The 57,501-nt window shown below is 73.5% G+C and carries 45 protein-coding genes and 1 pseudogene (1 of these 46 only partly in view); 15 read left to right on the top strand and 31 right to left on the bottom strand.

The features are described from left to right. The 3 genes from IG05_RS0123935 to IG05_RS0123925 all read right to left on the bottom strand — a co-directional run. A protein-coding gene (locus tag IG05_RS0123935; protein WP_107051402.1) for a GMC oxidoreductase crosses the window boundary here: on the bottom strand, positions 1 to 987 show its 5' portion. 480 nt of this gene lie to the left of the window's left edge; only the first 987 of its 1,467 coding nucleotides appear in the window; the start codon lies at positions 985 to 987; the stop codon falls past the left edge of the window. A gap of 18 nt (positions 988 to 1,005) precedes the next feature. Next, complete coding sequence (locus IG05_RS0123930) at positions 1,006 to 2,346, bottom strand: hypothetical protein (protein ID WP_158839004.1); 1,341 nt, start codon at positions 2,344 to 2,346, stop codon at positions 1,006 to 1,008. Between the two features lie 115 nt (positions 2,347 to 2,461). Beyond that, on the bottom strand, positions 2,462 to 3,859 hold the full coding sequence (locus IG05_RS0123925; RefSeq protein ID WP_030345627.1) for a PLP-dependent aminotransferase family protein: 1,398 nt from the start codon (positions 3,857 to 3,859) through the stop codon (positions 2,462 to 2,464). Positions 3,860 to 3,906: 47 nt separating this feature from the next. On the opposite strand from IG05_RS0123925, the gene IG05_RS0123920 reads away from it, so the two are divergent. Together IG05_RS0123920 and IG05_RS0123915 are read left to right on the top strand one after the other, a co-directional pair. Continuing rightward, positions 3,907 to 4,407: a carboxymuconolactone decarboxylase family protein gene (locus IG05_RS0123920; RefSeq protein ID WP_030345626.1), complete on the top strand. Its 501-nt coding sequence runs from the start codon at positions 3,907 to 3,909 to the stop codon at positions 4,405 to 4,407. Continuing rightward, positions 4,404 to 5,138, top strand: a complete 735-nt coding sequence (locus IG05_RS0123915) for an isocitrate lyase/PEP mutase family protein (protein WP_030345625.1) — start codon at positions 4,404 to 4,406, stop codon at positions 5,136 to 5,138. The genes IG05_RS0123920 and IG05_RS0123915 overlap by 4 nt, the downstream gene beginning before the upstream one ends. A gap of 6 nt (positions 5,139 to 5,144) precedes the next feature. Here IG05_RS0123915 and IG05_RS0123910 read toward each other — a convergent pair whose 3' ends face one another. From IG05_RS0123910 to IG05_RS0123890, 5 genes are all read right to left on the bottom strand, one after another. Beyond that, positions 5,145 to 6,098, bottom strand: coding sequence for an ABC transporter substrate-binding protein (locus tag IG05_RS0123910; protein WP_030345624.1), 954 nt, complete (start codon positions 6,096 to 6,098; stop codon positions 5,145 to 5,147). Position 6,099: 1 nt separating this feature from the next. Next, positions 6,100 to 8,037, bottom strand: coding sequence for an ABC transporter permease (locus IG05_RS0123905; RefSeq protein ID WP_030345623.1), 1,938 nt, complete (start codon positions 8,035 to 8,037; stop codon positions 6,100 to 6,102). After that, positions 8,037 to 9,212: a quaternary amine ABC transporter ATP-binding protein gene (locus tag IG05_RS0123900; protein WP_030345622.1), complete on the bottom strand. Its 1,176-nt coding sequence runs from the start codon at positions 9,210 to 9,212 to the stop codon at positions 8,037 to 8,039. The genes IG05_RS0123905 and IG05_RS0123900 overlap by 1 nt, the downstream gene beginning before the upstream one ends. Further along, positions 9,209 to 10,741 carry a GMC family oxidoreductase gene (locus tag IG05_RS0123895; protein ID WP_030345620.1) on the bottom strand — a complete coding sequence of 511 codons (1,533 nt, stop codon included), beginning with the start codon at positions 10,739 to 10,741 and terminating at the stop codon, positions 9,209 to 9,211. The genes IG05_RS0123900 and IG05_RS0123895 overlap by 4 nt, the downstream gene beginning before the upstream one ends. A 90-nt stretch (positions 10,742 to 10,831) precedes the next feature. Beyond that, complete coding sequence (locus IG05_RS0123890; protein ID WP_030345619.1) at positions 10,832 to 12,352, bottom strand: aldehyde dehydrogenase family protein; 1,521 nt, start codon at positions 12,350 to 12,352, stop codon at positions 10,832 to 10,834. 200 nt (positions 12,353 to 12,552) lie between these two features. On the opposite strand from IG05_RS0123890, the gene IG05_RS0123885 reads away from it, so the two are divergent. Next, a complete protein-coding gene (locus IG05_RS0123885) occupies positions 12,553 to 13,302 on the top strand; it encodes a hypothetical protein (RefSeq protein ID WP_037814536.1) in 750 nt (249 codons plus the stop codon). Here the strand turns inward: IG05_RS0123885 and IG05_RS0123880 are convergent. Continuing rightward, on the bottom strand, positions 13,288 to 14,205 hold the full coding sequence (locus IG05_RS0123880) for a LysR family transcriptional regulator (RefSeq protein ID WP_037814534.1): 918 nt from the start codon (positions 14,203 to 14,205) through the stop codon (positions 13,288 to 13,290). The genes IG05_RS0123885 and IG05_RS0123880 overlap by 15 nt on opposite strands. Before the next feature lie 99 nt (positions 14,206 to 14,304). Here IG05_RS0123880 and IG05_RS0123875 point away from each other — a divergent pair, with 99 nt between their 5' ends. Next, the gene (locus IG05_RS0123875) at positions 14,305 to 15,702 is read left to right on the top strand and encodes an MFS transporter (RefSeq protein WP_030345614.1); all 1,398 of its coding nucleotides are present in this window, start codon (positions 14,305 to 14,307) and stop codon (positions 15,700 to 15,702) included. Between the two features lie 74 nt (positions 15,703 to 15,776). Beyond that, positions 15,777 to 16,598, top strand: coding sequence for a serine hydrolase domain-containing protein (locus IG05_RS0123870; protein ID WP_030345612.1), 822 nt, complete (start codon positions 15,777 to 15,779; stop codon positions 16,596 to 16,598). 129 nt (positions 16,599 to 16,727) lie between these two features. Here the strand turns inward: IG05_RS0123870 and IG05_RS45615 are convergent, their stop codons facing one another. The 7 genes from IG05_RS45615 to IG05_RS0123835 all read right to left on the bottom strand — a co-directional run bounded on the left by IG05_RS45615 (position 16,728) and on the right by IG05_RS0123835 (position 24,626). Next, positions 16,728 to 17,594, bottom strand: coding sequence for a CAP domain-containing protein (locus IG05_RS45615; RefSeq protein WP_158839002.1), 867 nt, complete (start codon positions 17,592 to 17,594; stop codon positions 16,728 to 16,730). A gap of 693 nt (positions 17,595 to 18,287) precedes the next feature. Then, positions 18,288 to 19,277: a malate dehydrogenase gene (locus tag IG05_RS0123860; protein WP_030345610.1), complete on the bottom strand. Its 990-nt coding sequence runs from the start codon at positions 19,275 to 19,277 to the stop codon at positions 18,288 to 18,290. Between the two features lie 358 nt (positions 19,278 to 19,635). Continuing rightward, positions 19,636 to 21,123, bottom strand: coding sequence for a DUF2690 domain-containing protein (locus tag IG05_RS0123855; protein ID WP_030345609.1), 1,488 nt, complete (start codon positions 21,121 to 21,123; stop codon positions 19,636 to 19,638). A 101-nt stretch (positions 21,124 to 21,224) separates the two neighbouring features. Next, entirely contained in the window at positions 21,225 to 21,890 is a 666-nt protein-coding gene (locus tag IG05_RS0123850) for a response regulator (RefSeq protein ID WP_030345607.1), read from the bottom strand. A 33-nt stretch (positions 21,891 to 21,923) separates the two neighbouring features. Next, complete coding sequence (locus IG05_RS0123845; protein WP_051790182.1) at positions 21,924 to 23,039, bottom strand: sensor histidine kinase; 1,116 nt, start codon at positions 23,037 to 23,039, stop codon at positions 21,924 to 21,926. A 269-nt stretch (positions 23,040 to 23,308) separates the two neighbouring features. After that, a complete protein-coding gene (locus tag IG05_RS0123840; protein WP_030345604.1) occupies positions 23,309 to 23,782 on the bottom strand; it encodes a DUF3017 domain-containing protein in 474 nt (157 codons plus the stop codon). Continuing rightward, entirely contained in the window at positions 23,772 to 24,626 is an 855-nt protein-coding gene (locus tag IG05_RS0123835) for a bifunctional methylenetetrahydrofolate dehydrogenase/methenyltetrahydrofolate cyclohydrolase (protein ID WP_030345602.1), read from the bottom strand. The genes IG05_RS0123840 and IG05_RS0123835 overlap by 11 nt, the downstream gene beginning before the upstream one ends. Before the next feature lie 236 nt (positions 24,627 to 24,862). Between IG05_RS0123835 and IG05_RS0123830 the strand changes: the two genes are divergently transcribed. Then, positions 24,863 to 25,471: a hypothetical protein gene (locus IG05_RS0123830; RefSeq protein WP_030345600.1), complete on the top strand. Its 609-nt coding sequence runs from the start codon at positions 24,863 to 24,865 to the stop codon at positions 25,469 to 25,471. 98 nt (positions 25,472 to 25,569) lie between these two features. On the opposite strand, the gene IG05_RS0123825 is transcribed toward IG05_RS0123830, so the two are convergent. The 4 genes from IG05_RS0123825 to purN form a co-directional block, all read right to left on the bottom strand. Then, positions 25,570 to 26,214: a LuxR C-terminal-related transcriptional regulator gene (locus IG05_RS0123825; protein ID WP_030345595.1), complete on the bottom strand. Its 645-nt coding sequence runs from the start codon at positions 26,212 to 26,214 to the stop codon at positions 25,570 to 25,572. Next, a complete protein-coding gene (locus IG05_RS0123820) occupies positions 26,178 to 27,503 on the bottom strand; it encodes a sensor histidine kinase (RefSeq protein WP_030345593.1) in 1,326 nt (441 codons plus the stop codon). The genes IG05_RS0123825 and IG05_RS0123820 overlap by 37 nt, the downstream gene beginning before the upstream one ends. Before the next feature lie 187 nt (positions 27,504 to 27,690). Next, entirely contained in the window at positions 27,691 to 29,253 is a 1,563-nt protein-coding gene (purH, locus tag IG05_RS0123815; protein ID WP_030345592.1) for a bifunctional phosphoribosylaminoimidazolecarboxamide formyltransferase/IMP cyclohydrolase, read from the bottom strand. Then, the gene (purN, locus tag IG05_RS0123810) at positions 29,250 to 29,888 is read right to left on the bottom strand and encodes a phosphoribosylglycinamide formyltransferase (protein ID WP_030345590.1); all 639 of its coding nucleotides are present in this window, start codon (positions 29,886 to 29,888) and stop codon (positions 29,250 to 29,252) included. Before purN ends, purH begins: the two co-directional genes overlap by 4 nt. A gap of 294 nt (positions 29,889 to 30,182) precedes the next feature. Between purN and IG05_RS45610 the strand changes: the two genes are divergently transcribed. Next, a complete protein-coding gene (locus IG05_RS45610) occupies positions 30,183 to 31,232 on the top strand; it encodes a hypothetical protein (RefSeq protein WP_078894407.1) in 1,050 nt (349 codons plus the stop codon). A 6-nt stretch (positions 31,233 to 31,238) separates the two neighbouring features. Here the strand turns inward: IG05_RS45610 and IG05_RS42490 are convergent, their stop codons facing one another. Beyond that, positions 31,239 to 33,413, bottom strand: a complete 2,175-nt coding sequence (locus IG05_RS42490) for a DUF6350 family protein (RefSeq protein WP_234335985.1) — start codon at positions 33,411 to 33,413, stop codon at positions 31,239 to 31,241. Here IG05_RS42490 and IG05_RS0123790 point away from each other — a divergent pair. Then, complete coding sequence (locus IG05_RS0123790) at positions 33,405 to 34,391, top strand: RNA polymerase sigma factor (RefSeq protein ID WP_420707623.1); 987 nt, start codon at positions 33,405 to 33,407, stop codon at positions 34,389 to 34,391. The genes IG05_RS42490 and IG05_RS0123790 overlap by 9 nt on opposite strands. A 116-nt stretch (positions 34,392 to 34,507) precedes the next feature. On the opposite strand, the gene sucD is transcribed toward IG05_RS0123790, so the two are convergent. The 5 genes from sucD to IG05_RS0123765 form a co-directional block, all read right to left on the bottom strand. After that, entirely contained in the window at positions 34,508 to 35,392 is an 885-nt protein-coding gene (sucD, locus tag IG05_RS0123785; protein WP_030345583.1) for a succinate--CoA ligase subunit alpha, read from the bottom strand. Between the two features lie 26 nt (positions 35,393 to 35,418). After that, positions 35,419 to 36,597, bottom strand: a complete 1,179-nt coding sequence (gene sucC / locus IG05_RS0123780; protein ID WP_030345581.1) for an ADP-forming succinate--CoA ligase subunit beta — start codon at positions 36,595 to 36,597, stop codon at positions 35,419 to 35,421. Between the two features lie 480 nt (positions 36,598 to 37,077). Continuing rightward, positions 37,078 to 38,283, bottom strand: a complete 1,206-nt coding sequence (locus IG05_RS0123775; protein WP_199808370.1) for a VWA domain-containing protein — start codon at positions 38,281 to 38,283, stop codon at positions 37,078 to 37,080. Then, on the bottom strand, positions 38,280 to 40,940 hold the full coding sequence (locus tag IG05_RS0123770) for a DUF5682 family protein (RefSeq protein WP_037814530.1): 2,661 nt from the start codon (positions 40,938 to 40,940) through the stop codon (positions 38,280 to 38,282). Before IG05_RS0123770 ends, IG05_RS0123775 begins: the two co-directional genes overlap by 4 nt. Next, positions 40,937 to 42,067, bottom strand: coding sequence for an ATP-binding protein (locus tag IG05_RS0123765; RefSeq protein ID WP_030345576.1), 1,131 nt, complete (start codon positions 42,065 to 42,067; stop codon positions 40,937 to 40,939). Before IG05_RS0123765 ends, IG05_RS0123770 begins: the two co-directional genes overlap by 4 nt. 132 nt (positions 42,068 to 42,199) lie before the next feature. Here IG05_RS0123765 and IG05_RS0123760 point away from each other — a divergent pair, with 132 nt between their 5' ends. Together IG05_RS0123760 and IG05_RS0123755 are read left to right on the top strand one after the other, a co-directional pair. Next, positions 42,200 to 43,555, top strand: a complete 1,356-nt coding sequence (locus IG05_RS0123760; RefSeq protein ID WP_037814528.1) for an SWIM zinc finger family protein — start codon at positions 42,200 to 42,202, stop codon at positions 43,553 to 43,555. A 50-nt stretch (positions 43,556 to 43,605) separates the two neighbouring features. Beyond that, a complete protein-coding gene (locus IG05_RS0123755) occupies positions 43,606 to 45,339 on the top strand; it encodes a DUF5691 domain-containing protein (RefSeq protein WP_234335983.1) in 1,734 nt (577 codons plus the stop codon). On the opposite strand, the gene IG05_RS0123750 is transcribed toward IG05_RS0123755, so the two are convergent. Then, positions 45,315 to 45,737: a cobalamin B12-binding domain-containing protein gene (locus IG05_RS0123750; RefSeq protein WP_030345571.1), complete on the bottom strand. Its 423-nt coding sequence runs from the start codon at positions 45,735 to 45,737 to the stop codon at positions 45,315 to 45,317. The two genes, IG05_RS0123755 and IG05_RS0123750, sit on opposite strands and share 25 nt — an antisense overlap. 224 nt (positions 45,738 to 45,961) lie before the next feature. On the opposite strand from IG05_RS0123750, the gene IG05_RS0123745 reads away from it, so the two are divergent. Further along, positions 45,962 to 46,816, top strand: coding sequence for an esterase/lipase family protein (locus IG05_RS0123745; protein WP_030345570.1), 855 nt, complete (start codon positions 45,962 to 45,964; stop codon positions 46,814 to 46,816). A 293-nt stretch (positions 46,817 to 47,109) separates the two neighbouring features. Further along, positions 47,110 to 48,582: a peptidoglycan DD-metalloendopeptidase family protein gene (locus tag IG05_RS0123740; protein WP_030345568.1), complete on the top strand. Its 1,473-nt coding sequence runs from the start codon at positions 47,110 to 47,112 to the stop codon at positions 48,580 to 48,582. A gap of 94 nt (positions 48,583 to 48,676) precedes the next feature. Here the strand turns inward: IG05_RS0123740 and pcrA are convergent, their stop codons facing one another. Beyond that, positions 48,677 to 51,166, bottom strand: a complete 2,490-nt coding sequence (gene pcrA / locus IG05_RS0123735; RefSeq protein WP_030345567.1) for a DNA helicase PcrA — start codon at positions 51,164 to 51,166, stop codon at positions 48,677 to 48,679. A gap of 470 nt (positions 51,167 to 51,636) precedes the next feature. Between pcrA and IG05_RS48465 the strand changes: the two are divergent. Together IG05_RS48465 and IG05_RS50660 are read left to right on the top strand one after the other, a co-directional pair. Then, positions 51,637 to 51,873 (top strand): annotated as a pseudogene (locus tag IG05_RS48465) (glycoside hydrolase); the annotation flags it as partial. 219 nt (positions 51,874 to 52,092) lie between these two features. Next, positions 52,093 to 53,427, top strand: a complete 1,335-nt coding sequence (locus tag IG05_RS50660) for an NlpC/P60 family protein (RefSeq protein ID WP_420707622.1) — start codon at positions 52,093 to 52,095, stop codon at positions 53,425 to 53,427. An 18-nt stretch (positions 53,428 to 53,445) separates the two neighbouring features. Here IG05_RS50660 and IG05_RS0123725 read toward each other — a convergent pair whose 3' ends face one another. Then, entirely contained in the window at positions 53,446 to 53,799 is a 354-nt protein-coding gene (locus IG05_RS0123725; protein WP_030345564.1) for a hypothetical protein, read from the bottom strand. Between the two features lie 448 nt (positions 53,800 to 54,247). Here IG05_RS0123725 and IG05_RS0123720 point away from each other — a divergent pair, with 448 nt between their 5' ends. Next, positions 54,248 to 55,315, top strand: coding sequence for a C40 family peptidase (locus IG05_RS0123720; RefSeq protein WP_030345563.1), 1,068 nt, complete (start codon positions 54,248 to 54,250; stop codon positions 55,313 to 55,315). A gap of 60 nt (positions 55,316 to 55,375) precedes the next feature. On the opposite strand, the gene IG05_RS0123715 is transcribed toward IG05_RS0123720, so the two are convergent. Next, positions 55,376 to 56,116 carry a LuxR C-terminal-related transcriptional regulator gene (locus tag IG05_RS0123715; protein WP_030345561.1) on the bottom strand — a complete coding sequence of 247 codons (741 nt, stop codon included), beginning with the start codon at positions 56,114 to 56,116 and terminating at the stop codon, positions 55,376 to 55,378. Further along, a complete protein-coding gene (locus tag IG05_RS0123710) occupies positions 56,113 to 57,402 on the bottom strand; it encodes an ATP-binding protein (protein WP_030345559.1) in 1,290 nt (429 codons plus the stop codon). Before IG05_RS0123710 ends, IG05_RS0123715 begins: the two co-directional genes overlap by 4 nt. Positions 57,403 to 57,501 lie beyond the last annotated feature (99 nt).

Raw genomic sequence — 57,501 nt, 5'->3', positions numbered from 1 at the left:
CCACGCGGTGAGCAGCACCCGGTCGGGATCGGAGGTCTCCGTGACGTCCAGGAAGAGGTTGGATTCCGTGGGGTCGGTCCGCGGGACGTAGCAGAGCGCTTCGCCGGGAAGTCGCGGCAGGGCCAGCACGCGGCGCGGCACGGAGGCGGTGAACCCCTGCACGATGTGGTCGTTCAGTCCTCCCAGGCGGCACTCGTCCGTCCCCGCCACCCGCATCATCAGGCGTCCCGCCAGCACGGTGGTCGGCAGGGTGCCCGCCGCGAGGCACACGCGGTGCGCGACGAGGACCCGCCGGCTCCCGGCGAGGTCCAGTGTCAGGGCCACCCGGCCGGAGGCCGTCGGGGCCAGTTCCAGGACCTCGCACCGCGCGTGCACCGGAGGCAGTCCCGCCGCCTCCTCGCCGAGCCAGTGCTCGACCGGGGAGTACGGGACGCGGATGCCGGTGGCGCGGTCGAACCGGGCCGCCTGCGGCACCGTCCGGGCGAAATAGCCCTGGGAGAGCAGCCACTTGAGCACGGCGGCCTCCAGCGGCCCCCGGGAGGAGTCCAGCGGCTCGCCGAGCCAGTCCTCCAGTCGTCGTGCCGTGTCGGCGTACAGCCCGCCGCCGCTCACGGAACCCAGGGCGCCGACGACCGACGGGGGCCACGCACCGGCGCGCAGCACGTCGTTCTCGATCGGGAGGCACACCCCGTGCCAGTAGAGCGAGCGGCCGCCGACCCGGCGCCGGATACCGGAGGCCCGGTGGAAGTGGGGTGGGCGGTCGCTGGACCAGGACCGGGTGAAGTAGGGGTCCGCCGCGGCGGTGTGCCACAGGCGCAGCCCGATGTCCCCGGGAAGGCTGTTCTTGTGGCGGAGGTCGCCGGCCGGTCCGGCTTCGAGCACCACACAGGACCGCACGCCCGACAGAGCGAGTTCGCGCGCCAGGGTCAGCCCGGCGATGCCGGATCCGACGACGGCCACCTGGCAGCTCTCCGGTAAGTGCATCATCCCATCGCCCCCCGGGTTTCACTGATCGGCTGTCACATCGCGCCAGAGTGGCCGCGCACCCCGGAAATCGAGGTACTCGGTCTTCGTGGGTATTCCGGAAGAACCGTGGTGCGGATCCCGGCCCTCCGCCGGCAGGGCGTGCCGCTGTCTCGGCACCAGTACGCCGTCCCGGCGCATGATCGGGTATTCGACCTCCACCACCCGGCAGAGCAATGCCGACACATTCGCCCGGACGTTCCGGCCGGCCGTGGGGACAGGGCTGTGGAAGTTGCGCTCCGGGTCGGCGCGCATGATGTGCAGAATTTCGGCGAGGGCGCCGACGCTTCCCGCCGTGGCGACCGAAGTGAGTCCTGCAACGAACGTGCACCAGTGGGACTTTCCCATCGCCGCGGCGAACGGATTCCGGCAGGCAAGAATCATCCCATACGCAGGATACAGGCGGTCGTCGATGTCGTATGTATCGGATTCGGCCAGGGGAAAAACACCGGCGAGACCGTCGAGATTCACGTGCACGTAGGTCGATCCGTAGTTCGCCACGCCTTTTCGTTCGGTCCGCATGCCCATCGCCAGGGGGACGCTGCTGGTGGGCGTGGCGAAAGAAGCGAACACCGTCTCGTACAGGGCGGCGTGCCAGAAATTGACGTCGGGGCCGCCGATCACGACGACGTCGTGTTCCGCGAGCCGGCGGGCGTCGACGCAGTGCTCCGGCACGAGCAGCGGGACCGCGTCCCCGGGTTCCGCCAGGGCGGCGGCCAGCCGCGCGGCGTAGGTGAGATCGCGGACGGCACCCGAGTGGTCCCCGTCCGGGGCGCCGGCCGGCAGTTCCCTGCCGAAGGTGACGCCGGGAACCGGAACGCCGAGAGCGGAGCGGTCGAGTTGCACGAAGGAGTAGCCCTTGCGGTTCGCGCGAATCGGAATCGGCAATTCACCCGGGTCGGGAAGATCCCGCGAGCCGCTCGGAACGACGATCAATGGCGCGTCGGAGGGAAGCAGGGCGCGCAGACCCCCCAGATACACCGGATCGTCCACCGCGGCCGACGCCACCCGGCGTACCGGCGCCCCCGGCATGACTTCCCGCAAGGACGCGCGTCGCGGCGCCAATTCGGAATCGGTGTAACTGGCGGCGAGCACCACGTACCGCAACCGCGCGGGCGGCACGGCGAACGCGCCCAGGAAGACGAGCGAGCCGGCGATGCACAACACCACATAGGTCCACAGGGGCCACACCACGCCGGCCGCCGACAGGAATCCCGCCAGTACGGCGACGGAACTGACCGAACCGACCAGAGCGCGCGAAAGGTGGGTTCGAACATGCCTGCGGACACGTTCGGTTCGTGTGGTGAGAAAGTTGCGCCCCATACCCACCCCCGCGAAAAAACACGCTGCCCCCCCCGAGGGCGCCAAAAGAATATGCTCCTGTTCGGTCCTCCTTTACAACCCCCCTGCGGTTGGCAAATGCCGGTTTCCGGGACCCCTAGGGCAACACCCGGCACAACGCTTCCAGCGCCCCCGCCCACGCGCTGTCCGGAGGGGTGCCGTAGCCGACGACCAGGGCGTCCAGCGGCTCCGTGACGGCCTGCGGGTGGCGGTGGAAGGAGAGGCCGTGGAGGGCCAGGCCCTGCCAGGCCGCGGCCTGGACCACGGACTCCTCGGTGCCCGGCGGCAGGCGCAGGACCGCGTGCAGGCCGGCGGCGATGCCGGTGACCCGGACCTCGGGCGCCCGGGCGGCCACGGCGGCGGCGAGGGCGTCCCGGCGGCGGCGGTAGCGCAGGCGCGAGGCGCGGACGTGGCGGTCGTACGCGCCGGAGGTGAGGAACTCCGCGAGGGTGAGCTGCTCCAGCGCGCCGACGGTGTCCGCCCGGCCCTTGGCGGAGGCCACCTCCGCGGCCAGGGCGGGCGGCAGCACCATCCAGCCCAGCCGCAGCCCGGGCGCGAGCGACTTGCTGGCCGTGCCGAGGTAGACGACCCGGTCGGGGGCGAGCCCCTGGAGGGCGCCGACGGGCTGGCGGTCGTAGCGGAACTCGCCGTCGTAGTCGTCCTCCAGGATCAGCCCGCCGGTGCGGCGGGCCCAGGCGACCACGGCGGCCCGCCGGTCGGGGTGCAGGGGCACGCCCATCGGGAACTGGTGGGCGGGGGTGAGCAGGACCGCGCCGGCCGCGCCGGGCTCGCCGGGGTCCGTGCCGAGGTCGTCGTAGGGCAGCGGGGGCGTGGCGAGGCCCGCGGTGTGCAGCAGCGCCCGGTGGACGTCGAGGCCGTACGACTCCACGGCCACCGTGCGCACCCCGCGGGCGCGCAGGACCTCGCCGAGGAGGGCCAGGGCGTGCGAGAAGCCCGCGGTGACCACGAGGGTGTCCGGGTCGGTGCGCACGCCGCGGGCGCGGGCGAGGTAGCCGGCGAGGGCGGTGCGCAGTTCGGGGCGGCCGCGCGGGTCGCCGTAGCCGAGGGCGTGGAAGGGGGCCGTGGCCAGGGCCCGGCGGGCGGCCTTGAGCCACTCGGTGCGCGGGAAGGCGGCCAGGTCGGGGGTGCCGGGAACGAGGTCGTGGCGCGGGAGGGCGGGGGTGCGGTGGGGTGGCGCGGGCGCGGGGGGCGCCGTGGGGCCGTGGGGGCCGCCGTCCGCCACCCGGGTGCCGGAGCCCTGCCGGGCGGTGAGCCAGCCCTCCGCGACCAGGTCGGCGTAGGCCTCGGCGACGGTGTTGCGGGCCAGGCCGAGGTCGGCGGCGAGGGAGCGCGAGGACGGCAGCCGGCTGCCGGGGGTGAGCCGGCCGGAGCGGACCGCGTCGCGCAGGGCGTCGGTCAGACCTCGGCGCACACCGCCCGTCCCGTTCGGTTCGAGGTGCAGGTCGACGCCCAAAGTGGCCCAGGAACTCGCCATGGAAATGGACCATACTCCTGGGCTGCCTCGCTCCTAGGGTCGACGGCATGAGCACTGCACAGGAAACCGCCGCATACGCCACCGAAGAGGCCCCGCGTCTGGGCTGGGCCGAGCACGCCCCCGACGTCTACAAGGCGATGATCCGCCTGGACAGCGTCGCCAAGCGGGGCCTGGACCCCAAGCTCTACGAGCTGGTCAAGATCCGCGCCTCGCAGCTCAACCACTGCGCGTTCTGCCTCGACATGCACACCAAGGACGCCCTCGCGGCCGGCGAGAGCGTCGAGCGGATCGTGCAGCTGAGCGCGTGGCAGGAGTCGCGGCACTTCTACACCGGGAAGGAGCTGGCCGCGATCGAGCTGACCGAGGCGGTCACCGTGCTGACCGAGGGCTTCGTGCCGGACGAGGTGTACGCCCGGGCCACCGAGCACTTCGAGGAGGCCGAACTGGCCCAGCTGGTCGCCGCGATCACGGTGATCAACGCCTGGAACCGGTTCGGTGTGACCTTCCGGATGACCCCCGGGCACTACCGGCCCGGGCAGCACACGTGAGCCCGGCGCGGGACCGGGCCGCGGAGTTCCGCGCCCTGCACCGCGGGCGCGTCCCGGGCGACCCGCTGGTGCTGCCCGGGCCGTGGGACGCGGCGAGCGCGCGGGTGTGCGCGGCCGCCGGGTTCCCGGCGCTGGCCGTGCCGAGCGCGGGCGTGGCCGCAGCACTCGGGTACGAGGACGGGGCCACCCCCGCCGACGAGATGTTCGCGGCGGTCGCCCGGATCACCCGGGCGGTGGACGTGCCGGTGTCGGCGGACGTCGAGGACGGGTACGGGCTCGCCCCGGAGGAACTGGTCGGGCGGCTGCTGGAGGCGGGTGCCGTCGGCTGCAACCTGGAGGACTCGGCGGGCGGTGTCCTCAAGGACCAGCACGAGCACGCCGGCTACCTCGCCCGGGTGCGGGCCGCCGCCGCCGACCGGCTGTTCGTCAACGCCCGCGTGGACGTCTTCCTGCACGGCGACGGCGACCCGGAGCGGGCCATCGAGCGGGCCGCGCTGTACGTCGCGGCGGGCGCGGACTGCGTGTACCCGATCCTGGCCCCCGCGGCGGTGCTGCCGCTGCTGCGGGCCGGGATCCAGGGTCCGCTGAACGCCCTGGCCCGGCTGGACGGGGACGGCCCCGGGCCGGCCGCGCTCGGCGGGCTCGGGGCCACCCGGGTCACCTTCGGGCCGGGCCTCCAGCGGCGTGCCGCCGCGGCACTGCGGGAGATCGCCGACGGCCTGACGCGGTGAGCGGGGTCAGGACAGCCACTTCTTCCACACGTCGGGGTGGCCGTCCACCCACTTCTTCGCCGCGTCCTGCGGGTCCATCTTCCGGTCGGCGATCATCAGGGAGACCTCGTTCTGGTCCTCCGTCGTCCACCGGAACCGCTTCAGGAAGGCCGCCGCCTTGCCGCCGGTCTTCGCGAAGTCCGTGTTCAGGTACTTCTGCAGCGGGGTGTGCGGGTAGGAGCAGGCGACCTTCGCCGGGTCCGCGTCGCAGCCCTCCTTGTACGGCGGCAGCTTCACCTCCGTCATGGGCACCTTCTCGAACAGCCACTGGGGTGAGTACCAGTACGTCAGGAAGGGCTTCTTCTCCTTGGCGAACTGCTTCATCTGGGTGATCTGCGCGGCCTCGGAACCGGCGAAGACGACCTGGTAGTCCAGCTTCAGGTTCTTCACCAGCGCCTTGTCGTTGGTGACGTAGGACGGGGAGCCGTCCATCAGCTGGCCCTTGCCGCCGCTCTCCGCGGTGCGGAACAGCGAGGCGTACTTGTCCAGGTTCCGCCAGTCGGTGATGTCCGGGTGCTCCTTGGCGAGGTACGTCGGCACGAACCAGCCGATGTGCCCGGTCACCCCGAGGTCGCCGCCGGGCGTGATCGTCTTCTTGTCGGTGACGTACCGCTTCTCCTGGTCCGGGTGGCCCCAGTCCTCCAGGAGGGCGTCGACGCGGCCCTGGCTGAGCGCGTCCCACGCGGGCACCTCGTCGACCTGGACGGTGTCGACGCGGTAGCCGAGCTTGTGCTCCAGGATGTACTGGGCGACGGCCACGTTGGACTGCGCGCCCACCCAGGACTGCACGGACAGGGTGACCGACTTGGTGCCCCCGGCGTTCGCGAAGGGCGAGGCCTGCTTGGTCATGTCGGCGGCGCCGCAGCCGGTGGCCAGGGCCAGCACGGCGACGGCGGCCGGGAGGGTCGTACGACGGCGCATGTCAGGCTCCCTTCCCCGGGCGGCGTTCCGTCGGCTGGGTCACCCGGTCGAGCATCAGGCCCAGGCAGACGATGGCGGCACCGGCGACCAGACCGGTGGCCAGGTCGCCCTGGGCGAGGCCGAAGGCGACGTCGTAGCCGAGGGCTCCGCCGCCGACCAGACCGCCGATGATGACCACGGCCAGCACCAGGACCACGCCCTGGTTGACGGCGAGCAGCAGCGCGCGCCGGGCCAGCGGCAGCTGCACCTGCCACAGCTGCTGGCGGCCGGTCGCGCCGAGCGAGCGCGCCGACTCCAGAGCGGCCTGGTCGACCTGGCGCAGACCCTGCGTGGTGATCCGGACGACGGCCGGCAGGGCGTAGACGACGGCCGCGGCGACGGCGGGGGCACGGCCGACGCCGAACAGGGCGACGACCGGGATCAGGTACACGAACTGCGGCATGGTCTGGAAGACGTCCAGGACCGGGCGCAGCGCCCGCTCGACCCGGTCGCTGCGGGCCGCGGCGATGCCGGTCGCGAAGCCGAGGACGAGGGTGACGGCGACGGCGGCCAGCACCTGGGAGAGGGTGTCGAGCGACGGCTCCCACACGCCGAGCACGCCGATCGCGGCCATGGCGAGGACGGCGGTCAGCGCGGTGCGCCAGGTGCCGATCAGCCAGGCCAGCACGGCGACGACCAGCAGCACCGACCACCAGGGCAGCCACTGCAGGCCGTCCCGGACGGGGTCCAGGATCCAGGTGGTGAAGTGGCCCGCCCAGTCGGCGGTGCCGCCGATCACGGGGACGCCGGAGTACAGGTGGGCGGTCATCCAGTCGACGGCGCGGTTGACCGGTTCGGCGATGTCCAGGGACCAGCCGGCGGGCCAGTCGAGCGCGCCGAGCAGGCGGGCGGCGAGGGCGACGGCCACGGTGACGGCGAGGGCGTACGGCCGGCCGATGGTCCGGGTGCGCGTCTTGCCGTCCCCGGCGGCGGCGGTCACACGGTCCAGGACCACCGCGAGCAGCACGATCGGGATGCCGGCCGCGAGGGCCGCGCCGACGTCGACGGAGGCGAGCGCCTGGTAGACGCGGTCGCCGAGGCCGCCGGCGCCGATCACGGCGGCGATCACGGCCATGGACAGCGCCATCATGATCGTCTGGTTGAGGCCGAGGAGGAGTTCCTTGCGGGCCAGCGGGATGCGCGCGGTCAGCAGCCGCTGGCGGCGGGTGGCGCCGAGCGACTCCACGGCCTCCAGGACTTCGGGGTCGGCGCCGCGCAGGCCGAGCGAGGTGAGGCGGGCCATCGGCGGGGCCGCGTACACGACGGTGGCGAGGACGGCCGCGGGGACTCCGATGCCGAAGACCAGGACGACGGGGAGGAGGTAGGCGAAGGCCGGGAGCACCTGCATGGTGTCCAGGACCGGTCGCAGGGCGCGGTCGAGGCGGTCGGACAGACCGGCGCCGAGACCGAGGAACGCGCCCACGACCACGGAGGCGAGGACCGCTACGACCATGAGCGCGAGGGTCTGCATGGTCGGCACCCACATGCCGAGCACGCCGCAGGCCAGGAACGCGGTCGCCGTGCCGGCGGCCAGGCGGACGCCGCCGAGGCGCCAGGCGGTGAGGGCGCCCAGGGCCGTGACACCGGCCCAGCCCGCGGCGAGGAGGGCGAGGTACACCCCGCGGACGGCCAGGATGACGGCGTTGCTGACGTAGCCGAAGAAGTACAGGAACAGGGGGTGGCTGTCCCGGTTGTCGATGACCCAGTCGCTGGCGGCGGTGAGGGGCTTGTCCAGGTGGACCGTCAGCTCGTGGGGCCAGCCGGTGCCGGGCCAGTGGGCGGCGGCCCAGGGGGCGAGGACCGCGGCGACGAGGGCGAGCAGCAGGAGCTTGCCCGCGGCTCTGCTCCTGAGGACGCGGGGTTTGCCGGTGCGCAGGGCAGGGATGCCGAGCGTTGCCATCAGACGGCCTCCGGGGTGGTCCGGGGGCCGGGCGTGCTCGCCTGGCCGCGCGGGGCGAGTACCGCTTCCTCCGGGACGGGCGCCGTCGTGGCGGCCTCCGGGTCCGTGGCGGCCGGCTCCACGCCCGCCACCACGCCGAGCAGGTGCTCGTGGTCGACGACGCCGAGGCAGCGGCCCTGGTCCATCACGCGGGCCGGGGTGCCGGCGCGGGCCACCGCCTCGATGGCCTCGGCCACCGTGGCCTCCGGGCGCACCGCGGGACCCTCGGCCGTTTCGCCGGCGGTGGCCGGGCGCATGGCCGTGCCCACCGTCATCACCTGCTCGCGGGGGACGTCCCGGACGAACTCGCGGACGTAGTCGTCGGCCGGGGAGCCGACGATCTCCTCGGGGGTGCCGAGCTGGACGACGCGGCCGTCGCGCATGAGGGCGATGCGGTCGCCGAGTTTGAGGGCCTCGCTGAGGTCGTGGGTGATGAAGACCATCGTGCGGCCCTCCTCGCGGTGCAGGCGGGCCACCTCTTCCTGCATGTCGCGCCGGATGAGGGGGTCCAGGGCGCTGAACGGCTCGTCGAAGAGCAGCACCTCGGGGTCGACGGCCAGCGCGCGGGCCAGGCCGACGCGCTGGCGCTGGCCGCCGGAGAGCTGGTCGGGGCGGCGCTTCTCCATGCCTTCGAGGCCGACCTTGGCGACGAACTCGGCGGCCCGCTCGCGGCGTTCGGACCTGCCGACGCCCTGGATCTCCAGGCCGTAGGCGACGTTGTCGAGGACCGTGCGGTGCGGGAGCAGGCCGAAGTGCTGGAAGACCATCGCGGCCCGGTGCCGGCGCAGTTCGCGCAGCCGGGACCGGTCCATCGCGCGGACGTCCTCGCCGTCGATGGAGATCGTGCCCGCGGTCGGCTCGATCAGGCGGGTCAGGCAGCGCACGAGGGTGGACTTGCCGGAGCCGGACAGGCCCATGACGACGAAGACCTCGCCCTTGCGGACGTCGAACGAGACGTCCCGGACGGCGGCGGTGCAGCCGGTGCGGGAGCGCAGTTCGGCGGGGTCGAGCGTGGCCAGCCCGGGGTCGGCGGGAATCCGCTCCGGCTTGGGTCCGAAGACCTTCCACAGGCCGGACACCGAGAAGACGGGTTCGGTCGTGGTGGGGGGCTTGCGCGTGGGGACGGTGAGAGTCATCGGGGGTCACCTCCGATCAGGTCGACGGCCTTCTCCCCGACCATGAGCACCCCGATCATCGGGTTGACGGCGGTCATGGTGGGGAAGACGGACGCGTCGGCGATGCGAATGCCGTCGAGACCGCGGATCCTCAGTTCCGGGTCGACCACGGCGAGTTCGTCGTCGGCGGCGCCCATCCTGCAGGTGCCGGCCGGGTGGTAGACGGTGTGCGCGACCTTGCGTGCGTACTCGCTCAGCTCGGCGTCGCCGAGGATCTCGGGGCCGGGGCAGACCTCGCGCTTGAGCCAGCCGGCCAGGGGTTCGGTCTTGGCGATCTCGCGGGCGATGCGGATGCCGTCGACCAGGGTCCGGGCGTCGTAGTCGTCCTCGTCGGTGAAGTACCGGAAGTCCAGGGCGGGCTTCACGGACGGGTCGGCGCTGGTCAGGTAGAGGCGCCCGCGGCTCTTGGGCTTGGGGATGTTCGGGGTCATGGAGACGCCGTACCGCGGGCGTTCGTAGCCCAGCCGCTCCGGGTTGTCGGTGAACGGGATCTGGTAGAAGTGGAACATCAGGTCCGGGCCCGCGTGTCCGGGGTCGCGGCGGACGAACAGGCCCGCGTCGGAGTCCATCGCGGAGTTCTCCGGGATCGGCCCGTGGGTCTCCCAGACGATGACCGACTCGGGGTGGTCGAGCAGGTTCTCGCCGACGCCGGGCAGGTCGTGCACGACGGGGATGCCGAGCGCCCGGAGGTCCTGCGCGGGGCCGATGCCCGAGTGCAGCAGCAGCCGCGGGGAGTCGACGGCGCCCGCGCACAGCACGACCTCGTTGCGGGCGCGGATCAGCAGTTCCTCGCCGTCCTTGGTGCGCACGTGCACGCCCTCGGCGCGGGTGCCGTCCAGCTCCAGCCGGTACGCCCAGGTCTCAAGCAGGATCGTCAGGTTGGGCCGCTCGTCCATCACCGGGTGCAGGTACGCCACCGACGCCGAGGACCGCTTGTTGTTCTCGGGGTGGTAGGCGAGGTCGAAGAAACCGACGCCTTCGGTGAAGGGCTTGTGGTTGAAGCCCTCGACCCTGGGTACCCCGAGTGCCGACCGGGCGGCGTCGACGAAGTCGCGGGCGATGGCGTTCCGGTCCTTCTCGTCGACGGAGACGATGTTGTTCTTCAGGCGGGCGAAGTAGGCCTCCATGGGGACGGCGCCCCAGCCCTTGGCGCCGGAGGCCTCCCACTCGTCCCAGTCGGAGGGCAGGGGCTTGAAAGAGATGAGGGTGTTGTGCGAGGAGCAGCCGCCGAGGACGCGGGCGCGGCTGTGCCGGATGTGGGAGTTGCCGCGGGGCTGCTCCACCGTCGGGTAGTCGTAGTCGAGTTCGCCGCCGAGCAGGCCCATCCAGCGGCGCAGGGTGAGGACGTCGTCGCGGTCGACGTCGCTCGGGCCGCCCTCGATGACGGCGACGGTGACGTCCGGGTTCTCGGTCAGGCGGGAGGCGATGACGGATCCCGCGGTGCCGCCGCCGATGACGACGTAGTCGTAGACATGGGGGGTGTGGGACATGGGGGTGCTACTCCGGGGTGTTCCAGGACGGTGGGGTCGGGGGCCGGCCCGCTCGGGGATCGGCCGGCTCCGGGATCGGCCGGCTCGGGGTCAGCCGGCGAACCAGCGGACGGGCTTCGGGGCGAGGTTCTGGTAGACGTGCTTGGTCTCGCGGTACTCGGCGAGTCCGGCGGGGCCCAGTTCGCGGCCGGTGCCGCTCCTGCCGAAGCCGCCCCATTCCGCCTGCGGCAGGTAGGGGTGGAAGTCGTTGATCCAGACGGTGCCGTGGCGCAGCCGGCCGGCGACGCGGCGGGCCTTGCCGGGGTCGCTGGTCCAGACACCGCCGGCGAGGCCGTACTCGGTGTCGTTGGCGAGGAACACGGCCTCTTCCTCGGTGCGGAAGGTCTCGACGGTGAGGACCGGGCCGAAGACCTCCTCGCGGACGACCTTCATCTCGCGGTGGCAGGCGTCGAGGACGGTCGGCTCGTAGAAGAAGCCGGCCTCCGGGCGCTGCGGTGACGGTTCGGGCCGCTTGCCGCCGCAGCGCAGTACGGCGCCTTCGGCCAGCGCGGAGGCGACGTACGCCTCGACCTTGGCGCGCTGCTGCTCGGAGACGAGCGGGCCGCACTCCACGCCGTCCTCGGTGCCGCGGCCGAGGCGGATCTTCGCGGCGCGGCGGGCCAGTTCGGCGACGAACCGCTCGCGGACCGGCTCCTCGACGATGAGGCGGGCGCCGGCCGAGCAGACCTGGCCGCTGTGGATGAAGGCCGCGTTCAGGGCCTGGTCGACGGCGGTGTCGAAGCCTTCCTCGGTGGCGCAGGCGTCGGCGAAGACGACGTTGGGGTTCTTGCCGCCGAGTTCGAGGGCGACCTTCTTGACGGTGGGCGCGGCGGCCTGGGCGACCTTGGTGCCGCTGACCAGGCCGCCGGTGAAGGAGACCAGGTCGACGTCGGGGTGCTCGGCGAGCCGGGCGCCGACGGTGTGGCCGGGGCCGGTGACGAGGTTGGCCACGCCGGCGGGGAGACCGGCCTCGGCCAGCAGGTCGATCAGCGCGATCGTCGTCATCGGGGTGATCTCGCTGGGCTTGATCACGAAGGTGTTGCCGGCGGCGAGCGCCGGGGCGATCTTCCAGCTGGCCTGGAGGAGGGGGTAGTTCCACGGGGTGATCAGCGCGCAGACGCCGACGGGTTCGTGGACGACCACGCTGTGGATGTCGGGCGAGCCCGCGTCGACCACCCGGCCCGGGGCCTCGGCGGCGACCAGGTCGGCGAAGTAGCGGAAGGCGTCGGCGACGCAGTCGATGTCGACGCGGCCCTCCTCGACGGTCTTGCCCGCGTCCCGGCTCTCCAGCAGGCCCAGGGCCTCGCGGTCGCGCACCAGGAGGTCGGCGACGCGGCGCAGCAGGGCGGCACGCTCGGCGGCCGGGGTGTGCGGCCAGGGGCCCCGGTCGAAGGCCTGCCGGGCGGCGGCGACCGCGCGCTCCGCGTCCTTCTCGTCACCTTCGGCGACCACGGCGAAGGGGCGGGCGTCCGCGGGGTCGAGGATCTCCCGGGTGGCGCCGGAGACCGCTTCGAGCCACTCGCCGTCCGCGTGGATGGTTGCCCGGGCCTGTCGTTCCGTTCTGTGCGGCATGATCGGTGTCGCCTTCCGTTCCTGTTCGGTGCCCCTGCGTCACACGGGTGTCTCGCGTGGGGACCGTCGCCGCCTGCCCCGGGCCTTCGCGTTGCATGCGCAATCGGTGTCCGAAAGTGCGCCGCGTCACTGAAAATGCGGTCGAAAACGGACAAAACTAGGCTGTAAGGGGGTGCTTGGGGCGATCACGGAGGTGCGCGGTGGCCGGAAGATCCCTGATCCGTGCGGGGGTGAGCGCACTCCTCGTCCTCTCCCCCGCCCTCCCTCCGGCCCTGGCCACGGCGGCCACGGCCGACGGCACCGGCGATCCGGGCGCCCAGGCGCTCGGCCGGGAGGCCGAGCGGAACCTGCGGGACGCCCACTCGCTGCGCCTGACGCTGACGGACCGGACCGCGTCCGGGCACCGCGACGGGCTCGCGTCGATGGACATGGCCCTGGACCGCCGCGGCAACTGCGTCGCCTCCTTCCGGATGGGCGCGAACGGCGGCAGCTTCGACATCGTCAAGCGCGACGACGAGGTGTGGATGAAGGCCGACTGGGACTACTGGAAGTCCCAGCTCCCGGGGGACGGGAACGAGACGGCCGACCTCGTCCGCGACCGCTACGTGCACGGCAGCACGGACGAGAGCGCCTTCAAGGACTTCGCCGACGCCTGTGACCTGAAGGCCTTCCAGAAGGACATCACCGTGGACGTGACCTCCGTGGACGGACGGACCAGGCTCGGCGGCGTGGACGTGTACCGGCTGCGCGGCGAGGAGGAGGGCGTTCCGACCACCGTGTACATCACGGTGGACCGTCCGCACCGGCTGGTCAGGTCCGACCAGAAGGGCGACGGGACCGACCGGACGGCGGGCGTCTCGGACTACGGCAAGCCGGTGCCGTCCCACACCCCCGCCCCGCGCGACTCGGTGGACCTGTCCGACCTGGAGCACGAGTCACAGCACGGCTGACTGCCGCGTCATCAGCTCCCGCACACAGCCGCGCAGCCAGGCGTGGGCCGGGTCGGCGTCGTGGCGCGGATGCCAGGCGAAGCCCAGCCGCACCGTGGGGAGCCGGAGCGGGATCTCGAAGGCGACCAGCCCGAGGGCGTCGGCGAGCGGCCGGCCCCACTGGCTGACCAGCCCGATCAGGTCGGTCTCACGCAGCACGAACAGCGAGGCCGGATAGGTGCCGACGCTCCCCACCACCCGCCGTTCCAGGCCGAGTCCGGCGAGGGCGTCGTCGACCGGCCCGTGCTGCCTGCCGCGCCGGGACACGATGAGGTGGCCCGCCGCCCCGGCGAACCGCTCGGGCGTCAACTCGCCGTCCAGGAGCGGGTGTCCGGGCCGTACGACGCCCAGCATGCGGTCCTCGTGGACCGTCTCCACCCGCACCTCCGGCGAGACCGAGTCGATCACCCCGACCTCCAGGTCGGCGGTGCCCTGGCGCAGGAACGGGGCGTCCACGTGGCTCTCGCCCAGGAAGCGCAGGCGGATGCCGGGGGCCTCGCGGGCGGCGCGGGCGAACAGGGCGGCGCCGTGGGTGGCGGCGATCGCGTCGTGGCCGATGACCGTGAAGGTGCGGGTGACCGTGCGCAGGTCGGTGTCCCGGTTCGGCGCGAACAGGGCGCGGGCCCGCTCCACCACCGCGCCGACCTCGGCGCGCACCGCGAGCGCGTGCGGGGTCGGCACCATCCGGCGGCCGGCGCGGACCAGCACCGGGTCGCCGAGCGCCTTGCGGATCCGGCCCAGGGTGCGGCTCATCGCCGGCTCGGACAGGTGCAGCCGGCGCGCGGCTCCCTGCACGCTCTCCTCCTCCAGCAGCACGTCCAGCGCGACCAGCAGATTGAGGTCCAGGCCCGTGGATTGCGTCATGTGCAGGTATCCCTTGCAAAAGTTGCACTGGAAGGCAGGTCGGTGGCGAGCCTACGGTGGGAGCGCATCCCACACCACCACCAGCTCCCGGGAGGAGCCGTGCCCACGCACGCCCTGAAACGCCCGACCCTGCTGACCCTGTGCGCCTGCGTACTGGTCGCGCAGAGCATGGTCGCCGCCATCAACCTGCTGATACCGCAACTGGGTTCGTCCGCCCTGCACCCCTCGCACAGCGAGATCCTGTGGACGGTCGACGCCTACGTCATCGCCTTCGCGGGCCTGCTGATCCCGGCCGGCGCGCTCGGCGACCGGTACGGCCGCAAGGGCGCCCTGCTCACCGGCCTGGCCCTGTTCGCCGCGGGCGCCGCTACCAGCGCGCTCGCCCCCGGGCCCGCGCTGCTGATCGCCGGCCGCGGCCTGTCCGGCGCCGGGGCCGCGCTGATCACCCCGGCGACCATGTCCATCCTGGTGCAGCTGGCCGGGCCCGAGCGCCGGGCCCAGGCGATGGCGTCCTGGACGCTGGCCATCGGGCTGGGCGGCATGGCGGGCAACCTGGGCGGCGGCCTGGTCGGCCAGTACCTGTCCTGGCGCGCACTGTTCGCCGCGATGGTGCCGCTGGCGGGCGTCCTCGCCGCCGCCGTGGCGGTGACCACCCCGCGCACCGCCCGCTCCGCGCACGGCAGCCCCGACCCGGCCGGCACCCTGCTGCTCACCGGGGGCCTGGTGGCCGTGCTGTTCGGCATCATCGAGGGCCCCGGACAGGGCTGGACGTCGGCGCGCATCCTGACCGCGTTCGGCGTCGGCGCTCTGCTGGTGGCGGCCTTCAGCGTGCACGCCCTGCGTTCCCGCGCCCCGCTGTTCGACCCGCGCGTCTTCCGCTCCGGCGGGCTGCGCGCGACGACGCTGGGCCTGGCGACCGGCTTCTTCGGGCTGTTCGCGCTGTTCTTCGTCAACTCGCAGTACCTGCAGGAGGTCAAGGGGTTCCAGCCCGCGGTGACGGGGATCGCGATCGTGCCGCTGATCGTCGGCATGGCCCTGGTCCCGAAGTTCGCGGCCCGCTGGTCGGCGCGTCCGCGCCCGGTCGTCGGCACCGGGCTCGCGCTGATCGGCCTGGGCCTGCTGGCCGCGTCCACGGCGGACGCGCACACGCCGTACCCGCTGTACGCGTGCTGGCTGCTGGTCATCTCGGTGGGCACCGGCCTCGCCATGCCGGCCCTCACCCTGGGCGTGGTGGTGTCCCTCCCGCCGCACCAGGCGGGCCTCGGCTCCGGACTCGGCACCTCGGCCCGGGAGATCGGCGCGGCCCTCGGGGTCGCGGTCGCCGGCACGGCCCTGGCGGGCCACCCCGGCTTCGCGAGCGGGATGGGCCCGGCGCTGCGCACCGTCGGCACGGTGGTCCTGCTGGCGACGCTGCTGGTCGTGACGGGCTACCGCCCCGCCGGCCGCCCGTCCCGCACGGCCCCCGGCACGCCCGCGGCCAGGGAGCCGGTGGCCTGAACGCGTCGGCGGGGCCGGGTCCGGGACGGAGAATCCTTGGCGTCGAAGGCAGTTGCCGACCGAGAGGACCCACCGTGCGCCGTATCCCGACCTGTGTGCTGACCGACGCGGACCCGCCGCGGGTGACCGGAGGGCACGCGGTGGACCGGCACGTGCAGATCGGGTCCCTCACCAAGGCGCTGACCGGCACGGTGCTCTCCCGGATGGCGGAGGCGGGCGTGCTCGGTCTCGACGACCCCGTCGAACGGTGGCTCCCGGCGCCGCCCGGCACCGGCATCACCCTGCTCCACCTGGCCCGGCACACCTCGGGACTCCCCCGGCTGCCCCCGCGCCTGGGCCGCCGGGACCCGTACGCGCCCTTCGACCGGGCGGAGTTGCTGCGGGTGGTGCGCACCCTGGACACCGTCACCGTACGGCCGCCGGGCGAGGAGGAGTACTCCAACCTCGGGTACGCCGTCCTCGGCGCGGCCTTGGCCGCGGCGGGCGGGGCCGCCTACGAGGAACTGCTGGACGCCCATGTGCTGCGGCCGTTGGACGTCACCGGGGTGACCGCCCGCCCGGCTCCCGGGCAGCGGCTGGCCGCGCCCGGCCTGCTGCCGGGTGCGCGGCGCAGGCCGTGGACGATGGACGGGGCGATCCTGCCGGCGGGCGGCCTGTGGGCGACCCCGCGCGCCGTCGCCGATCTCGTCGTACGGCTGCTGGTGGAGCGGCGGTTGGGCGAACCCGCCGTCGGCTGGCAGTCGGCCGGGCCGCTGTACTGGCACAACGGCGCGACCCGGGACGCGTCCGTGTTCGCCGGGGCGATGACGGACGGGCGCTGGGTCGTGGTCCACCGGCTGAACGGGCGGTCCGAGGACACCGACCGGGTGGGCATCGACCTGCTCCGGGGCGCCTAGCTTCCCAAGCTGAGAGTAGATCAGCACGGGGAGTCCGACAGCGGCTCGGGCGCGCCGCCACTTGCGACCGAAAGACGGGAGTGTGGCGCGGCGGGCCCTGATGGGCTTAGCCCACGGCATCCGAGCTGATCAGAGCCGTGGGCGGATTCCGGCGCACAGCTTCCCACGAGCTGCACTTGTTGCCCGACGCGCAGGATGCCGATCACCCGCCCGGCACCGTCCGGATTCCGGCGCACAGCTTCCCACGAGCTGCACTTGTTGCCCGACGCGCAGGATGCCGATCACCCGCCCGGCACCGTCCGGCTCATTCTTGACGTTGTATACGTCCACATCCTCACCGGCCACCGTTGCCATTCGCTTTGTAGGGGGCGATGCCTGTCCGGGCGGATAGGGCGTCTGTCCATCGATGTTGCCTGCGGGGCGGTACCGGCACACCACGAACCATCCGTTGGGCTTGGGCGCACCCTGCTTTATCCCACAGCCGACCTCCCTGGTGGATGACCACACCATCTGCGTGTAATGGCCCCACCTGTACACATTGGTTCTTTTCGCCGGATCCTGGTCGTTGACCGCATGGGCCAGATCGATCTTCTTGTTGGGATCGGCGTCGTAGTACTGCCTCTCGCTGGCCCACGAAGCCGCCGCATCACGGGCTATGGAGTCACGGGGGGGAGTGGGGGTTCCCCAGGCTTGGTACAGGTTTTCGTTCTGGTCGGCAGGCCTTTGCCCCTGTTTGGGATCGCTGTGCTGCCCCGTTCCGAGATTGGCCCAGGCCTGCGCATCGGCGGCGAGTTGGTTACTCCACACCAAAGGTGGCACGCCGACCGCTTGGCGCTCTTGGTTGTGCCGGGCGAGAACGGCATTGCGCTCGGCATCGGTGAACTGGGATCCGGTTTGCGCCTGAGAAGGGCTCGTGAGCCCAAAGAGCCCGCTGATCAGTGCGGCACTTAGAATCGCCGCTCCACGAGCTACCAGCCCGCGTCGACTTTTCGTCATGATCGCCCAACCTCTCGGATCTTGGGCCCGGCTCGATGTGCGCCGCTTCGGCATTCACTTCGCTTTCGGAAGGAACCGTAAGGAGCGCCGCATCCTGCGCGAGATAGAGCTGTAAGGCGCTCCGCCGCGATTGTTGAAAGCGTCGCCGCGCTGATTACCTCTGCGCGGTCACGGCGGCCGTCAGGCAGCCATCGGCAGGCACGTTCATCTTCAGGGAAATCAAGACATCAGCCCTATGCACACAGCGTCCGCGATTCCGGCGGAATGACGCCGGCGTTCCGCTGTGTCCGCGCCTCACCTCGCGCTGCGCCGTGAGGCAACCCTTGATTCCAGACTGCACTCGTTCGGCCGACATCGCGAGTCGTACCACGACATGCGGGGCCCAGACCTCCGGAAGTCCTTCCGGCCGAGCTGCTGACGTGCAGCGATGCCAACGAGTTTGACCAGGAAGTGCGGCGGCGGAGTCTAGGCTAGGGCCGGATACGACGAAGTCCCCTCCCGCGACTGCGGAAGGGGACTTCGTGTGTGGAGCGCCGGGCAGGCCTTGCACCTGCATCTCCCCGCAGGAAGCGGGGCGTCTTTCCTTGGACCACCAACGCATCACCTGGTGCCGGTTTCCCGGCGGCCGGTGCGTGATCAACTATAGCGCACCGGCGCCGGGTGACACCACGTCGGATCGGACGAGACGTCGGATCAGATGAGGCCGAGACCGCGGACCGCCTCGCGCTCCTCCGCCAGCTCCTGGACGGAGGCGTCGATGCGGGCGCGGGAGAACTCGTTGATGTCCAGGCCCTGGACGATCTCGTACTTGCCGTCCTTGCAGGTGACCGGGAAGGAGGAGATCAGGCCCTCCGGGACGCCGTAGGAGCCGTCCGAGGGGATGCCCATGGAGGTCCAGTCGCCCTCGGCGGTGCCGTTGACCCAGGTGTGCACGTGGTCGATGGCGGCGTTCGCGGCGGAGGCGGCGGAGGACGCGCCACGGGCCTCGATGATCGCCGCACCGCGCTTGGCGACGGTCGGGATGAAGTCCTCGGCCAGCCACTTCTCGTCGTTCACGACCTCGGCGGCGTTCTTGCCGGCGACGGTGGCGTGGAAGATGTCCGGGTACTGGGTGGCGGAGTGGTTGCCCCAGATGGTCAGGCGCTTGATGTCGGCGACCGTGGAGCCGGTCTTCTTCGCGAGCTGGGTCAGCGCGCGGTTGTGGTCCAGGCGGGTCATCGCGGTGAAACGCTCGGCCGGGACGTCCGGCGCGGCCGCCTGCGCGATGAGCGCGTTGGTGTTGGCCGGGTTGCCGACGACGAGGACCTTGATGTCGTCCGCGGCGTGGTCGTTGATGGCCTTGCCCTGCGGCTTGAAGATGCCGCCGTTGGCCTCCAGCAGGTCACCGCGCTCCATGCCCTTGGTGCGCGGGCGGGCGCCGACCAGGAGGGCTACGTTGGCGCCGTCGAAGGCGACGTTCGGGTCGTCGGTGATCTCGATGCCCTGGAGCAGCGGGAAGGCGCAGTCGTCCAGCTCCATGGCCGTGCCCTCGGCGGCCTTCAGGGCCGGGGTGATCTCCAGGAGGCGCAGCTTGACCGGCACGTCCGCGCCGAGCAGCTGGCCGGAGGCGATGCGGAAGAGCAGGGCGTAACCGATCTGGCCGGCCGCGCCGGTGACGGTGACGTTCACGGGAGTGCGGGTCATGGCGTTCTCCGTATGACAGCTGGCGGTGGGGCGTCCCTGCCCCGGGCGGATGATCGATCTCTTGGCATCAAGAGAGATCCAGCGGTCAGGCTATCGCGCATCCGGCAGGTGAGACGTCCGGGGCCCTGTGGCTCACCCCACAAGGGGATCAGCAGGACGTATCGCCGTGCCGGAGGCGCCGGGAGCGGGTACGGAGCGGCGGCCGCCCGTCCGGGAGAGGGGGGACGGAGACGGCCGCCGAGGGGGGATGCCGGCGTACCGGACTCCCGTGGGGGTACGTATCGCGTGCCCAGGATGCGGCCTGTCATGCCGCCCCAGCGGAATTTCCCCCTCCTTCCGTCTCAGACGGCGCGGCCCGTCACTCCGTGCAGCCCGTCTGTCCCGTGGCGAGCGTGGCACAGGCCCTGGCCTGCGCCGGGTTCCGTACGGCGATCATCGGGGTGTATCCGATGGTGTCCCCGGCGGCCGTGATGTCGCCCGTCCGGCGGTCCTTGCCCACGGTCACCCGTACGGTGTCCCCCGGTGCGCCGCTGGTGATCCGGCCCCAGGCCGCGCCGCATGCCTTGCTGTAGCGGACCTCCAGGGTGGTCGTGCCCACGGTGGCGGTCTTGGCGGTCGACACCAGCTCGCCGCTGCACCCCATGGACTCCGCGTCCTTGCCGGTGCAGGCGGCTCCGGCGCACTTCACACCGGGGGGCGGGCTCGTCAGTGCGGACGCCGACGGGGAGGGCGACGCACCCGCGCTCCCGCGCCCGGCACCGTCCCCGTGGGTGACGTAGAAGACCCCGGCGATGAGCGCACCCGCGCCGACCAGCCCCGCGAAGAACATCGCGACCTGCTGGCGCCGCGCGGCCCGGCGGGCTGCGGCGGACGCGGCGGGCGCCTCCCGGGGTCCGGTGGCGCCGGGGGCGGGCGTGCCCGGGGCCGGGGTGGTGGCGCCGGGTGCCCGGACGGTGCCGGCGGGGGTGCCCGCCGGGGTCCTGGCGTCGGCGCAGGCGGGCTCGGCCGGGCCGGTGGGCGGCCGGGTACCGGGACGGGCGGGCTCGGCCGGGCCGGTGGGCGGCCGGGTACCGGGACGGGCGGTCGCCTGCGAGGGGCCCCGGTAACCGGCCAGCCCCCAGGAGTTCGTGGGGGGCGCGCCGGCGCCGTCGGCGCCGGTACGGGAGCCGGTGCCCCCGCCGGACGCCGTGGCCGGGCGGGCGGCTGCCCAGCCGGGCGGCACGCTGTCCTGGATGCCGGCGTCGGAGTCCGCCGGCTGGGCGGGGATCGCCGGCGGGGCAGCGGCGGCACCTCCGCCACCACCCTTGGCCAACGTGAGGGACGTACCGCCGCCCGCCTCCGCGGACGCACCACCCGGTGAGCCGCCGCCCGCCCGCTCGGCCGCGCCGCCCGCACGCCCCGCAACCGCATCACCGACCGGTTCCCCGGCGGGCCCGCCGGCCGCGTCCACGGACGTGTCACCGGCCGGGTCCGTTTCCGTGCCGCCGGCGGGCTCCGGTGTCGTCACCAGGTCTCCCAGTGCCGCGCGGGCCGCCGTGATGCGGGCCGCGGTGAGCGTGCGGTCGTGGCGCAGCTCCGCCCGGGTCCAGGCGCGTTCGGCCACCTCCCACAGGGTGGTCAGGTGGCCGGGGTCGGTGCCGGTGGCCTCGGCGAGGGCGATGACCGCGCCCTTGGGCGCGAGGAGCCGGCCGCCCAGATAGCGTTCCCAGGACGTCTTGCCGTAGCCCGTGCGGTCGGCCAGTGCCGCGATGCTCAGGCCGCTGTCGTCCACCAACCGCCGCAACCGGCCGGTGAATTCCTCGATCTGCGGTTCCAGATCCTCCGGCAGCGCGTTCCAGCGAGGCATCGCCTCTCCCCTCTTCCCCTCTTCCCCCGTGTTCCTTGCCGCGCGTTCCGCGCAGACCAAGGATCCCAGTTCCGCGAGGGGCGGCGCACCGGAGCCGGTGGTCAGCCGCCCGGGGTCACCAGTCCCGTCTCGTACGCCAGCACCACCGCCTGCGCCCGGCTGCCCAGGTCGAGCTTGGTCATGGTGCGGTTGAGGTGGGTCTTGACGGTGGCCTCGCTGATGTAGAGGCGGTCGGCGATCTCCAGGTTGGACAGGCCGCGGGCGGTGAGCTTGAGGACCTCCACCTCCCGGGAGGTGAGCACGCCGAGGTCGGGCGGCGGTGCGGTGCCGGCGGGCTCCTGCTGCCGGGCGAAGGCCTCCACCAGGCGCCGGGTGACACTGGGCGCGAACAGCGCGTCGCCGCCGTCGACCGCGGTGACCGCCGCGAGCAGCCGCTCGGGCCCGGAGTCCTTCAGCAGGAACCCGGAGGCGCCGGCGCGCAGCGCCCCGTACACGTACTCGTCCAGGTCGAAGGTGGTCAGCACCAGGACCCGGGGCGGGCGGTCGGCGGCCTGGGCGAGGATCCGCTCGGTGGCCTCGATGCCGTTGACGCCGGGCATGCGGATGTCCATGAGGATGACGTCGGGGCGGGTCTCGGCGGCGAGCCGTACGGCCTCCTCGCCGTCCCCCGCCTCACCCACCACCTCGAAGCCGGGCGCGGCGTCCAGCAGGCCGACGAGTCCGGCGCGGATGAGGAACTGGTCGTCCACGACGAGCACTCTGGTCATCCCGTACGGTCGTCCCCCCGCCGTGCGCCTGCCTTACCGCTCCGTCTCCGGCGTGCCCCCGCGGCCGCGTTCGGCGGCCGACGTCGGCAGGGTCAGCCGGACCTCGTAGCCGCCCTCGGAGCGGGGGCCGACCGAGATCGTCCCCCCGTAGAGCTTGGCCCGCTCCCGCATCCCAATCAAGCCATGGCCACTGCCCACCGGCACTCTGGCCGGATCCGCCCCCTCGCCGTCGTCGGTGACACGGACGGTCAGCTCATGGGGGGCGTAGCGGAGTTCCACGCGCGCGTGTGCGGGCCCGGCGTGCTTGAGGGCGTTGGTGAGGGCCTCCTGGACGACGCGGTAGGCGCACAGTTCGACGCCGGGCGGCAGCGGGCGGGCGGTGCCCTGCACGGCGAGGTCCACGGGCAGGCCGCCGGCCCGGACCCGGTCCACGAGTTCACCGAGCCGGGCCAGGGTGGGCATGGGGGCCCGCGCGGGCGCTTCGGGGTCCTCCTCGCGCAGCACCTGGAGCATGCGCCGCAGCTCCTCCAGGGCCTCGCCGCTGGTGTCCGCTATCGTGCCGAGCGCTCCGCGCGCCTTGCCGGGGTCGGAGTCGAAGACGAACCGGGCGAGTCCGGCCTGCACGGAGATCACCGACATGTGGTGGGCGACGACGTCGTGCAGTTCCCGGGCGATCCGGCCGCGTTCCTCGGCGACCGCGCGCCGGGCCCGCTCCGCCTGCTTGGCCCCCAGCTGCCGGGTGAGTTCGGCGGTACGGCGGGCCAGGTGCCCGAACCAGACGAGCACCGAGCAGTACAGCAGGGCCTGGCCGAGCACGGAGGCCATGGACGGGCTGTGGCTGACCACACCGGCGTACACCCAGACCGCCGTCATGCAGCCGGCGCAGGCCAGGGCGATGCGCACCCGGCGGACGGAGGCCACGGTGTAGAGGGCGAGCATGGCGCCGAAGGTGCACACCACCGGCCAGTAGCCGAGGGTGACGAAGCCGACCGCGGCGGCCTCGATGACGGTGAAGACGGCGAGGGGGTGGCGGCTGCGCAGGGCGACCGGGAGGTGGGCGAGGACGACCAGCACATAGGCGCGGGCGTCGAGTTCCGGCCATCCCTGCGACCGGGACTCCTGCCCGAGCAGGACGGCCACCACGACCATGGCCACCGCGATCAGCGTGTCCACGACCAGCGGGCGGGGGCTCCTCAGTCGCACCGCCGCAGGGTAACGCGCACGGGCGCGCACCGGAGTCAACCGGGTGCGGTACCGCCGAAGTTGCAGGGCCCGGCCGGCTGTCCCCGGAGGCGGTACGACGGTTCGGCCCGGAGGCGGAGGCGGTGCGCCGCGGCCGGCCGTACCGTCGGGGAGGGGGGTACGACGGTGGCCCGCGCCCCCGGGGGAGGCGCGGGCCACCGGCCGTACACGGACCGCTACTTGGTGACCGTGAGGTGCAGTATGTCCTTCAGGAACGGCATCTTCAGCAGCGGGTCGGGCTGGATCATCAGCGCCAGCAGCGATATGACCAGGCCGAGTACGCCGTAGGTGACGATGTCGGTGAAGCGGGAGCGGACGGCGAGCATGCCGACGCTCGGCAGTGCCCAGCGCAGGACGGCACCGGCCAGCAGCGCGGCGCCGATCAGCAGGGTGCCGATGCGCAGCATGTCGAGCGCCGTCAGCAGCAGGCCGAGGGCCACCGCCGACAGCACCACGAGCACCGGCCACTGCCGGGCGGGCGCCGGGGCGTCACCGGCCGCGGCCCGGCCGCCGCCCTCGGGGCGTGCGGTGTCCTTGGTGAACAGCGGGAAGCGGCGGGTGACGCGGCGCGGGCGCCCCTCGGCGTCGGGGGCGCTGATCGCGTCGCGCACGGTCGGTTCCGCGGACCCGCGGGCGTCCTCAGCCGGCACTGCGCTCCGCCGCCTCGACCACGTTGACCAGCAGCTGCGCCCGGGTCATCGGGCCGACGCCGCCCGGGTTCGGGGAGATCCAGCCGGCCACCCCGGTCACGTCCGGGTGGACGTCGCCGACGATCCTGCCCTCGGCGTTGCGGGAGACACCGACGTCCAGGACGGCCGCGCCCGGCTTGACGTCCTCGGCGCGGATCAGGTGCGGGAAGCCGGCCGCGGCGATGATGATGTCGGCCCGCTTCAGGTGGGCGGAGAGGTCACGGGTGCCGGTGTGGCACTGGGTGACGGTGGCGTTCTCGCTGCGCCGGGTGAGCAGCAGCGGCATCGGGCGGCCGATGGTGACACCGCGGCCGACGACCACGACCTCGGCGCCCTTGATCTCCACGCCGTGGGCGCGCAGCAGGCTGATGATGCCGTTGGGGGTGCAGGGCAGCGGGGCCGGCTCGTTGAGCACCAGGCGCCCGAGGTTCATCGGGTGCAGGCCGTCGGCGTCCTTGGCCGGGTCCATGAGTTCCAGGATGCGGTTCTCGTCGATGCCCTTGGGCAGCGGCAGCTGGACGATGTAGCCGGTGCAGGCGGGGTCCTCGTTCAGCTCGCGGACGACCGCCTCGATCTCCTCCTGGGTGGCCGTCGCCGGCAGCTCGCGCTGGATGGAGGCGATGCCCACCTGGGCGCAGTCGCGGTGCTTGCCGGCGACGTACTTCTGGCTGCCGGGGTCCTCCCCGACCAGGATCGTGCCGAGGCCGGGCGTGACGCCCCGCTCCCTCAGCGCCGCCACGCGGGCGGTCAGGTCGGACTTGATCGCTGCTGCGGTGGCCTTGCCATCGAGAATCTGGGCGGTCATGGTCCCATCCTCGCGGATGACCCGGCCCCGGTTCCAATCCGGGTGTCACAGCATGATCAGTGATGTTGCACTTGCACAACACCTGGCGTATCCGGCTGGACAAGTAAGAGCCCGCTAAAGAACGATGAGCACACAGTGCCGCGGGCAGTGCCGGGGGGACGGACCGCATCTGTAGAACTCTCCTCCGAACCGTGCCGCGCGTCGTCCCCGCACTTGAGCAACGGAGGAAGACCGCCATGAGCTTTGGCGACCCCAACAACCCCTACGGTCCCCCGCAGGGCCAGCAGCCCGGCTACCCGCCGCAGCCGCCGCAGGGCCAGCCCGGTTACGGCTACCCCGCCGCCCCGCCGCAGGGCCAGCCCGGCTACGGCTACCCGGCCGCGCCGCCGCTGGGGCAGCCCGGCTACGGCGTCCCGATGGAGATGCCCGGCCTGATGAAGACCGCGCGGGTGCTGCTGTTCGTCCTGGCCGGCTTCCAGATCCTGTTCGGTCTGCTCGCGGGTGCCTTCATCGGTGCGGCCCAGGACGTGTCCAATGGGGTCGGTTCCGGTGACAGCACCGACGGCCTGGCCGGTCTCGGGTTCCTCATCGCGGGGCTGCTGGTGGCGCTGGGCGCGCTGTCGATCTTCCTGGGTGTGAAGTTCAAGAACGGCGGCAGCGGCATCCGCATCACCACGATCGTCTACGCCGCGCTGATGATCCTCGGTGGCATCACCAACATCGCGAGCGGTCAGAACGGTTCCGCCACCTTCGGCGGGCTGATCTCGCTCGCGATGGCCGGCATCATCCTCGCGTCGATGGTCACCAGCTCGGCCTCGGCCTGGTTCAACCGCCCGCGGTACTGAGCCGCCCGGCACCCGAACACCCGGGGCCGCGTCCCGTCCGCCCGGACGGGGTGCGGCCCGGTGTGTTCCCGGGGCCGTTCCTCCGGGCCTGATGGCCCTCACCGGCCCAGGTACGCCAGGACGGCCAGGACGCGGCGGTTGTCGGTGTCGGTCGGGTGCAGGTCCAGCTTGGTGAAGATGTTGCCGATGTGCTTGGCGACGGCCTTCTCGGTGACGAACAGGGCCTGCGCGATGCCCGCGTTGGAGCGGCCCTGGGCGACGAGTTCGAGGACCTCGCGCTCCCGTGCGGAGAGGCTGCCGACGGACGCGTCGCGCTCCTTGCGGGCCAGCAGCCGGGAGACGACCTCGGGGTCGAGGGCGGTGCCGCCCGCGGCCACCCGCGCGATGGCGTCGAGGAACCCGGCCCCGTCGGTGACCCGGTCCTTGAGCAGGTAGCCGACGGCACGCCCGCCGCCGGCGAGCAGTTCGCGGGCGTACAGCGGCTCGACGTACTGGGAGAGCAGCAGCACCGGCAGCTCCGGGTTCTCCTCGCGGGCGGCCAGGACGGCCCGCAGGCCCTCGTCGGTGAAGTCCGGCGGCAGCCGTACGTCGACGACCGCGACGTCCGGCCGTTCCCGGCCCAGCGCCCGCAGCAGGTCGGCCCCGTTGTCGACGGCGGCCACCACGTCGTGGCCGTAGGCCGCGAGCAACCGGATCAGCCCGTCCCTCAGCAGGAAGTGGTCTTCGGCGAGGACAACACGCACGGGATCTCCATCGTCACCATCGTCGGTCCGCCCACCGGACTGCTCACCGCCAGTACGCCGTCGAAGGTGGCGAGCCGCCGCTCGATGCCCCGCAGGCCGGTGCCGCGGGAGGCGTCGGCGCCGCCGTCACCGTCGTCGGTCACGCTGATGCGGAGCGTCCCGTGATCGTAACGAAGGTCGATCCAGGCCCGGCCGGCCCCCGCGTGCTTGGCCACGTTGGTGAGGATCTCCGACACGGCGAAGTAGGCGGCGGACTCGACCGGCATCTCGGGCCGGCCCGCCAACTCGGCCCGCACCTCGGTGGCGACCGGGCTGACGAGGGCCAACGCCCGTACGGCGTCGGCCAGTCCGCGGTCGGCGAGGACGGGCGGGTGGATGCCGCGGACCAGGTCGCGCAGCTCCTCCAGCGCCGCCGAGGACGACTGCCGGGCCTCGGCCAGCAGGCCGCGCACGGCCTGCGGGTCGGTCTCCAGCAGGCGCTCGGCCGCGTCCAGGGTCATGCCCATGGCCACCAGCCGGGCCTGGGCGCCGTCGTGCAGATCACGTTCGATCCGGCGGATCTCCGCCATCTGCGTGTCCACCGCGGCGGAGCGGGTGGCGGCCAGGTGCCGGATCCGCCCGGCCATCAGCTCGCTCTCGCCCGGCGCGAGCATCGCCCTGGTGTACCTCGCGTGCCGGCGTACGACGCGCGGGGCGGCCCACAGGGCGAGCGGCAGCTGGAGCAGGCCCAGGACTCCGGCGAGCACCGCGGTGGCCCGGCCCTCGACGGGGATGAAGCCGTACCACAGGCCGTCCCACTCGGCGGACAGCGGCACCCCGAAGAAGGCGAGGAAGACGCCCCACAGACCGTTCAGGATCAGCGCGAACGGCAGGAAGGCCAGCAGTCCGCCCGCGACCGGGTCCAGGAGCACCCACAGGTACTCCCGCCGGGTCTGCGGGTCGCCCATGATCCAGCGGTAACGGGCGACGGCGCCCGAGTGACCCGCGGGCGCGGGCGGCAGCGGTCCGGGCGGGCCGGGGATCTCCACGCCCGACCAGCGCCGGGCGAGTTCCCGCTGCCGTGCGGCCAGCCCGCGCACCCCTCGCACGGCCCGCGGCACCAGGCCGAGGCCCGGGCCCGCCAGGCCGACCGCGCCGCCCACGGCGAGCGACCGGCCGAAGGCCGCCAGCGACATCCGGTACAGCGTCGCCGCCCGGCGCAGAGCCGTCAGTCCGGCGGACACCGAGAACCCGCTGACCGGTTCCGGCGGCCGGAACCCCCCGAGTTGCTGCCTCGCCCGGTCGTCCATATGTTCCGTACCCCCCTGGTCGGTGTTCCGGCTCAGGCCCTCATTGTGCGGGCGGGGGGCGGGCGGAGTCGGTGGGAAAAACTCCCCTCTCGGGCGGACCGGGGGTGAACCGCCGTCACAAAGGCGTGGTCCCGCCCGTCGGCCGACGGGCGGGACCACACGCATGCGCCGGGGGCGCGCTGCGCGATCAGTGGAAGAAGTGGCGCGTGCCGGTGAAGTACATCGTCACGCCGGCCTTCTTCGCCGCCTCCACGACCTGCTCGTCGCGGATGGAGCCGCCGGGCTGGACGATCGCCCGGACGCCGGCGCCGATGAGGATCTCCGGGCCGTCGGGGAACGGGAAGAACGCGTCCGAGGCCGCGAACGAACCCCGGGCCCGCTCCTCGCCGGCCCGCTCGACGGCCAGCTTGCAGGAGTCGACGCGGTTGACCTGGCCCATGCCGACGCCGACCGAGGCGCCGTCCTTGGCCAGCAGGATCGCGTTGGACTTCACCGCGCGGCACGCCTTCCACGCGAAGGCGAGCTGCTGGAGCTCCTCGGAGGACAGCGCCTCGCCGGAGGCCAGCGTCCAGTTGGCCGGGTCGTCGCCGTCGGCCTGGAGCCGGTCGGCGACCTGGAGCAGCGCGCCGCCGTCGATCGGCTTGACCTCGACCGGGTGGGACGGGCCCTCCGGGCAGCGCAGCACGCGGATGTTCTTCTTCTTGGTGAGGGCCTCCAGCGCGCCCTCCTCGTAGTCCGGGGCCACGATGACCTCGGTGAAGATGTCGGCGACCTGCTCGGCCATCTCCTTGCTGACCGGCCGGTTCACGGCGATCACACCGCCGTACGCGGAGACCGGGTCGCAGGCGTGCGCCTTGCGGTGCGCCTCGGCGACGTCCGCGCCGACCGCGATGCCGCAGGGGTTGGCGTGCTTGATGATCGCGACGCAGGGCTCGGCGTGGTCGTACGCGGCACGGCGGGCGGCGTCCGTGTCCGTGTAGTTGTTGTACGACATCTCCTTGCCGTGCAGCTGCTCGGCCGCCGCGAGCCCGCCCTCGCCGGAGGTGTAGAGGGCGGCGGGCTGGTGCGGGTTCTCGCCGTAGCGCAGGGTGTGCGCGCGCTGCAGCGAGGAGGCGACGAAGTCGGGGAACTGCGAGTCGTCCGCGGGGGCGTAGGAGGAGGCGAACCAGGAGGAGACGGCGATGTCGTACTCCGCCGTGTGCCGGAAGGCCTCCGCGGCCAGGCGCTTGCGGGCGGCGAGGTCGAAGCCGCCGTCCTTGACCGCGGCGAGCACGTCGGCGTACCGCTCCGGACTGGTGACCACGGCGACGGACGGGTGGTTCTTGGCTGCGGCGCGGACCATCGAGGGGCCACCGATGTCGATCTGCTCGACGCACTCGTCCGCCGAGGCGCCCGAGGCGACGGTCTCGCGGAACGGGTAGAGGTTGACGACGACGAGGTCGAACGGCTCCACGCCCAGTTCGGCGAGCTGCTCACGGTGGCTGTCCAGGCGCAGGTCGGCGAGGATGCCGGCGTGCACGCGCGGGTGCAGGGTCTTGACCCGGCCGTCCAGGCACTCGGGGAAGCCGGTCAGTTCCTCGACCTTGGTGACGGGGACGCCGGCGGCGGCGATCCGGCCGGCCGTGGAGCCGGTGGAGACCAGCTCGACGCCTGCCTCGTGCAGCCCGCGGGCCAGCTCCTCCAGGCCGGTCTTGTCGTAGACGCTGACGAGCGCCCGGCGAAGGGGCCGCTTGTTGCTCTCGGCGGTCACTGGATAACTACCTTTCGTCCCTCAATGCGATAGCCGTTGCGGGCGAGCCGCCCCACGACCTCGACGAGCAGCCTTCGCTCGACTTCCTTGATGCGCTCGTGCAGCGCGCTCTCGTCGTCCTCGTCCCGGACCTCGACCACGCCCTGGGCGATGATCGGCCCGGTGTCGACGCCGTCGTCGACGAAGTGGACGGTGCAGCCGGTGACCCTGGCGCCGTACGCGAGTGCGTCACGGACCCCGTGGGCCCCCGGAAAACTGGGCAGCAGGGCCGGGTGGGTGTTGACGAACCGTCCGCCGAAGCGGGCCAGGAACTCCTTGCCGACGATCTTCATGAAGCCGGCGGAGACGACGAGGTCGGGTTCGTGGGCGGCGACGGCCCCGGCGAGCGCCGCGTCCCACTCCTCGCGGGAGCCGTGGTCCTTGACCTTGCAGACGAAGGTGGGGATCCCGGCGCGCTCGGCGCGGGCCAGCCCCTCGACGCCGGCGCGGTCGGCCCCGACGGCGACGATCCGCGCACCGTACGACTCGGCTCCGGTGCGCTCGATCTCGTCCAGGAGCGCCTGCAGGTTGGTACCGGACCCGGAGACCAGCACGACGAGGCGCTTGACCGCTGGGCCAGGGGTGGTGGCGGCCACGGTGGGGCCCTTTCTCGGGAAACGATCTGTCCGGCCGTCGACCGGCCGGGCTGTTTGTACAGTCGTACGAATGCTTCGCGCCCCCGTATACGGGGAAGTCTACGAAGCGGCCGACCGCCAGCAACGATACCGGCACTCGGGAAGGGGCCCCGGGGACGGGTGGCCGGCCGGACGGTAGCGTTCGCACGGAGCCACGAAGGAGCAGCCTCGGGAACGCGGTCGTCGTGCGGTGCGTTCAGGGGGTGGAAGCTCATGACGGACCGCCGTAGTCACCTAGGGGAAGACGCTCTTTTGATGCCCGATCGCAGCCTGCGACTCCTCACGTTCCCGCCGCGCCCGGCCCAGGGGGGCGAGCGTGGCGCCGCGCTGCTGCGGGAGCGCCCGACGTCACCGCCCACCCGGACACCGGGGGGCGGCCCCGACGGCTCGGGCCAGGGCGGTTCCGGGCAGGGTGCGGGCCAAGGCGGTTCCGGATGGGGCGGCGGACCGGGTCGGGGCGGCTCCGGGCAGGGTGGCTCCGGCCACGATGGCGGGCGGCAGCAGCAGGACGACAATCCGTTCGCACCGCCGCCGGAAGGGACTCCGGACCGGCCGTGGCAGCCGCGCCACCCTGGGGGCGCGCCCGGCGCCGGACAGGGTCAGGGACAGGGACAAGGTCCGGGATACGGGCCCGGACACGGCCAGGGGCCGGGATACGGCCCCGGACACGGCCAGGGGCCGGGATACGGGCCCGGTCAGGGGCACGGTCAGGGTCCTGGTGGCGGGCACGGCCCCGGTGGCGGTCAGGGACCGGCCGGTGGCCCTCACCGCGGCAGTCAGTGGAGTGACCGGCAGCCCGGCCGCTCCCCCGACGGCTTCGGTGAGCGGCCGGGCGGTGGCCCGCAGGGACCCGGCGGACCGGCCGGCTCCGGCATGCGCTGGGACCCGACGGACCCGGCCCAGCGCCGTGCGCGGTACGCCCTGCTCTCCGGCATGTGGGCGGTCTTCTTCGCCCTGTTCAGCTGGCCCTACGTGGCGCTGCTGCTGGGCGCGCTGGCCCTGTACTGGGGCAGCAGCGCGCTGCGCGCCAAGCCGCGCCGGCCGGCCCCGGACGCCCCGGCGACTCCCACCGGTTCGGCGGCTCCGGCGGCCCAGGCCGGCCGGCCCCAGAGGACGGCGGCCGTCAGCGGCCTGGTCACGGCGTCCCTGGCCCTGGTCCTGGTGGCGTCCACCTTCACCGTGCAACTCGTCTACCGCGACTACTACACCTGCGTGAGCGACGCCCTGACCCATCAGGCCAAGCAGTCCTGCGACACCCTGCTGCCCCGGGAGCTGCGCGGCGTCCTGGGCGTCGACGACAGCTGACGCCGCTCACCCGGCGGCTTCCGGGCCGGCGCCGGGGCGCGGGCCGGCACCCGGCTGCGGCCCGGGCTCGGGATCCGGGCCGGTCGCGGTGTCCGACCCGGTCGCGGGGTTCGGCCCGGCCGCCGGGTTCGGCCCCAGGGCGGTGCCGGCGCCGTCCTCGGGGGTGCCCGCCGCCTCTTTCAGGGCCGCCCAGCGCGAGGCCCGGGCGACGTCGTCGTGCCAGCCCGCGGGGAACGGCTCGGTGAACGAGGCCGGGAGGGGGCTCGGGTAGGAGGTCGGGAACGGTTCGACGGCGGGGAGGACGTCGTACGGCTCCTCCTCGTCCGCACCAGCCGTACCAGCCGTACCGGGCGCCTGAGCGGGCGTGCCCTCCTTGGCCGTCCCCTTGCCCCGGCCCCAGAGCCTGGGCCTGCCCACGGTTTCGCCGGCCCCATTCCCGCCGTCGGTGCCGGTCGCGGCCGGTGCGCCGCCGCCGGGGGCCGGGGCCGGCACCTCGTCGGCCTCGACCGGGCCCGGGGCGCCGACCGCGTCCGGCCCGACCAGGTCCGGCCCGACCACATCCGGCCTGACCCTGTCGGGAGCCCTGACCGCGTCCGGCCTGACCGCGCCCGCAGCCTTGACCACGTCCTCAGCCCTGACCACATCCGGACCCCTGACCCCATCCGGGCCCCTGACCGCGTCCGCAGCCCTGACCGCGTCCGGGGCCGCGCCGGCCACCGCGCCGGTGCGCGCCGCGTCCCCCGCCTCGGCGGCCTTCCCGGTCGCGGGCGCCGGCGCGGCAGTCGCCGCCGCCGGCGGGACGGCGCCGCCCTTCGCCCCGCCCACCGCTCCCGTCTCCGTGGCCTGTGCCGGAATGCCGCCGCGGTGCCGGCGCCGGCGGCGCAGCCGCCAGGCCCGGCCGATCAGCGCCACCGGCAGCGCGAACACCAGCGTCCAGGCCCCGGCCGCGCCCCCGGTCCGCCACCACAGCGGGCCCAGGCGGGCCAGTGCGGCCACCCCCAGGGGGCCGCCCGCCAGCTCGGCGAGCAGGGCGAGGGCCGCGGCGCAGACCAGGGCGGTCAGCAGGACCACCCCGGCGGTCCGGCCGGCCGACCAGCGGGCCCGCGCCGGTGCACCGGACGCCGGCCGCCGCACGGCCGCCCGGGCCACGAACCATCCCGCCGTCATCCCGGCCACCGCCGGCACCACGCCCGCCGCCCAGTTCTCGGGCGTACCGGTGCCCGCAGCGGGCACCGCGGCCAGCAGCGGGAACGGCGGCAGCAGCGGGGCCGGGTGGGAGGCGAGCGGGTGGACCAGGTGCCCGGTCCCGAGGAGGAAGCCGGGGCCGAGCGCGTAGGACGCGGCCCACACCGCCGCGTTGGGGAGCAGCGCGATGCCGAGCAGCAGCACCGCGAACCGGCCCGTCCAGCCCTCCGTCAGCTGCAGGAAGGAGGCCCGCGCCGGCTCGCCGTGCCAGACCAGTGACACCCCGACCAGCAGGGCGCCGCCCCCGAAGAGCACGGTCGTCGCGGCACCGGCGGCGCGGACGGCGGTGCCCAGCCGGGCCCCCGCGTCCGTGCCGAACACCAGCCGCCGCACCGGTCCCGGCACCACCACCAGCACGCGCAGCACCGGCTCGGGCGGACGGCCGTACGCCGACCACACCCCGGTGCCGGCCGCGCTCGCCGCGACCAGCGGCAGACACACCGTCACCGAGACCCATCGCGGGTGCAGTTCGCCGCCGGAGCAGTACAGCGTCGCGGCGGCGCCGACAACCAGATAGCCGAGGACCACGCCGGTCCACGCGGTGCGCGCCCCCACCGGCGGCGGACCGTCCGGTTCGGCGGAGGCGTCCGTGGCGTCCCGCGCCGCCCGGTGGACCAGCCACAGCGGCAGGGCGAGCAGCAGCAGCGGGGTGAGGCCGACGGGCATGGGCGCGCCGGAGAGCGTGTCGGTGCGGACGAGTTCGACGCCGTGCGCGAGCAGCCACAGGGCGGCGGCGATGTGCAGGGCGCCGCCCGGTCCGCTGTCGGGGTACGGCGAGCTGACCCAGAGCACCATGACGAGCACGGCGAACGAACCCAGGCCCAGTCCGGCCGCGACCGCACCGCCGAGCAGGCTCGCGGCGAGGCCGGGCGAACGGTCGCGCATGCGGGAGAGCAGGAGCGTCAGCGGCGGGCGGCGAGCGGTCGTCTGGATCACGCACGCCATGCTCCCAACGACACGCGCTTTCCCGTCGCAACAGGCGAACTTCCGAAGTGTCGCTCAATATACGTTTATGTTCTTTTTCGTACGGAAGGGTGCATGGTGAAGACACAGAGCCCCGAGCCGACGGCCCCTCAGGAACGGTCCCGACAGGCGAATCTGACGGCGGGCAGGACGAGCCCACTGACGCCCGCTCAGGCCTTCGACGCGCTGTACGCCTTCTGCGCACCCGCCCTCGTACGCCAGACCTATCTGCTGACCGGGCGCCGGGAGCTGGCCCGCGAGTCCGTGGAGCGGGCCTTCCAGCTGGCCTGGCAGCGCTGGCCGGAGGTGGCCCAGGACCGGGATCCGGCCGGCTGGGTGCGGGCGGTGGCGTACGACTGCGCGCTCTCCCCCTGGCACCGCTTCCGCCCCCGCTACCGGTCCCCCGAACCCCCGCCCGCCGACCCGGCCGACCGGGAGCTGCTGCACACGCTCCTCGAACTGCCGGCGGCGTACCGGCGCACCCTCGTCCTGTACGACGGTGTGGGCCTCGACCTGCCGGAGACGGCCGCGGAGACCGAGTCGAGCACACCCGCCGCCGCGAACCGGCTCACCCATGCGCGGGAGGCGGTGGCCGCGCGGCTGCCGGAGCTGGCCGACCCCGCCGAGCTGCACCGCCGGCTGCTCGAACTGGCCTCGACGGAGCACCTGCGGGCGGCGCGGCCGACGGTGGTGCGCACCGGGTGCGAACGCCGCAACGTCTTCTGGACCCGGGCGGCCATCGCCTTCACGGTCACGATCATCGGCGCGACGACGCTCACGCTGCGGACGGCACCGAGGCGCTACGAGGCCCCGGTGGCTCCGGCCCAGGCGGTGCAGGGGGTTCCGCCGCCGGCCGCCGCGGGCCCGCTCTCCCGCAAGGAGCAGGCCCTGAAGGCCAAGCTGCACCGGGAGACGACCGGCCCGGAGCGGGTGTTCCCGGAACCGCGGTGAGGGCCCGGCCGGCCCGGGCCGCAGGGGCGCCCGGGCCGGCCGGGGCAGGTGGGCGGGAACGGCGGTAGGCCCGCCCCCGGCGCGGGGAACGGGCCTACCGACAGGTGCTGCGAGGCTCAGGCGCTCAGGATCTCGCGAGCGAGCTTGGCCGTCTCGGTCGGGGTCTTGCCGACCTTGACGCCCGCGGCCTCCAGGGCCTCCTTCTTGGCCTGGGCGGTGCCGGAGGAACCGGAGACGATGGCGCCGGCGTGGCCCATGGTCTTGCCCTCGGGCGCGGTGAAGCCCGCGACGTAACCGACGACCGGCTTGGTCACGTTCTCCTTGATGAACGCGGCCGCGCGCTCCTCGGCGTCGCCGCCGATCTCACCGATCATCACGATCAGGTCGGTGTCGGGGTCGTCCTGGAACGCGGCCAGGGCGTCGATGTGCGTGGTGCCGATGATCGGGTCGCCACCGATGCCGACGGCGGTGGAGAAGCCGATGTCCCGCAGCTCGTACATCATCTGGTACGTCAGCGTGCCGGACTTCGACACCAGGCCGATGCGGCCCGGCTTGGTGATGTCGCCCGGGATGATGCCGACGTTCGACTGGCCCGGGGTGATGATGCCGGGGCAGTTCGGGCCGATGATCCGGGTCTTGTTGCCCTTCTTGCCGGCGTACGACCAGAAGGCGGCCGTGTCGTGCACGGCGATGCCCTCGGTGATCACGACGGCCAGCGGGATCTCGGCGTCGATGGCCTCGACGACCGCGTCCTTGGTGAACTTCTCCGGCACGAAGATGACGGAGACGTTGGCGCCGGTCTTCTCGACGGCCTCCTTGACGGTGCCGAAGACGGGTACCTCGGTACCGTCGAAGTCCACGGTCTGACCCGCCTTGCGCGGGTTCACGCCGCCCACGACGTTCGTGCCGTCACCGAGCATGAGCTTGGTGTGCTTCATGCCGGTGGCGCCGGTCATGCCCTGGACGATGACCTTGCTGTCCTTGTTGAGCCAGATAGCCATGGTGGTTTGAGTCCTCGTCCTCGTGCTTACTTGGCGGCGGCCAGCTCGGCGGCCTTGTCGGCCGCGCCGTCCATGGTGTCGACGCGCTGCACCAGCGGGTGGTCGGCGTCCGTGAGGATCCTCCGGCCCAGCTCGGCGTTGTTGCCGTCGAGGCGGACGACGAGCGGCTTCTCGACCTTTTCGCCGCGGTCCTCCAGGAGCTTCAGGGCCTGCACGATGCCGTTGGCGACCTCGTCACAGGCGGTGATGCCACCGAAGACGTTCACGAAGACGGACTTGACGTCCGGGTCGCCCAGGATGATCTCCAGGCCGTTCGCCATCACCTGGGCGGAGGCGCCACCACCGATGTCCAGGAAGTTGGCGGGCTTCACGCCGCCGTGGTTCTCACCGGCGTACGCGACGACGTCCAGGGTGCTCATGACGAGACCGGCGCCGTTGCCGATGATGCCGACCTCACCGTCGAGCTTGACGTAGTTGAGGCCCTTCTCCTTGGCGGCCGCTTCGAGCGGGTTGGCGGCGGCCTTGTCGTGGAGCTCCTCGTACTCGGGGTGGCGGAACTCGGCGTTGTCGTCCAGCGAAACCTTGCCGTCGAGGGCGATGACCTCGCCGGAGGCGACCTTCGCGAGCGGGTTGACCTCGACCAGGAGGGCGTCCGACTTGATGAAGGTGTCCCACAGCTTGACCAGGACGTTGACGATCTTGTCCGCGACCTCGGCCGGGAACTTGGCGGCCTCCACGATCTCGCGGGCCTTGGCCTCGTCCACACCGTCGATCGGGTCGATCGCGGTCTTGGCGACGGCCTCCGGACGGGTGGCCGCCACCTCCTCGATCTCCATGCCGCCCTCGACGGAGGCGATGGAGAGGAAGGTGCGGTTCGCACGGTCGAGGAGGAAGGAGACGTAGTACTCCTCGACGATCTCCGGAGCGGTCTCGGCGATCATGACCTTGTGGACCGTGTGGCCCTTGATGTCCATGCCGAGGATGTCCGTCGCGCGGGCGACGGCCTCGTCCGCAGTGGCGGCCAGCTTGACGCCACCGGCCTTGCCGCGACCACCGACCTTCACCTGCGCCTTGACGACGGACTTGCCGCCCAGACGCTCGGTGATCTCGCGCGCCGCCTCAGGCGTGTCGATGACTTCACCGGCCAGCACCGGTACATCGTGCTTGGCGAAGAGGTCCCTCGCCTGGTACTCGAACAGGTCCACGCGCTTCCGTCCCTATCAGTGATCTCGCGGTTCGTTGGATGCGTGGGCGTGCCGCGAAGGGCAACGTGACGTCCGCTTGTCACAAGGGAGGCGCACACGGTGTCCGAGCGCGCGGCATGTCCGTCTCGCAGGTTATCGCCGCTTGCGGGGGCTCCCTAAATCGAGGGTCACACGTGAGCGGTGATACCTGTCACATGATGCCGGGTTCCCTGGCACGGGGTGCCGCCGCATCGCTCCGGTACGGGCGATGTGCGAGGCCTCACCGGGCTGGGGTGGACCCGGTGAGACCCCCCTGGCGGCCCCGGGCGACCGGGGCCGGGGCGTTTGATCCCCACCCCAATGGGGACCACCCGTCCCGTCCGCGGGGCGCCGCCCGGACGGGCCGACGGCTTCGGCCACCCGGAGGCCGGCCACCCCGTGGAGCTGCTCCGGACACTCGGCCCGGCTGCCCACCGGGTGCCCGCCGGCGGCCGGTTCCACTCACGCGGTGTCGGGTATGGGCAGGGGCCGTTTCTCCAGGGCGGCGGCCATCACCTCGGGGAAGAGGTCGGGCGTGCAGGCGAAGGCGGGTGCGCCGAGTGCGGCGAGCGCCGCCGCGTGGTCCCGGTCGTACGCGGGCGCCCCCTCGTCCGACAGGGCGAGCAGGGCCACGAACTGCACCCCGGACGCCTTCATCGCCGCGACCCGCTTGAGCATCTCGTTGTGGATACCGCCCTCGTAGAGGTCGCTGATCAGCACGACCACGGTCTCGGCCGGCCGGGTGATCTGCGCCTGGCAGTAGGCGAGCGCCCGGTTGATGTCCGTACCGCCGCCGAGCTGCGTGCCGAACAGCACGTCGACGGGGTCGTCCAGCTGGTCGGTGAGGTCGGCGACCGCCGTGTCGAAGACGACCAGCCGGGTGCTGATCGACCGCATCGAGGCGAGGACCGCGCCGAACACGGACGCGTACACCACCGACGACGCCATCGACCCGGACTGGTCGATGCAGAGCACGACCTCCTTCTTCACCGACCGCGCGGCCCGGCCGTAGCCGACGAGCCGTTCCGGTACGACCGTGCGGTACTCCGGCAGGTAGTGCTTGAGGTTGGCCGCGACGGTGCGGTTCCAGTCGATGTCGTGGTGGCGCGGGCGGCTGACGCGGGCGCTGCGGTCCAGGGCGCCGGTGAGGGTGGCCCGGGTGCGGGTGGCGAGCCGCTTCTCCAGGTCCTCGACCACCTTGCGCACCACCGCGCGGGCCGTCTCCCGGGTGGTCTCCGGCATCGCCTTGTGCAGCGAGAGCAGGGTGCCGACCAGGTGCACGTCGGCCTCCACCGCCTCCAGCATCTCCGGCTCCAGCAGCAGGGAGGCGAGGCCGAGCCGGTCGATCGCGTCGCGCTGCATGACCTGGACGACGGAGGACGGGAAGTAGCGCCGGATGTCCCCGAGCCAGCGCGCCACGGACGGCGCGGAGGCACCGAGCCCCGCCGACCGGTCCCGGCCCGCCTGCGGTGCGTCGCCCCGGCCGTAGAGCGCGGCCAGCGTGCCGTCCATCGCCGAGTCCGGGCCGGACAGCGCACACCCGGTGCCGTCCGCCTGGCCCCCGCCGAGCACCAGCCGCCAGCGCCGCAGCCGCTCCCGCGCCGGGTCCACCGGCTCGGCCGCCGTCGCGGCCCTCGTCGCGGCCGTCGTATCCGTCGTGTCGGTCATGTGCCCACCCCCATGAGGCGGTCGTCGTGCGGGGAATCGGGTGCCGCCGTGTGTACGGCTCCGCGTGTGGCGTGGTGTGCCGGGGCGTGTGTCGCCGCCCGGGCGGACTGCGGGGCACCGCGTCGCGGGGCGCGCGTCGCGGCGCTCGCCGTGCTGTCCGCCAGGGCGTCCGCCGTGCTGTGCCGGGTGCCGTGCGACGGCGCGTGCAGCGCCTCGGGCACCGGCGTGCGCGCCGCGTTCGCGCCCGGTGTGGTGTCGTGGTCCCCGTCGAGGCCGAGCAGCAGCCGCAGGACCGGGAGCACGGCGTCGGCGCGCCCGGTGTCCGGTTCGGCGGCGAAGCCGGGGACGGCGGGCTGCCGGGCGGTGGCTCCGGCCGGCCGGTCCCCGGGGCCGCGCCGGACCAGTTCGCCGAGGCTGCGGCGCACCCCCGGCTCGTACGCCGCGAAGGTGCGCCGTAGCAGGGGCAGCACGTCCGTGAAGGCCTCCGCCGGCACCCCGGTCAGCCAGGTGTCGAGCAGGCCGAGCAGCCGCTCGTCGTGCACCAGCAGCAGCCCGGCCCCACCGCCGGCGAACCCCTCGACCCAGGCGGCGGCAGCGGGGGGCGCGGTGCCCGGTGACAGGGCGAGCCCCATCAGCCGGGCCGCCTCCTCGGCCGGCAGCGCCCCGTCGTCCAGCAACAGCCGCACGGCCCGCCCCCGGATGACCCCGGGCGCGTTGTCCCGTGACGCCAGTACGCGCAACACGTCCCGCCAGCGCCCCTGGAGGCCCTCCGCACCGGCCGTGGCCCCGTCGCTGTCCGCCGGCGCCCCGGTCAGGCTCTCCGTCAGGAGGCCCACCGCTATGTGTACGGCGTCCACGTGGCCGCGCATCTCCTCGGCCGCGTCGGTGTCGAGGGCGGCGCAGGCCGGGGGCAGGCCGACGAAGACGCGTTCGGCGAGGCCCGCCGCGACCCCGGCCAGCGCGCCGGTGTCGGTGCCGCGCACGTCGCCGTAGCGCAGGGAGCGGACGAGGGCGGGCAGGGCCTGGGCGAGGTGGCCGACGTCGGTGTCCAGGGCCGCCCGGTCGGCGAGCACCCGCATGACCACCGGCAGCGCGTCCGGCAGCCCGGCCAGCAGGCACTGCTCGGCGAGCGCGGTGACGTCCGCCAGGGCGCGCGCCGCCACCGCGTCCGCCTCCGCCCTGGCCCGGGCCGCCGCCTGCACGGTCGTCCCCCACACGCCCGCCTCGGCGACCCGCACGGAAAGCTCGGGCTCCCAGCGCAGCCGCCAGGTCTCCCGGAAGGTGCCCGTGCTCCCCCGGGACCGGCCCGGCTCCCCCCAGCCGACGCCGAGCAGCCGCAGCCGGTGCAGCAGCCTGCTGCGGCCGGCGTCGGTGTCCCCGCGCAGGTCCAGCTCCAGTTCCCGCTCCGATGCCTCCGGCTTGAGCCGCAGCGAGCGCTGCTGCCGGGCCAGGTCGCGCTGCAACGGCACGGCGGGCGCCGACTCCGGGACCTCGCCGAGGACGTCACCGACCACCAGCCGGTCGTGCACCAGCGTCAGCGGCACGTCCGAGCCCTCGCACAGCACCGCGCGCACCGCGTCGGTCGTCTCGCCCAGGCCGGGCAGCGGGCGGCCGCGCAGCGCGGCCAGCGTCTCCGCGAGCCGCACCGCCTCGATGACGTGCGCGGAGGACACGATCCGGTCCTCCTCGCGCAGCAGCCCGGCCACCTTGGTCAGCCACCGCTCGACCGGCCGGTCCGGGGCGCGGAACAGGTGCCCGTACCAGCCCGGGGAGTCGATACCCGCGCCGTACCCGCCGGCCCGGGCCAGCCTGCGGTGCGTCCAGGGCACCCAGGTCAGGTCGGTTTTGACCTTGGGCAGGCCCCTGAGCAGCGCCCGGTCGGCGGTGACGGTGGTCTTCTCCCGCAGCGCGGGCACGTGCCAGGCCCCGCACACCACGGCCACGGCGTCCCCGGACTCCTTGCGCGCGTCGCGCAGCCGGAGCCGCATGTGCGCCTCGCGGACGAGGTCCCGGGAGTGTCCGCCGGCGCCGTACCGCTCGCGCAGCGCGCCCATCGCCTCCGCCACCGCGGCGAACGGCGCGAACGGGTCGCGTGCGCCCGGCCCCCGGTGCTCGACCACGTCCTCCCACCAGCGCTCGGGGTCGTCGTACCCGGCCGTCCCGGCGAGCACGGCGAGGGGGTCGACACGGACCTCGTCACCGTGACCGGCCTCGGTGCCGGGTCCGGACTCGTCACCGTGACCGGACTCGGTGCCGGGGCCGGCGCCGGAATCGGGTCCGGCACCGGAATCGCGGGTTGCCTGCTCCCACGCGAGCGTGTGCGTGGCCGGCAGGTCGATGAAGCGGGCCGGCACACCGTGCTCCACGGCCCAGCGGATGGCCACCCACTCGGGGCTGAACTCGGCGAACGGCCAGAAGGCCGAGCGGCCTGGCTCGTCCACGGCGTGGGCGAGCAGCGCGACGGGGGGCCGCAGGTCCGGGTCGGCGGCGAGCGGGATCAGCGGGTCGGCCTCGGGCGGTCCCTCGATCAGGACGGCGGCCGGGCGGGCGGCGTCCAGCGCGGCCCGCACCGCCCGCGCGGAACCGGGCCCGTGGTGCCGTACCCCGAGCAGCAGCGGCCCGGCGTCGAACGCCGTGCTCCCGCCGGTGCCGGTCACGCGCTCACCTCGCGGCAGGCCCGGTAGAAGTCGGTCCAGCCCTCGCGCTCGCGGACGACCGTCTCCAGGTACTCCTGCCAGACGACCCGGTCGGCCGCCGGGTCGCGGACGACGGCACCGAGGAGGCCCGCGGCGACGTCTCCCGCGCGCAGTACGCCGTCGCCGAAGTGCGCGGCGAGCGCGAGCCCGTTGGTGACGACGGAGATCGCCTCCGCCGTGGACAGCGTGCCGCTGGGCGACTTCAGCTTCGTACGCCCGTCGGCGGTGATGCCGTCGCGCAGCTCCCGGAAGACGGTGACGACGCGGCGGATCTCCTCGATGCCGTCGGGCGCGGCCGGCAGATCGAGGGAGCGGCCGAGCTGTTCGACCCGGCGGGTGACGATGTCGACCTCGGCGTCGGCGCTCTCCGGCAGCGGCAGCACCACGGTGTTGAAGCGGCGGCGCAGCGCGCTGGACAGCTCGTTGACCCCGCGGTCGCGGTCGTTGGCGGTGGCGATGAGGTTGAAGCCGCGGACCGCCTGGACCTCCGCGCCCAGCTCGGGGATGGGCAGGGTCTTCTCGGACAGGATCGTGATCAGCGTGTCCTGCACGTCCGCCGGGATACGGGTCAGCTCCTCCACGCGGGCCGTCATGCCCTCGGCCATGGCACGCATGACGGGGCTGGGCACGAGGGCGTCGCGGCTCGGACCGTGGGCGAGCAGCTGCGCGTAGTTCCAGCCGTACCGGATCGCCTCCTCCGGGGTGCCGGCCGTGCCCTGGACCAGCAGCGTCGAGTCACCGCTGACCGCGGCGGCCAGGTGCTCCGACACCCACGTCTTGGCGGTGCCGGGCACGCCGAGCAGCAGCAGCGCGCGGTCGGTGGCCAGCGTGGTGACGGCGACCTCGACGATGCGGCGCGGGCCCACGTACTTGGGTGTGATCACCGTGCCGTCCGGCAGGGTGCCGCCGAGCAGGTACGTCGCCACCGCCCACGGCGACAGCTTCCAGCGGGCCGGGCGGGGGCGGTCGTCCTGCGCGGCGAGCGCGGCGAGTTCGGCCGCGAAGGCGTGCTCGGCGTGCGGCCGCAACGCCTGTGCGGTCTGGTCGCGGTCGGGTTCGGCGGTCGTCGGTTCCACGGACACAGTCATGGCTGAGGCCCCCTCCAGCTCGGCCGGTTCGGATCTGGCATCCACCGTGCACCACGCCACTGACAATCGCCCTGACCTGGGAAGACGCCTTCGCCGGGCCGATTGTCAGTGGGGGGACCTACCGTCGGTGGCATGACTGAGCAGGGGGTGCGCTGGACCGCGGAGCAGGTGCTGGCACTGGCGCCTGACGCCGCGTCACGCAAGGCGGGGAGCAGACTCGGCGCGGCGGGGCCGTGGTCGGAGACCGGGAGCGGAGAGGGGACGGTGTGGGGACTGTGCAAGGGCAGTGGCAGCAGGCCGTACCGGACGGTGGTGGACCTGGCCGACGCGGCGGGGCCTGCGTACAAGTGCAGTTGTCCGAGCCGTAAGTTCCCGTGCAAGCACGCACTCGGCCTGCTCCTGCTGTGGACGGGCGGCGACGGCGCGGTGCCGGCCGCCGCACAGCCCCCGGACTGGGCCGGGACGTGGCTCGCGTCCCGGCGCAGCCGCGCCGAGAGGCAAGGGACGCGGGGCGAGGGGGGTCCGGCCGCCGGACCCGCGGATCCGGCGGCGGCCCGGCGGCGCGCCGAGCGCCGGGCCGAGCGGGTCACGGCGGGCGCGACCGAGCTGGAGCAGCGCCTGGCGGACCTGCTGCGCGGCGGCTTGGCCGCGGCGGAACAGGCGGGGTACGGGATGTGGGACGAGACGGCGGCCCGCATGGTCGACGCCCAGGCGCCGGGTCTGGCCGCGCGCGTAAGGGAACTGGGCGCGGTCCCGGCGTCCGGTGCGGGCTGGCCGGTGCGCCTGCTGGAGGAGTGCGCGCTGCTCCATCTGCTCGACCAGGGCTGGCTGCACCGCGACCGGCTGCCGGAGGCACTCGCGGCCACGGTCCGCTCCCGGCTCGGCCTGCCCGCCACGCCGGACGGCCCGCCGGTGCGCGACCGCTGGCTGGTCCTCGCCCAGTACGACACGGCGGACCCGAAACTGACGACGCGCCGGATATGGCTGCACGGCGCCGAGTCCGGCGGGACCCGGCTGCTGCTGTCCTACGGCGCGGCGGGCCGGGCACCGGAGCTGTCGCTCCCGGTCGGCCTGGCCCTGGACGCGGAGCTGACGGCGTATCCCGGCTCCGCCCAGGCCCGGGCCGCCCTGGGCGAGCGGTTCGCCCCGCCGGCCCCGGCCGTGTTCCGCCCGCCGGGCGTGACCACCGCCGAGGCGGCGGCCCGCTACGGCACGGCACTGCGCGACGACCCCTGGCTGGACTCGGTCCCGGTCACCCTGGACCGGGTGGTACCGGTCCCGGACGGCGACCGGTGGCAGCTGGCCGACGCCGGCACGGACACGGCCCTGCCGCTGAGCCGGGCCGCCCGCTCCCGACCCGGCCTGTGGCGGCTGGTCGCGCTGTCCGGCGGCGCCCCCGTCACGGTCTTCGGCGAGTGCGGCCACCGCGGCTTCACTCCGCTCACGGCGTGGCCGGAGGAGGCGGGCGAGGCGGTGCCACTGTGCTGACCGGACGTACGGACACACACGCGCAGGCAGGCGGAGGGAACGGGGACGGAATGCACGGGACACCGACCGGCGGGGACACCACGCCGCCGGAGAGCTTGCGGGAAAGCTCCTGGGAGGAGCTGGTGACCACCGCGCTCCTCGGCACGGACCGGCGGACCCCGGCGCACGCCCCGCCCGGCCGGCCGGCCCCGGCGGCACTGCTCGACGCGGCCGCCGTGGCGACCGTACGGCGGCGGGCCGGACTGCGGCCCGCGCGGGCGGCGCGACGGCCCGATCGCGCGCCCGCCGATCCACGCCCGGCGCTTCCCGCACCGGCGGCGCGCCGGCTCACCACCCTGCTGGCCGACCGGTCGGGGGGCGGGTCCGGCGGCAGGCGGGGCAGCACCCCCGACCTCATGGAACTGCTCCCGCAATGGCTCACGGCGGCCAACGCCCACGGGTACGCGGCACCCCCGCAGGCGCTGCCGGCGCTGCTGGACGCGGCCCGGGGCCGTACGGACCTGCGCCCGGCGGCGCTGGCGTTCGCGGGCCCGCGCGCGCTGTGGCTGGCCCGGCTGAACCCGGACTGGCGGTTCGCGCTGCGCACCACCCCCGGCGGCGGCGCCACGCTGCCCGACCCGGAGGACGCCGAGGCGGTGCGCCGGCTGTGGCAGGAGGGGCTGTTCGCCGAACGGGCGGCGCTGCTGAGCGCACTGCGCGCCCGTACGCCCGCGCTGGGGCGCGAGCTGCTGGCCTCGACCTGGGCGGCGGAGCGGGCGGAGGACCGGCTGATGTTCCTCGACTCGCTGCGCACGGGTCTGTCGGAGGCGGACGAGCCGTTCCTGGAGCAGGCGTTGGGCGACCGCAGCCGCAATGTCCGGGCGACGGCGGCGGAACTGCTGTCGGCGCTGCCGGGTTCGGCGCTCGCCGGGCGGATGGCCGTACGGGCCACGGCGTGTGTGGCCCTGGACCGTACGGGGGAGATGCCGGCGATCGCGGTGGAGGCGCCGCACGAATGCGATGCCGGTATGGAACGGGACGGCGTGGTGGCCACCCCGCCCGCGGGCCGGGGGGAACGGTCGTGGTGGCTGGCGCAGTTGGTGGAGGCCGCCCCGCTCGGCACCTGGCCGCGGCGGCTCGGCGGGCGGACGGCCGAGGAGATCGTGGCGCTGCCGGTGGCGGACGGCTGGCAGGGCGAACTGCACGCGGCCTGGTGCCGGGCGGCCGTACGGCAGCGGGACTCGGCGTGGTCGCGGGCGCTGCTCGGCTCGCCGTCGGCGCCGGAGGCGGGCGGCCCGGGCGCGGTGTCCCTGGCCGAGCGCGCGAAGCTCCTGGCCGCGCTGGAACCGGGCGAACGGGCCGCGTGGGTCGCGGGGTTCATCGCCACGCACGGCCTGTCGGAGGCGTTCCAGCTGCTCGGCGTGTGCGCGGTCCCGTGGGCCCCCACGCTCGGCCAGGCAGTCGTGGACGCCCTCGACATCGCGAGGGAGGCGGGCAGTTACCCGTGGAGCTTCAGCGGGGTGATGGGGCTGGCCGAGCGCTGCCTGGACCCGGCGGAGGCCGTACGGCTGGAGGCGCTGCTGGCGCTGCCCGACGAGCGGGAGGACGCGGCTCCGGGGGCCGGCGGGTACTGGGCGGAGGCTTTCCAGCGGCTGGTGACGACCCTGCGGCTGCGGGCGGCCATGACGCGGGAACTCACCCCGCCCACCCCACCCGCCGAGCCGCCGGACGCAGCGGCCCCGTCTCCGGACAAAGCCGTCGCGCCGGGGAGGACCGCTGCTCAGCCCCCGGACGCGGCGGGCTGACGCACGTTCGCCCGGACCCACTCCACGATCGACGCGGTCGTCGCACCCGGGGTGAAGATCTCCGCGACGCCCTTCTCCTTCAGCGGCGGGATGTCCTCCTCCGGGATGATCCCGCCGCCGAAGACGAGGATGTCCTCGGCCTCCCGCTCCTTGAGCAGGTCGATGACCGCGGCGAACAGCGTGTTGTGGGCACCGGACAGGATGGACAGGCCGATCGCGTCGGCGTCCTCCTGGATGGCGGTGTCCACGATCTGTTCCGGCGTCTGGTGGAGTCCGGTGTAGATGACCTCCATACCACCGTCGCGCAGGGCACGCGCGATGACCTTGGCCCCTCGATCGTGGCCGTCGAGCCCCGGCTTGGCGACCACCACGCGGATCGGACCGGCTGCCACACCCATCACTGCCTCCATCAAACGAGCCCGGAAGCGATCGGCTTCCGTCCGTACCGACAAGTACCGCACTTTTGGCGCGTTCCGCCACCGTCGCGAAGTGAACGAACGTTATCTCCAGCATCCCGCAAGCGGCAGTTTTACGGGACGCGGCGAGGGGGAAATCACATGGTGGGACATGAGGGCACACGGGGGACCTAGCCGTCCTCCGGCGTGCCGACAGGAGGTCGGCCATGAAGGTCACCGGGGTATTGCCGCCGCTCTTTTTCCCGCTCTGCCGCCGTCTGTGGCCCGGCAGGCTGGCCGGACTGTCCATGACGCTGCTGCGGGCGACGGCCCTGGAGGCCGCCATCCTGGCAGGTCACCTCCTGCTGTATCCGACCGGCCTGATCCAGGAACGCCGCTCCGGCACCCTGCCCGACGGGGACGGCACGGCACGGCTGCCGGTCCGCCCCGCCCCGCCGGTCGTCCTGCTGCACGGTTTCATCGACAACCGGTCGGTGTTCGTCCTGCTCCGCCGCACCCTGGCCCAGCACGGCAGGCAGCGGGTGGAGTCCCTCAACTACTCTCCGCTGACCTGCGACATCCGCATCGCCGCCGAGCTGCTCGGCCGGCACATCGAGGAAATCTGCGAGCGCACCGGCAGCGCCCGCGTCGACATCGTCGGACACAGCCTGGGCGGCCTGATCGCACGCTATTACGCCCAGTGTCTGGGCGGTGACCTGCGGGTCCGCACGCTGGTCACACTCGGCACCCCGCACTCGGGGACGCGGGTGGCGCCGCTGGCGGACGCGCACCCGATCGTGCGGCAGATGCGCCCCGGATCGGCGGTGATCGAGGAGCTGGCCCGGCCCGCGCCCGGCTGCCGGACCCGCTTCGTGAGCTTCTGGAGCGACCTGGACTCCCTGATGGACCCGCTGGAGACGGCCTGCGTGGAGCATCCCGACCTCGACGCGCAGAACGTCCGGGTCACCGGCATCGGCCACCTCGCGCTGCCCGTGCACCCCGCCGTGGCCGCCGGCATACGCGAGGCGCTTGAGGTCCCCCACCCCGGCGACCGGGCCGCGAACGGCCTGACGGTGGCCTGAGGAGGGGGCGCACAGGCACTGACGGTGGCCTGAGGAGGGGGGCGCACAGGCACAGCACGGGCGGCGCTCGGCCGGCGCATCGCCACTCGACATCGAACATTCCTCGAACGCAAGGCCAAGGTAGCGTCCGGGCTCCCCCGAAACACGGCCGAATGCCCGTTTCAGGCCCACGCGAAACAGGCCGAAGATTGTCGCGCCCAGGTACCGACGGGTACAGTCGCCGCACTGCTCTGGCAGCCCCTGTTGTCGAGGCGAAAGAGAAGTTGGTGAACGACCGTCACCCGTCGGGGAGTATGACCACCCCGGCCCCGGCTTCCGACGCCTCCACCGCGCACTACCCGCAGTACGGAGCCCAGGAAGCTCCCTACGACGACCTCACCACGTACGGCGCGTACGACGCCACCGGTTTTGCCGGTGGTTCCCCGGGCACCGCGGCCTTCCACGCCGACCCGCTCTTCGGCAGCATGCCGGGCAGCGAGCAGTCCACCGGCGCGTACGACAGCACGCAGTGGCAGACCGGCACCGTCCAGACCCCGGCCTACGACCCGTACGCGGCCCAGCAGTACCACGCCGGCTACGACACCGGTGCCTACGACAGCACCGCCTGGAACATCCCCGCGCAGTCCGCAGGGAACGACGTCAGCGGCCAGTGGGACGCCGACGCCTGGCTGCAGCCCGACCGGCCCGGCGGCGCCGACGCCACCCAGCAATGGGAGTGGGGCACCCAGACCTTCGACACGGGCGCGTACGACGCCACTCAGTGGAACTCCGCCGGGCAGACCGTGCCGGCGCAGTCCGAGCAGGCTGGCGAACCGTTCGATCAACAGGCCACCTCGACGTTCGAAGCGGTCGCCGACCCGCAGGCCGGGTTCGAGCAGGTGCCGTACGAGGACGCGGAGTTCGCCGATCACGACTCCGGCGCGGGCGAGTCGGACTCCACCGGCGAACTGCCCGCCGTCACCGGCCTGCTGGACGACCAGGAGGAGATCAGCCCGGCGCCGGCGACCCGCGCGGGCTCGCGCGGCGGGGCGCGCTCCCGGCGTCGTACGCCCGCCAAACGCTCCGCGCTGCTGACCGTGGCCGTACCGTCGGCCTGTGTGATGGGGGTCGCCGGGATCGCCGCCGCCTCGGTCGGCGCGCTCGCCGACGACTCCAAGGACAGCTCCACCAGCGCGGCGGACGCGCAGCCGGTCAAGCCGTCGGTCGCCAACAGCAAGCTGGACAGTCAGCTCAAGACGCTGTCGGCCGGCGCCACCGACTTCGCCGACCGGGCGAGCCGCACCCAGGAGCGGATCGACCTCAAGGCGCAGCAGGAGCTGGAGAAGAAGAAGGCGGCTGCGGAGGCCGCGCTCAAGGAGCGGCTGCGTCCCAAGTTCGCGCTGCCGGTCGCGCAGCACGGGCTGAGCGCCTACTTCGGCCAGGCGGGCATCAACTGGATGTCGGTGCACACCGGTATCGACTTCCCGGTCTCCTACGGCACCACGGTGATGGCCGCCACCGACGGCACCGTCACCACGAAGTGGAACAGCGCCTACGGCAACATGCTGATCCTGACGGCGAAGGACGGCACGGAGACCTGGTACTGCCACCTCTCCAGCTACCGCGTCGCCTCTGGTACGGCCGTCAAGGCCGGCCAGCCGATCGCCTATTCCGGCAACTCCGGCAACTCCACCGGCCCTCACCTGCACTTCGAGGTCCGGCCGGTCGGCGGGGCGGCCATAGACCCGCTGCCGTGGCTGCGCAGCCACGGGCTGGACCCGACCTAGGCATCCGGAAGGGGCCCCCGCCGTGCGGCGAGGGGCCCCTTCGGTCTACAGCCTCTTCGGCTCAAGGCCTCTTCGGCTTGCAGCCTTCGTCGGTCTACAGCTTCTCCACCGGCGCGTACCGCAGCAGGAGCCGCTTGGGCTTGGTGTCGCCGAAGTCGATCGTCGCCTCCGCGTTCGCGCCCGTGCCCTTCACCCCGACGACCGTGCCGAGCCCGAACTGGTCGTGCGTGACCCGGTCCCCGACGGCCAGGGCGACCACCGGCTTCTCCGCCGTGCGCCGCGTGGCGAACCCGGACGCGCCCGACGCCGAGGAACGCGAACGGCTGGAGGACAGCGAGGCCGCGATCCCGGACGCCGGACCCGAGGACACCGGCGCCACCGCCCCCGTCCGCTTCCACTCGACATGGGTGGCCGGAATCTCCTCCAGGAAGCGGGAGGGCGGGTTGTACGACGGCTGGCCCCAGGCGCTGCGCATCGCCGACCGCGTGAGGTACAGCCGCTCCCGCGCGCGCGTGATGCCGACGTACGCCAGGCGCCGCTCCTCCTCCAGCTCCTTGGTCTGGCCGAGGGCGCGCATGTGCGGGAAGACGCCGTCCTCCATGCCGGTCAGGAACACGACCGGGAACTCCAGGCCCTTGGCGGTGTGCAGGGTCATCAGCGTGATGACGCCGTCGCCGTCCTCCTCGTCGGGGATCTGGTCGGAGTCGGCGACCAGGGCGACCTGCTCCAGGAAGTCGGCGAGCGTGCTCTGCTCGTCCTCGCCACGCTCCTGCTCGAACTCCAGGGCGACGGCCGCGAGTTCCTGGAGGTTCTCGATCCGGGTCTCGTCCTGCGGGTCGGTGGAGGCCTGCAACTCGGCGAGGTACCCGGTGCGTTCGAGGACCGCTTCCAGGACGGTGGCCGGGCCGGCGCCGGACTCCACGATGGTGCGCAGGTCCTCCATCAGCGTGTTGAACCGCTTGACCGCGTTGGTGGACCGCGCGGCCATGCCGTACGCCTCGTCCACGCGCTTCAGGGCCTGCGGGAAGCTGATCTTCTCGCGCTGGGCGAGGGCGTCGACCATCGCCTCCGCGCGGTCGCCGATGCCCCGCTTGGGCACGTTGAGGATGCGGCGCAGCGGCACCGAGTCCTCGGGGTTGGCCAGCACGCGCAGGTAGGCCAGGACGTCCCGGACCTCCTTGCGCTCGTAGAAGCGGACCCCACCGACGACCTTGTAGGGCAGGCCGACGCGGATGAAGACCTCTTCGAAGACACGGGACTGGGCGTTGGTGCGGTAGAAGACGGCGACGTCGCCGGCCTTGGCGTCGCCCGCGTCGACCAGGCGGTCTATCTCGTCGGCGACGAACTGGGCCTCGTCGTGCTCGGTGTCGGCGACGTACCCGGTGATCCGGGCGCCCTGGCCGGCGTTGGTCCACAGGTTCTTCGGGCGGCGGGACTCGTTGCGCTCGATGACCGCGTTGGCCGCGCTCAGGATGGTCTGCGTGGAGCGGTAGTTCTGCTCCAGCAGGATCGTCGTCGCGTCCGGGTAGTCCTCCTCGAACTGGAGGATGTTGCGGATCGTCGCGCCCCGGAAGGCGTAGATCGACTGGTCCGCGTCGCCCACGACGCAGAGTTCGGCGGGCGGGAGGTCGTACTCGCCGGGCGGAATATCGGCGTCCTCCGCGGCACGCTCCCCCGTGCCGACGAGTTCCCGCACGAGCGCGTACTGGGCGTGGTTGGTGTCCTGGTACTCGTCCACCAGGACGTGCCGGAAGCGGCGGCGGTAGTGCTCGGCGACGTCCGGGAAGGCGCGCAGCAGGTTGACCGTCGTCATGATCAGGTCGTCGAAGTCCAGCGCGTTCGCCTCGCGCAGCCGCGACTGGTAGAGCGCGTAGGCCTGGGCGAGGGTCTTCTCGAAGCCGTCGGTGGCCTGGGCGGCGAAGTCCTCCTCGTCGATCAGCTCGTTCTTCAGGTTGCTGATCTTGGCGCTGAAGGACTTCGGCGGGAAGCGCTTGGGGTCGAGGTCCAGGTCCCGGCAGACCAGGGCCATCAGGCGCTTGCTGTCAGCGGCGTCGTAGATCGAGAAGGACGAGGTGAACCCGAGTTTCTTGCTCTCGCGGCGCAGGATGCGCACGCACGCGCTGTGGAAGGTCATCACCCACATCGCGTTCGCGCGCGGGCCGACGAGCTGCTCGACGCGCTCCTTCATCTCGCCCGCGGCCTTGTTGGTGAAGGTGATCGCGAGGATCTGGCCCGGGTGCACGCCCCGCTCGCCCAGCAGGTGCGCGATGCGGTGGGTCAGCACGCGGGTCTTGCCGGAGCCGGCGCCGGCGACGATGAGCAGCGGGGAGCCGGCGTGCACGACCGCGGCGCGCTGGTTGTCGTTCAGCCCTTCCAGCAGCGCCGCCGGGTCGAGCGCGGGGCGCGGGGCGCCGTCGCGGTAGTAGGCGTCCCGGTCCGGCGGCACGTCGAACTTCCCACCGAACAGATCGTCCGGAAGCGGCTCCGGAGCGTGATCGTCCTCGGGCGGCGGCGGAGGCTCCTCCTGGTGCCCGCGAGGGGCCTGGAGGTCCGCCAGGAAGCTGTCGTCAAAGAGGCTGCTCATCGCTCTCCGAGTCTAGGGCGCCCCACCGACAACCGGTCACCGTCCCCGGAACACGGCGGCACCGAGAGCCGGTTGATCTTCGTGCCGGAAGCGCGTTTGCGCCGCTCACGCACCGGAAGCACCCGGTGACGCGGACGTGAAAATGTCCATAGGTCACGGAAATGTATCGGACATACCGCACACCAACCTTCACAGAAGACACACGAGTTGGCTAGGTTTCCGTCAGGCCGTACGACCCCCCTCCGGCGAACGTCGCCGGGCCGCACGGCCTCCGCCGAGTCCGGCGCGCCCCGCACGGTGCCCGGAGCCGGGGACCCACCGATCCTGGGGTGAATCGGCCGACTCCCACCCGGGACGACGCCGTAGGGCGACCCTTCCGAGCATCCGCCCGAACCCTCCCCCAGAGCCCTTGAGGCCTGGGACCCCCACCGCTCACCCGGTAGGCGGCAGTACGGAAGGAGTCGCCACCCTTGGCGTCGCACCGCAAGCCGCGCCCCGGCGGGACCCCGGGAGCGGGCATCGGCACCCCCGCCCTCGCCACCGCCGCGCTCACCTCCGTGGCCGTGCTCTCCCAGACCGCCGAGGCCGCGCCCGCGCCTGTCGCCGGGCACGCCGCGCCGAGCCCGGAGGAGGTCGAGCGCAAGATCGACGACCTGTACCGCCGCGCGGAATCGGCCGCCGAGGCAGCCGCCGCGGGCAAGGACCGGGGCGGACGCGCCGACCGGGGGAACGGGCGGGGCGAGCGGGCCGCCGAGCGCCGGGCCGGAGGGCCGGAGCAGGGGCCCGGGCGAGGTGAGGGCCGGGGTGAACGGGCCGAGGCGGCCGAGGGGGCCGAGGCCTCCGGGCGCCGCGCGGACAGCCTCCAGCGGCTCCGGGACGAGGTCGCCCGCCGCGCCCAGCACCGCTCCCTGGCGAACCTGCGCGGCATGATCCCGGCCCAGCGCGGCGGCCGGACCCAGCAGGGCGCCCGCCGCGCCGGGGGCCCTGCCGCCGCACCGACCGCGGCCGGCCCCGGGGAGACGGACCTCACTCCGCCCATGGGGAGCCCGCACCGTTTCCCCTCCGCCGGAGGGCCGGCCACCGCACCGTCCACCGGGGAGACGGGCCTCACGCCGCCCATGGGGGCCACGAGCCACTCCCCCTCCCTGAGGGGCTCGGGCGCCGCGCCGTCCGCCAGGAACACGGCCGTCACACCGGCCGTGGGGGGCATGGGCCTCTCCCCGTCCGTCGGGGGAGTCGCACCGTCCGCCAGGGAGGCGGCCGTCACCGGGCCTTCCCCGGCTGTCGGGGGCGCGCGGCACGCTCGTGGTGCGCGCGTCGCACCCTCTGTTCGGGAGGCGGGAATGACGCCGCCCACCGGGGATCTGGGAGTCGGCTTGCCCGCGCAGGACACCGACATCGCGCCCCCTGTTCGGGAGACGCGAATCACCTCGCCCGTCAGCGACACGGCGATCGCCGCTGCGCGGAACGCCGGAATCACGCCCTCCGCCCAGGACGCGGGACTCACTCAGCCCGTCCAGCACCCGGTAGTCACTCAGACCATCCAGGACGCGGGCGCCATGCATCCCGTCCAGCACCCGGGACTCACTCAACCCGTCCGGGACACCGCGATCACGGCCCCCGCGTGGGAGCCGGCCGTCGGCGCAGCCCCCGTCCAGGAGAGCGGCGCCGGCGCGGCCGCCCGGGACACAGCGGCCACCGCGCTCACCGCTGCCACGCCGGCCGCCGCAGCCACGGCACCCCAGGCCGCCTCCGCCACCGCTTCCGTCACCAGTCAGCCGGGCGTCGAGGCGAGCGGCCCCAAGGCCGCCAAGGCCGCCGTGCAGAAAAAGCTCGCCCACGCGCGCGTGCTGCTGGTGCAGCAGGCCGTGCAGGCCGCCGCCTCACCGTCGGGCACCTACGCGACCAAGGCCAGGAAGGCCATCGCCTTCGCCCGCGCGCAGCTCGGCAAGCCGTGCGTGTGGGGCGCCGCCGGCCCCGGTTCCTACGACTGCTCGGGCCTCACCCAGGCCGCCTGGAAGTCCGCCGGCGTCACCCTCCCGCGCACCGCGCGCGAGCAGGCCGAGACGGGCACCCCGGTGGCGCCGGCCGACGCCCGCCCCGGTGACCTCGTCTTCTTCCACGACGACGTCAGCCACGTCGGGCTCTGCACGGGGGACGGCATGATGATCCACGCCCCCAGACCGGGCGCGTACGTCCGTGAGGAGCCGGTCTCCGGCATCGGCGAGTCGGCCGTCCACAGCGTGGTGCGGCCGGGCTGACCCCGAGGCGAGCCGGGGTCAGGTCCAGAGGACGGCGATGAAGATGTTGGCCGTGGTGAGCAGGCCGACCAGACCGAAGAGGCCCTTGTCGATCCGGTCCTCGTCGCGCTTCACGTAGACCAGGCCGAGGATCACGATCAGCAGGGCCAGCTTGACGCCGATCTTGATGGTGTTGACGTGGTGGTCGTCGGCCTGGTTGAGGCCGACCAGCGCCACGCCGGTGACCAGCATGGTCAGCGCGCCGTGCAGCATCCCGGGCACGAACCGGGCCGTGCCCTGGCCCATCGCCTTCATCTGGGTGAGGAAACCGCCGAGCAGCGCGGCGATCCCGACGATGTGCAGGCCGACGCAGAGATGGATGAGTACGTCCATGGGGCCGGAGCCTAGCCAGAGCCCTCCGGCCGTCCCGCCACCGGGCCCGCCGGAGGAGCTTTCCGAGCCGCTGAAGATCCTTTCTTGGTCGCCGAAGATCTGCATATATGCGAGCCATAGCACCCCACACTCCCCGCCATCATCACTTTCCGCCCTTCGATCACCACGCTCCGTGAAGACGACGTCTCCGGTAGTCCCTTGCGGTCGCATACGGTCACAAGCCGATCCGTCCGAACCAGTTCCGTACAGCGCGTTACCTTCTCGTCACCGTCCGGCCTAGCGTCCTCCCCCAGGTGACCGGCTCCCCACCGCCGCCCGGACCAGGGGCGGCAGTCGGCCACCACCGCCGAGAAAGGCCCGGCGGCGGCCCGTTCCCCTCGTGCGGGCCGCCGCGGGGCGTGCCGACCGCTCGGTCGCACGAGTCGTACGGAAGGACGTGACACCCCAGGTGGCAGCGCACCGCAAGCCCCCGCAACGCCCGTTCAGCGGCCATACGGCCCGGACGGCCGTCACGCTCGCCCTGGCGGGCGCGGCCACCGCGACGGGTTTCGACGGGACGGGACACGCCGAGCCGCAGCTGACGCCGGAGCAGGTGAAGGCCAGGGTCGACACCCTGTACCGGGAGGCCGAGGCCGCCACCGAGAAGTACAACGGGGCCAAGGAGAAGGCGGACTCGTCCCAACGGCGGCTGAACGCGATGCAGGAGGAGGCCGCCCGCAAGCAGACGAAGCTGAACTCGGCCCGGGAAGCGCTGGGTTCGATCGCGGCGGCGCAGTACCGAGACGGCGGGATCGACCCGGCCTGGCAGCTGGCTCTCTCCAGCGACCCCGACCGGTACCTGGACGGCGCCGCGCTCGCCGAGCGGGCCGGTGACCGGCAGGCCGCCGCGGTCTCCCAGGTGCGCGGACAGCTGCGGGAGATCGAGCGGCTGCGCGGTGCCGCACGGATCGAGCTGGCCTCGCTGCGGTCCCGGCAGACCGAGCTGGACCGGCAGAAGAAGACCGTCGCCGGCAAGCTGGCCGAGGCCCGGCGGCTGCTGGCGCGGCTGACTCCACGGCAGCAGGCCGAGGTCACCGGTGCCGGCCGTACGAGCGGGCCGCGCGCCTCCCGGTCGGCCACCGACCCGCGGGAGCCGCTGGAGCGGGCCGGGTCCGCCCCGGCCCCCACCAGCCGCGCGGCGGCGGCCGTCGCCTACGCCTACGGCAAGCTCGGCAGCCCCTATGTGTGGGGGGCGACCGGCCCCAACGCCTTCGACTGCTCGGGCCTGGTCCAGGCCGCCTACCGCTCCGCCGGCATCTCCCTGCCGCGCACCACCTACGCCCAGATCAACGCCGGCCACAGGGTCTCCCGTTCCGAACTCCAGCCGGGAGACCTGGTGTTCTTCTACTCCGGAATCAGTCACGTCGGCATCTACCTGGGCGACGGCCTGATGATCCACGCCCCGAACCCGTCGGCACCGGTCCGCGTGGCCCCGGTCGACGAGATGCCCTTCGCGGGGGCGACTCGGGTGGCCTGAGGGGCGGCCAGGATGGCCGGTGGGGCGGCCCGGGGCGGGCCCCGGGCGAGCCCGTAGGGGTCAGACCAGCCGGCGTGCGGTCGCCCAGCGGGTCAGCTCGTGCCGGTTGGACAGCTGGAGCTTGCGCAGGACCGCCGAGACATGGGACTCGACCGTCTTCACCGAGATGAACAGCTGCTTCGCGATCTCCTTGTACGCGTAGCCACGGGCGATCAGGCGCAGCACCTCGCGTTCCCGCTGCGTGAGGCGGTCCAGGTCCTCGTCCACCGGCGGGGCCTCGGTGGAGGCGAAGGCGTCCAGCACGAACCCGGCGAGCCGCGGCGAGAAGACGGCGTCGCCCTCCTGCACGCGGAAGACGGAGTCGACGAGGTCGGCGCCGGTGATGGTCTTGGTGACATAGCCCCGGGCACCGCCGCGGATCACTCCGATCACGTCCTCCGCCGCGTCCGACACGGACAGCGCGAGGAACCGGACGGGCTGCTCGGCGTCCGCCGTCAACGCCGCGCACCGGCGCAGCACTTCGACCCCGCCGCCGCCCGGCAGGTGGACGTCGAGGAGGACGACCTCGGGCCGGGTGGCGGTGATGACCGCGACCGCCTGGTCGACGTCGGCGGCCTCGCCGACCACCTCGACGCCGGTCTCCGCGGTCCGGCCGATCTCGGCCTGGACGCCGGCGCGGAACATCCGGTGGTCGTCGACGAGCACCACCCGTACGTGCCGCCCGCCCGTGCCGCCGGGCCCCCCGGACTCGGCCGGCTCCGCCGCCCCCGCCGTGCCGTTCGCCTCGGTCGAGTCGCTCATGACGTCTTCTCCGCCCTCTCCATCTCCAGCTCGACCTCGGTGCCCCCGCCGGGCACCGCCCGCAGCCGGGCCGTGCCGCCGTTGCGTTCCATGCGGCCGATGATCGATTCTCTGACACCCATGCGGTCGGTGGGTATCGCGTCGAGGTCGAAGCCGGGGCCGCGGTCCCGTACGGACACGAAGACCGTCTTCCCCTCGACTTCGGCGTAGACCTGTACGGCACCGCCCTCGCCACCGTACTTGGCGGCGTTCACCATCGCCTCGCGCGCGGCCTGCATCTGCGCCCCGGTCCTCTCGTCCAGCGGGCAGTCGCCGACGATCACGACCTCTATGGGGACACCGTGCTTGTCCTCCACCTCGGCGGCGTTGCGGCGCACCGCCTCGGCGACCGTGTCCGGCTCGTCGGCCTCGTCCTTGCCGGTGCCCTCCGGCTTGTACAGCCAGGCGCGCAGTTCGCGCTCCTGGGCGCGGGCGAGGCGGCGCACCTCGCCCGCCTGGTCGGCGTTGCGCTGGATCAGGGTCAGGGTGTGCAGCACGGAGTCGTGGACGTGGGCGGCGACCTCTGCGCGTTCCTGGGCGCGGATGCGCATCAGCCGCTCCTCGGACAGGTCCTGGGTCATGCGGACCAGGTAGGGACCGGCGAGCAGGGTGATGCCGACGAGGACGGCGAGCGCGGCCTGCAGGACCGCGCCCAGGTGGGCGGCGGAGCCCTGCAGCACGAAGACGGCGGTGACGCCGGCGGTGACGAGCAGGACGCCGCCGGCGGTGCGCAGCAGGGTGAGGGTGCGGCGCCGGCGGCCGGCCTCGGCCCAGCGGGCCCGGCGGGCGTTGTCCGCCTGGCGCCAGACCAGGGCGACACCGGCCGCGACGAGGACGGCGGGGACCAGGTACGCCTTGGCCGCGCTGTCCAGGTCGACGCTGCTCACGAAGACCATGGACACGATGACCATCAGGAGCAGCGCGACGATCTGGCCCCGGTCCGGTTTGCGGGCGCCACGTCTGCGGCGGCCGTCGGGCCAGCTCTCCGTGCCCCCCGGCGACGACTTCTGGTCGCCGACGCCGCCGACGCCGAGCGGGACGAAGAACCAGAACGCCGCGTACAGCAGCGCTCCGAGGCCGTCTGCCATGAACAGGCCGACGAAGACGAGCCGCACCCAGACGACGGGCAGCCCGAGATGCCCGGCGAGGCCCCGCGCCACTCCGCCGAGCCAGCGTCCGTCGCTGCTGCGGTAGAGCTTGCGCGGCGGCCGCGGGTCGTCGAGTGGCAGGCTTGCGGCTTCCGGCATGCCAACGATGGTCACACGGCCGGGCGTACGGGGCATCAGGGTCGGCCCCCGAGACGCCCCTGATCTTCCGTCGGGGCTCGGTCCGGGTGGGCGGACAGG

This window comes from Streptomyces sp. NRRL S-1022, assembly GCF_000720135.1.
In the GTDB taxonomy this organism is placed as follows: Bacteria; Actinomycetota; Actinomycetes; order Streptomycetales; family Streptomycetaceae; genus Streptomyces.
The sequence above is the reverse complement of the archived record's forward strand: the minus strand, read 5'-3'. Positions and strand labels throughout refer to the sequence as shown.

Bases quoted from the DNA above. Each gene is read 5' to 3' on its own strand.
- IG05_RS0123930 (WP_158839004.1), bottom strand. From the start codon at position 2,346: ATGGGGCGCAACTTTCTCACCACACGAACCGAACGTGTCCGCAGGCAT.
- IG05_RS0123925 (WP_030345627.1), bottom strand. From the start codon at position 3,859: ATGGCGAGTTCCTGGGCCACTTTGGGCGTCGACCTGCACCTCGAACCG.
- IG05_RS0123920 (WP_030345626.1), top strand. From the start codon at position 3,907: ATGAGCACTGCACAGGAAACCGCCGCATACGCCACCGAAGAGGCCCCG.
- IG05_RS0123910 (WP_030345624.1), bottom strand. From the start codon at position 6,098: ATGCGCCGTCGTACGACCCTCCCGGCCGCCGTCGCCGTGCTGGCCCTG.
- IG05_RS0123905 (WP_030345623.1), bottom strand. From the start codon at position 8,037: ATGGCAACGCTCGGCATCCCTGCCCTGCGCACCGGCAAACCCCGCGTC.
- IG05_RS0123900 (WP_030345622.1), bottom strand. From the start codon at position 9,212: ATGACTCTCACCGTCCCCACGCGCAAGCCCCCCACCACGACCGAACCC.
- IG05_RS0123895 (WP_030345620.1), bottom strand. From the start codon at position 10,741: ATGTCCCACACCCCCCATGTCTACGACTACGTCGTCATCGGCGGCGGC.
- IG05_RS0123890 (WP_030345619.1), bottom strand. From the start codon at position 12,352: ATGCCGCACAGAACGGAACGACAGGCCCGGGCAACCATCCACGCGGAC.
- IG05_RS0123880 (WP_037814534.1), bottom strand. From the start codon at position 14,205: ATGACGCAATCCACGGGCCTGGACCTCAATCTGCTGGTCGCGCTGGAC.
- IG05_RS45615 (WP_158839002.1), bottom strand. From the start codon at position 17,594: ATGACGAAAAGTCGACGCGGGCTGGTAGCTCGTGGAGCGGCGATTCTA.
- IG05_RS0123860 (WP_030345610.1), bottom strand. From the start codon at position 19,277: ATGACCCGCACTCCCGTGAACGTCACCGTCACCGGCGCGGCCGGCCAG.
- IG05_RS0123855 (WP_030345609.1), bottom strand. From the start codon at position 21,123: ATGCCTCGCTGGAACGCGCTGCCGGAGGATCTGGAACCGCAGATCGAG.
- IG05_RS0123850 (WP_030345607.1), bottom strand. From the start codon at position 21,890: ATGACCAGAGTGCTCGTCGTGGACGACCAGTTCCTCATCCGCGCCGGA.
- IG05_RS0123845 (WP_051790182.1), bottom strand. From the start codon at position 23,039: ATGGTCGTGGTGGCCGTCCTGCTCGGGCAGGAGTCCCGGTCGCAGGGA.
- IG05_RS0123835 (WP_030345602.1), bottom strand. From the start codon at position 24,626: ATGACCGCCCAGATTCTCGATGGCAAGGCCACCGCAGCAGCGATCAAG.
- IG05_RS0123830 (WP_030345600.1), top strand. From the start codon at position 24,863: ATGAGCTTTGGCGACCCCAACAACCCCTACGGTCCCCCGCAGGGCCAG.
- IG05_RS0123820 (WP_030345593.1), bottom strand. From the start codon at position 27,503: ATGGACGACCGGGCGAGGCAGCAACTCGGGGGGTTCCGGCCGCCGGAA.
- IG05_RS45610 (WP_078894407.1), top strand. From the start codon at position 30,183: ATGCCCGATCGCAGCCTGCGACTCCTCACGTTCCCGCCGCGCCCGGCC.
- sucD (WP_030345583.1), bottom strand. From the start codon at position 35,392: ATGGCTATCTGGCTCAACAAGGACAGCAAGGTCATCGTCCAGGGCATG.
- IG05_RS0123775 (WP_199808370.1), bottom strand. From the start codon at position 38,283: ATGACCGACACGACGGATACGACGGCCGCGACGAGGGCCGCGACGGCG.
- IG05_RS0123765 (WP_030345576.1), bottom strand. From the start codon at position 42,067: ATGACTGTGTCCGTGGAACCGACGACCGCCGAACCCGACCGCGACCAG.
- IG05_RS0123760 (WP_037814528.1), top strand. From the start codon at position 42,200: ATGACTGAGCAGGGGGTGCGCTGGACCGCGGAGCAGGTGCTGGCACTG.
- IG05_RS0123755 (WP_234335983.1), top strand. From the start codon at position 43,606: ATGCACGGGACACCGACCGGCGGGGACACCACGCCGCCGGAGAGCTTG.
- IG05_RS0123750 (WP_030345571.1), bottom strand. From the start codon at position 45,737: ATGGGTGTGGCAGCCGGTCCGATCCGCGTGGTGGTCGCCAAGCCGGGG.
- IG05_RS0123745 (WP_030345570.1), top strand. From the start codon at position 45,962: ATGAAGGTCACCGGGGTATTGCCGCCGCTCTTTTTCCCGCTCTGCCGC.
- IG05_RS0123740 (WP_030345568.1), top strand. From the start codon at position 47,110: ATGACCACCCCGGCCCCGGCTTCCGACGCCTCCACCGCGCACTACCCG.
- pcrA (WP_030345567.1), bottom strand. From the start codon at position 51,166: ATGAGCAGCCTCTTTGACGACAGCTTCCTGGCGGACCTCCAGGCCCCT.
- IG05_RS50660 (WP_420707622.1), top strand. From the start codon at position 52,093: ATGATCCCGGCCCAGCGCGGCGGCCGGACCCAGCAGGGCGCCCGCCGC.
- IG05_RS0123725 (WP_030345564.1), bottom strand. From the start codon at position 53,799: ATGGACGTACTCATCCATCTCTGCGTCGGCCTGCACATCGTCGGGATC.
- IG05_RS0123715 (WP_030345561.1), bottom strand. From the start codon at position 56,116: ATGAGCGACTCGACCGAGGCGAACGGCACGGCGGGGGCGGCGGAGCCG.
- IG05_RS0123710 (WP_030345559.1), bottom strand. From the start codon at position 57,402: ATGCCGGAAGCCGCAAGCCTGCCACTCGACGACCCGCGGCCGCCGCGC.